Source organism: Isoptericola sp. BMS4 (genome assembly GCF_011634835.1).
Classification (GTDB): Bacteria; Actinomycetota; Actinomycetes; order Actinomycetales; family Cellulomonadaceae; genus Isoptericola.
In genome coordinates this window covers 1,449,603-1,507,273 of record NZ_SIRP01000001.1, presented here as the reverse complement: position 1 = coordinate 1,507,273, position 57,671 = coordinate 1,449,603, and the positions used below count along the sequence as shown (strand labels likewise).

The window sequence follows — 57,671 nt, the reverse complement described above, 5'->3', positions numbered from 1 at the left end:
AGGTGCTGCCCTGGAAGTCGGAGACCCAGCGGGTGGGCATCTCGTCGCCGCGTGCGCCGCGGCCCGCGCGGAACCAGAAGCGGTCGCGCTCGGGCGAGCCCGGACCGGCGGCGAGAGCGGCCCGGAACCACGGGTGGCGGTCCGAGACGTGGTTCGGCACGACGTCGACGATGGTGCGCAGGCCGAGCTCGCGCGCCTCCGCGATCAGAGCCTCCGCCTCGGTCAGCGTGCCGAACGCCGGGTCGATCGCACGGTAGTCCTCGACGTCGTAGCCGCCGTCGGCGAGCGGTGAGCGGTACCAGGGGGTGAACCAGATCGCGTCGACCCCGAGGTCACGCAGATGGCCCAGCCGCTGCCGCACGCCGGCCAGGTCGCCCGTCCCGTCACCGTTCCCGTCGGCGAACGAGCGTGGGTAGACCTGGTAGATCACCGCGCTGCGCCACCACTCCGCGTCGTGCCCGTCGCTCACCGGTGAGCTCCTCTCGTCGTCGTCGAACACGAGAGACAGTAATGAAGCGACGCGTTCCACGCAAGAACTTGATTGTTACGGTTCGGAAACGAGACAGGACACCGCAGGTGATCGGGTCGAGAACGCGCGGAACCGTCGCACCACCCGGGCACGACGCAGGGGCCGGGCCGGCACGATGCCGGCCCGGCCCCTGCGGGCGCCTCGGTCGCGCGCGGCGTCAGCCGCCCGGGCGCGGCGCGGCGGCAGTGGACCGGCGCACCACCAGCTCCGGCTCGAAGAGCAGCTCGTCGCGGGGCACCGTGACGCCCGCGATCATCCCCGCCAGGAGCTCCACGGCGGCTCGACCCATCGCGTCGATGGGCTGGCGCACGGTGGTCAGGGCCGGGTCCGTCGAGTTCATCAGCGCCGAGTCGTCGTAGCCCACCACCGAGACGTCGGCGGGCACGCGCAGCCCGGCACGGCGCACCGACCGGACCGCGCCGAGAGCGAGCGGGTCCGAGGCGCACAGCACCGCCGTCGCCCCGGCGTCCAGCAGCCGGTTGGTCGCCGCCTGGCCGCTCTCCAGCGAGTACTGGCTGTGCACCACGAGGTCGTCGGGCAGGTCGAGCCCGTGCCGCCGGGCGTACCCGCGCGCCGCCTCGAGCTTGCGCTCCGAAGGCACGTGGTCCGACGGGCCCAGCAGGAGCCCGATGCGCGCGTGCCCCATGGACGTGAGGTGCTCCAGCGCCTGCTGGGTCGCCACCAGGTCGTCGCACGACACCCGCGGGAAGTCGAGGCTCTCGATCGAGGCGTTGATCAGCACGACGGGCAGGCTCAGGGCCTCCAGCCGCTCGTAGTGGGCGTGGTCGGCGTCCCGCTCCGCGTAGAAGCCGCCGGCGAAGATCACGCCGGAGACCTGCTGCCCCAGGAGCAGGTCCACGTACTCGGCCTCGGAGACGCCGCCCGCGGTCCGCGTGCACAGCACCGGGGTGAACCCCTGCTGCGCCAGGGCGCCGCCGACCACCTCGGCGAACGCCGGGAAGATCGGGTTGGCGAGCTCCGGCAGCACGAGGCCGACCAGGCGCGGGCGGTCCCCGCGGAGCTTGGTGGGCCGCTCGTACCCGAGCACGTCCAGCGCGGTGAGCACCGCGTCACGCGTCGCCTGCGAGACGCCCGGCTTGCCGTTGAGCACCCGGCTGACCGTCGCCTCGCTCACGCCCACCTTGGCCGCCACATCCGCAAGTCGTCTCGACATGCCCTCGACTGTACCCCGGGACGCAAGCCGCTTGCGTGAACTTGCGTGACGACGCCGAGCAGGCGGTCGACGGCGTGATGGCGGCGAGAACCGGCCGCCACGCTGTCGACCGCCTGCTCGGTGTCGCTGCGGGTGGTCTCAGCGGGGGTCGGGCCCGCCGAGCGTGGGCGTCACGGGCTGGAACAGCCCGTCGTCGCCGACGTGGAGCCGGTCGATCGTCGTCTCCCGGTGGGTGCCGTTCCCGTCGGGGATCGCGAACCGGTGGTACGCGATGTACCAGTCGTCGGTGCCCTGCACGTTGAGGATCGAGGAGTGCCCGGTCCCGAGGATCCCCTGGCTCGCGTCCTTGGCCAGCAGCAGACCCTGGTAGGTCCACGGCCCGTCGACACTGTCGGACGTCGCGTACCCGACGCGGTAGTTCTCCGAGCCGGTGTCGTCGATGGAGTACGTGAGGTGGTACCTCCCGTCGCGGTAGTTCACGAACAGACCCTCACGGAAGTCGGGCAGCCCCTCGATCCGGCGGATGCTGCCCGGCACGACGGACGTCATGTCGTCGCTCAGCTCGGCCATCACGGGACCGTTCGACGGGCCGCCGTTGCCCCAGAACAGGTAGAACGTGCCCGTGGCCGGGTCCTCGAACGCGGCCGGGTCGATCGCCTGCCCCGAGTGCACGTCCTCGCCGTTCGTGATCATCGCCTCCGGCTCCGCGACGAACGGCCCGGTGGGGCTGTCCGCGACCGCGACGCCGATCGTCTTGCGGCCGTAGGCCGGGTTGTGGCCGGAGAAGTAGAAGTAGTACTTCTGGTCCCGCTCGATGATCGTCGGGGCCCACGCGTTGCCGGTCGCCCACGGCACGTCGCCGTCCTCGCCGTCGAGCGTGAGGATCGGCTCGGCCGAGCGCTCCCAGTCGACCAGGTTCTTTGACGTCCAGACGTAGAACGTGCGCCCGCCCCAGCCGTCGAACCCGTCGCTCGTCGCGTACAGGTAGAACGTGCCGCCGAACTGGGCGATGTTCGGGTCGGCGTTGTACCCGGGCAGCACGGGGGTGCGCAGCTCCACGGCCCGCACCGTCCAGTCCCGCGATTCCCCGTCCGGGCCGGTGACCGTGTACGTCACGGGCTCGGTGAGGTCCTGCGTCGAGCCGTTGGCCGGGCTCACGGTCGCCGCGGCGGAGACGTCGAGCCGCGGCGCGAGCGCCGTGACGTCCGTGGCCGGCTCGACCGGGAGCGTCACCGTGGAGGTCTCGCCGTCGACGATCGCGCCGGTGGCCAGGCCGTCGGCCTCCGCGCCGCGCACGGCGGTGTGGTCCACGCCGAACGAGGCGACCTCCGCGGCCGACAGCGCCCGGTCGTAGAGGCGGAAGTCCCGCACGTCGCCCTTGAGGTGCTTGTCGCCGGAGTACAGCGACCGCCCGAGGTAGTTCGCCACGGTGTCGCCGCCGCCGATGTCGCCCGGGTCGACGGTGACGCCCGTCTGCCGGGCCACCTCGACGCCGTTCTCGTACAGCACGGCGGTGTCGCCGGACAGCGTGTACGCCAGGTGGGTCCACACCCCGCGGTCGAGGTCGCGGCCGGCGGTCACGGTCTGCTCGCCGGACCAGTTCCCCGTGGTGATCGAGGTGCGGTAGGCGTTGCCGGTGGTGAACAGGTACCCGTCCCCGCTGGACCCGCTGGAGTTGCCGAGACCGTAGACGAAGTACGGCGTGCCCTGGTCGGGCGCGATCCGCACGTCGAGCGCCACGGTGACGTCGGTCAGCCCGCGCAGCAGGTGGTCGGGCAGGTCGACGTAGTCGTCCGCGCCGTCGAGGGCGACGCCGTCGCCCGTGAACGCGGCCCCGTTCTCCAGGCTCGCCGCGGCGAACGGGCTGTCCGCGACGGCGTTGGCCGCCGCGGTCCCGGACGTCTCGTCCAGCGGGTAGCGGGCCACGAGGCCCGGCGGCTCGGCGGTGACCGTCACCGCGACCTCGGCACGGTGCGGGCCGTGCGTCGCGGCCACGACCGTGGCCGTGCCGGGCGCGACGGCGTGCACCGTGCCGTCGGCGTCCACGGTCGCGACGTCGGTGTCGCGCGAAGCCCACCGGACCCGCCGGTCCGAGGCGTTCTCCGGCGTGACAGTGGCCTCCAGGGTGGCCTCGGTGCCCTGCCACAGCTCGACCTGCGAAGGATCGACGGAGACCGACTCCACGTGGATGCGCTGCGCCTGGACGGTCACCGTCGCGGTGGCCCGGGCGGACGCGCCGCCCGCCAGCGTGCCGGTGACCTCGAACGTCCCCGGCCGCGCGTAGTCGCCCTCGGCGACGGTGTCCCAGGTGACGGCCGTGGTCCCGGTCGAGCCGTCCGCGTAGGTGACGCCCACCTCGCCGGGCAGCACGGGGGCGCGCCGCACCTGGGTGGTCGCCTCGACGGGGTCGACGGACTCGACGAGGGCGTCCGGCTGGTAGTGGCGCAGCAGCCGGTCGTACTCGGCCTGTGTCACCGGCAGCACGGTGCCGTGCCGCGGGCGGCCCGGCATCTGGTAGTCCGTGGCCATCGTCCACTCGCCCGAGTCCAGGTCGGTGGTCTCGAACGGCACGTAGCCGCGACCGCCGAACTCGTCGATGAACTGGTACCACTTCTCCTCGGTGTTGGACTTGAAGACGAGCGGCCCCTCGCCCTGGTTGATCCCCGGCGAGCCGTCGCGCGCCTTGCCGATGCAGTCGGCGATGAAGTCGTAGTCCGTCGACCGCAGGTCGGTCGACCTCTCGGCGGTGATGAACTTCGAGCACGGCGTGGACGAGGTGTTGTTCCGCTCGTCCTTGGTGAACCGGTAGTACGTGTCGTCGTGCTTGATGACGGTGGAGTCGATGACGGAGTAGCCCGGGTCGATCCAGACCTTCGCCTCCGAGAAGGTCCGGAAGTCCGTCGTGGTCGCGTACATCATGCGGTTGTGCTGGTTCCCGGTGTGCTCCGGGTCGTCGGCGTCGTACAGCTTGGAGGCCCAGAACACGACGAACTCGCCGCGCTCGTCATCCCAGTACGCCTCGGGTGCCCACGTGTTGCCGGCGTTCTCGGGCGAGACCTGCACGAGGCGCGGCTCGCTCCAGCTCACCAGGTCGTCCGACTCCCACACGACGATCGACAGGGAGCCGTGGCGCTGGAACTCGTCCCAGTTCCCGTTGCCGTAGACCTTCAGGTCGGTGGCGATCTGGTAGAACGAGCCGTCGCGCGGGTCGCGGATGATGAACGGGTCGCGGACGCCGTCGTCGCCCACGTCGGAGGTGAGCACCGGCTCGCCGTCGTTGATCGGCCGGTAGTGCAGGGGGTCGTTGCCCTCGCTCAGACCGAAGTAGACCTGCTCCCCGTCGGCAGTGCCCTCGCCGGTGAAGTACGAGAACAGGTAGCCGGCGTACTCGTCCTGCGCGTCGGTGGTGGTGGCGTCGGACGTCGTGCCCGACGACGGGGCCGGTGCGGCGGACGCGGGCATGCTCGCCAGCGCGGCCGGGAGCCCGACCGCGAGGGCCACGGCGGCGCCCTGCCAGCGCCGCCGCACGGGCCCGGCCCGTCGGTGCGATCGTGATGTCGTGCCGTTCATGGGTGAGTCCTCCTCGTCGAGAAACGGTGGGTCGAGATGTTCACGTCAACATCCTGGCCCGTGGTCTGCCGACCGTCCTGGTTCTGTACGGAATCCAGCGGATTGCGTACAGAACCAGGACGGTCGGCGGCGTGGTGGTGCTACCTCGGGGCGCGGACCGTCAGGTCCTTGACCACCTCGCTCGGCGCATACGTGGCGTCACCCGGGTAGCGGACCGTCACCCGATGCTCCCCGGGCTCCAGGCCGTCGGTCGGGATCCGCACGGTGGCCTCGCCGTCGGCCAGGGTGCCCGTGGCGGTCACGCCGTCCACCTCGACCTCGACCCGGCCCGTCCCGCGGTCCTTCGACCCGCCGCCCTCGGCGGCCACGACGGTCGCCTCGACCCGGGCCGAGGTGCCCTGCACCACGGACGCGGGCCGGATCCTCGCCCGCACCGCGCTGGGGGTCTCGCCGGTCTCGGGCGCCAGCCTCAGGAACGTCACCGAGTGGGCCGGGAAGTCGTACGTGAACGCGTCCGCTCCGGAGTCCCAGGTCCGGTCGACGGGGACCACGTTCGTCTTGTCGGCCTTGGTGTTGGTCGCCGACGGGTCGGCCACCATCTCGGTGACGGCCACCTCGGGCGCCACGTCGAACCCGCCGGTGACGGACACGTCGGTCCGTGCGGTCGAGGCTCCCGGGTTGACGACCTTGACGATCAGCTCGCCGGTCTCCTCGTCGTGGGTGACGACCTGGTAGAGCGACTTCTCGGTCGGCTCGGTGTAGGTCATCTGCAGCTCACCGTCCAGGTAGAGCTCCACGGTGCGACCCTCGACGACGACCTTGACGTGGTAGTCCTGGCCGGTCTCGACCGACTCGCCCTCGAGGGCGACGACCTCGCCGGCGGACCCGCCGTCGGCACGCTGGAGCACCGACCGGGTGTTGTTCCAGCCGCCGAGGTTCCACCAGAAGTAGTCGTCCGCACCGCCGGCGGCGAAGCCGACGAGGAAGCCCTCGTCGCCGGAGAGCTTGCGGGCGTCGAGCTCCAGCGTGTAGTTCGACCAGTCGACGTCGTAGCCGTCCGTCGGGACCGACCGGGCGTCGTTCGCCGAGCCGGACTGGACGTACTCGCCGTCCTCGACCGCCCACGAGCCCGCCACCGGCGACCAGCTGGAGGCGTCCTCGAAGGAGTCGGAGAACAGCACCTCACCGGTGTCGTTGTCGGTCACCACGACGTCGTCGTAGGCGGCCTGGGTGGACCAGGTCGACAGGAAGACGCCGCCGTCGAGCGGGCCGTTGCCCGGCGCTGCCGGACCGGAGTGCTCGCTCGGCACGACCTCGTCGCCGACGTTGTTCATGAACAGCCGCTGGTTCCAGTAGTTCACCGAGCCCCAGGACTCGTCGTTGTCGAACCACATCATGTCCGGGGACCACTGGACGTAGTCCTCGTTGGCGAACATCGGCGCGTAGGAGGCCAGCTCGACGACGTCGGAGTTGCGCTCCAGACCGGTCATGTACGCCGCCTCGGCCAGCGCGTTGCCCCAGGTGTTGCCGCGCGAGGCGTACTCGCCGAGGAACACGTGCGGACCGGAGCGGTCGTAGGAGTCGTACCGCTCGGAGTTCTGCAGGAACCAGGACGGGTCGTTGTAGTAGTGCTCGTCGACCATGTCCACGCCCTGGTCGCGGTTGAACTCCCACAGCTCGTCGAAGCGGGCACCGGTGTCGTCCGGACCCGAGTTGGAGATGATCGTGACGTCCCACCCGTGGTCGGCGGCGGCGTCCTCGATCGCGTCGCGGAACGCCGGGAAGTTCTCCTGGAACGTGTCGGTGTTCTCCTCGTTCCCCAGCCCGATGTAGCGCAGGTCGAACGGCTCCGGGTGGCCGAGCTCGGCGCGCACGGCGCCCCACTCGGTGTCGACGTCGCCCTTGGCGAACTCGACGAGGTCCACCGTGTCGGCGACCCAGCGGTCGAAGTTCGCGTCGCCGGGGTGCATCTCAGGGATGGTCGACCCGCAGCCGTTGGCGCCCACGGACACCACGGGCAGCGGGGTGGCGCCGAGGTCCTCGGCCCACTTCATGTACTCGAGGTACCCGATGCCGTAGGACTGGTTGTAGCCCCAGAAGTTCCCGTTGGTCGGGCGCTCCTCGACCGGCCCGATCGTCTCCTTCCACTGGTAGGTGCGCGTACGGTCCTCGCCGTCGGAGCCGAGGTACGTGTCGAAGGTGCCGACGTTCGTCACGCACCCTCCCGGGAAGCGCAGGAACTTCGGGTTCAGGTCCTCGACCATCTCGGCCAGGTCCTTGCGCAGCACGCTCCTGCCGTTGACGGGACCGACCCAGGTGTCCTGCGGGAACAGGGACACCATGTCGAGGCGCAGCGTGCCCTCGGCACCCGAGACGACCTCGAAGCGGGCGTCGTTCGCCGTGCCCGTGACGGTCAGGGTGGTCTCGTACTGCTTCCACTCGTCCGAGCCGTCGACGGCGACCGTGCCGGTCGCGTACGTGGTCCCGCCGTCGGCGGACACCACGCGCACGGTGAGGTCCTGCGCCACCGGGGTGCGGGCCCAGACCGACGCGTCGTACGACGCGCCGTCGGCGACCGCGACGCCCTCGTTGTACGAGGAGTTCGACACGCCCGTGCTGCCGTCGGAGTCGACGGTCAGGTAGTAGCGGTTGGAGTCGTTGAGCCACTCGTCCCGCTCGGACTCGACGGTGATGTCGCCGCCGCCGACCTTGCTCCATGCGGTCAGGCCGGTGAAGGAGCCGTTGTCCGCATGAGAGAACTCGAAGGACCGGTTGCGGACCAGCTCGGCGTACAGGCCGCCGTCGGCCGCGTAGTTGATGTCCTCGTAGAACGCGCCGTAGAGGTCGTCGCTCATCTCGGTGCGCTCGGCCTCGGTGTCGATCGTCAGCTCGTGCTCGGTCACCGAGACTGGGACGACGACGAGACGGGCCGCGTCGGCCGCCTCGCCCAGGACGAGGGCGCCGTCGGCCCCCGGGACCAGCGCACGGTCGCCGACGAGGACGGCGAGGGCTCCCCCGCCGATGTCGCGCAGGCGCACGACGGCGGCCTCGTCGCCCTGCGCCCCGACGGTCAGCCGGTCGCCGCTCACCACGAGCGGGTCGCCGCCGGCGGTCGCGAGCGTGACGGGCGAGGCATCCCCCGACCCGTCGACCGGGGTCGCGACGAAGCTCGTCGTGTCCAGCGGCCGCTGGTCGGTGAGGGCGAGCCCGCCGTCGTCGACGACGTAGCCGCCCTCGGCACCGGCGAGGGTGAACTCGCCCTCCGGGACGACGTCGGCGCCCTGCGGCTCGACGAGCGCGAAGTAGTCGAACGACACCTCGTGGCTGGGGGCCGACCCGGCGGCGAGGGCGTAGAGCCCGATCTGCGTGGTGTCGGCGTCCAGCGTGGTCGTGGCGACCTGGGTCCAGTCCACGTCGTCCCACACGGAGACGGTGAGGTCGTCCCCGGTCCGCTCCAGCCGGAGCGTCTCGCCGGTGGAGCCCTCACGGGCGGCGAAGGTCGAGGAGTACACGGCCCCGGTCTCGGTGCCGGTCTCGATGCCCACGGGGCCGTCGGCGAAGACGGACGCGTGAGTCAGGCCCGTACGTACGTAGTCGTCGGTCCCCTTCCAGGCGATGATGCCCGCGCCCTGGAAGTCCGCGGTCGGGGTGGCGTCCAGGGAGGTCTGCGCGACGAAGTCGCCCGCGGGCACGTCGACGAGGAACACGTTCTCGTGGTTGTTGTCGCCCTGGTAGGTGTCCCCCGGCTGCGACTGCAGGGTCAGCGACCCGTCGCCCAGGGACCAGGCGGAGGCCTCCTCGCGGTCGATCGTCCACCGGGCGCCGAGCTCGGCGCCGTCGAAGTCGTCGACCCAGGCGCCGTCCGGCAGCGGGGCCGGCGCGGGCGCGGTGACGGTGAGCGTCGCGGACGCCGAGCCGTGGCCGCCGTCCGAGGCCGCCGTGATCGTGGCGGTGCCCGCGGCGACGGCGGTGACCACACCGTCGGCGTCGACCGTCGCCACCGACTCGTCGTCGGACGACCAGGTGACCGTGCGGTCCTCGGCGGTGATGGGGGTGACCGTCGCCTCGAGCCTCCTCGTGGCGCCCGGTTCGAGGGCGAGCTCCGAGCGGTCCAGCGTCACGCCCTCGGCGAGCAGCTCGGGCTGGTACGCCTCGATGACCGCCGTCTGCTCGGCCGCGGTGATCGGCAGCACGGTGCCGTGGCGCGGGTTGCTCGGCAGCTCGACCTCGGGCAGCGAGCTCCAGTCGCCGGACGCCAGGTCCGGCGTCCGGAACAGCATGTAGCCCTCGCCGCCGTGGTACGACGGCTGGTCGATCATCATGTACCAGGAGTCGTCGGTCAGGGACGGGAACACCGTCGGCCCCTCGCCGGCGGTGAAGGTGCCACCCCACGGGTTGGGCTCCCCGACGCCGACGTGCTCGGCGACCAGGTCCCAGCCGTCACCGTCGGCGACCCCCTGGGTCAGGCGCAGGTCGGTGGACGACTCCTCGCGCACCGTCATGTCCGCCTCGTCCTTGGTGAAGCGGTAGTAGGTGCTGCCGCTCTCCCCCGGGATCTCGGCGATCGTGGAGTCGATCATGCCGCGACCGTCGCCGCGGGGCATGTCGATCCACACCTCGGGCTCGGAGAAGCTGCCCTGCGTGAAGTCGGGCGTGGTCGCGACCATCATCCGCTGGTAGGACGTGCTGATGTCACGGTCCTCGGGCGCGACGTCGTCCGGGTAGAGGGCGGAGGCCCAGTACACGACGAACTCTTCGGCCTCGGCGTCCCAGTGCGCCTCGGGGGCCCACAGGTTGCCGGCGCTGGTGGGCGCGAGCTCGATCTCGCGCTGCTCGGACCAGTTCACCAGGTCGGGCGAGGACCAGACCATCATCGACCGGCTGCCGGTCTCCTGAGCGTCGCCGAAGTTCCCGCCCCCGGCGATCTTCAGGTCCGTGGCGAGCAGGTAGTAGGTGCCGGTCTCGGGGTTGCGGGCCAGGAACGGGTCGCGAAGGCCCTCGGTGCCCATGGTGGACTCGAGGATCGGATCGCCGTCGTTGAGGGTGTGCCAGGTGGTCGGGTCGTCGGACTCGCTGACGGCCAGGTAGATCTTCTCGCCGTCGGCCCCCTCGCCGGCGAAGTAAGGGAAGACGTAGGCGGCGTGGTCGGCGTCGTCCACGTCGACGGCGGTCGGGACCGCGGCGCGCGCCTGGGTCGGGGGCGGGGGGACGGCGGCGGCGGCCGAGGCCGGCAACGCCAGGGCGAGCGTCAGCGCCAGTGGCGCCGATCGTCGTGCTGCTCTGTACATCGTGGCTGCTCCTCGCTGAGCATGTCGCGGTGTGAGCGCTCACATCCGTGAGCGACGGGCGTGGTCTCGCGGTCGGTCGGGCAGGGGGTTGGGTCCGGCCCGCCGGGGGCGGGCCGGACCGGTCGGGCGCTAGGAGCGCCGCACGGTGAGGACCCGCTGGAGCACCACGAAGATCAGCAGCAGCACGCCGATGACGATCTTGGTCCACCAGGAGCTCAGGGTGCCCTCGAAGGTGATGATGGTCTGGATCAGGCCCAGCACCAGGACGCCGAGCACCGAGCCGAGGACGAACCCGGTGCCGCCGGTCAGGAGCGTGCCGCCGATGACGACGGCCGCGATCGCGTCGAGCTCCATGCCCACCCCCGTGAGCGAGTAGCCCGAGCGGGAGAACATCGCGAACAGCAGGCCGCCGAGCCCGGCGCAGGTGCCGCTGACGACGTACACGAGCACCTTGGTGCGGGTCACGGGCAGACCCATGAGCCGCGCCGACGCCTCGCCACCGCCGATCGCGTACACGGTGCGCCCGAACTGCGTGTAGTGCAGCAGGTAGAACGCGAAGACGACCGCGACCAGGGCGATGACGACACTCATGGTGAGCCGCCACTGGCCCCCGACCCAGGTGTCCCAGCCCGCGAGGGAGACGAACGACTCGTCCGTGATCGGGATCGACTCCGGGGCGATGAGGAAGCACAGCCCCCGGGCGAAGAACATCCCCGCGAGGGTCGCGATGAACGGCTGCACCTCGAAGACCTGCACCATCAGGCCCATGAGGAGCCCGATGACCGACCCCACGAGCACCACCAGCGGGATCACGACGCCCGCCGGCATGCCGCTCTGCAGCAGGTAGGCCGCCGTCACGCTGGACAGCGCGACGACCGAGCCGACCGACAGGTCGATCCCGCCCGTGAGGATGACGAAGGTCATGCCCACGGCCAGCACGATGAGGAACGAGTTGTTGATGAAGAGGTTCGCCAGCACGCCGACGGACAGGAAGTTGTCGTAGCGCGCGCCGCCGAGCACGAGCAGGAGCGCCAGCACCACGACCGTGCCGAGGACCGGCAGGTACCGCCGGTCGACGTGCAGGCGCCGCCGCCGGGCAGGTCCGCCGCCGGGTGCGGGGGCCGCGTCGCGGGAGGATGCGAGGGTCGTCATCGGGCCACCGCCTTCGTCGTCGTGTCGGAGGGCTTCCCCGGCCGCGGGGCCGGCGCCGTGCGGGGCGGGCGACCGCCGCGCCGCGTGCGCTCGGCGAGCCGGCGCCGCACCACCGGCGACTGGAGCAGGGTCACCGCGGCCACCACGAGTGCCTTGAACAGCGGCGTGACCAGCGGGGAGATGCCGACGTTGGTCACCGTGAGGGACAGGGTCGCGATGATCAGCACGCCGACGAAGGTGCCCGAGAGCGAGAACTTGCCGCCGGCGAGGGACGTGCCGCCGATCACGACGGCCAGGATCGCGTCGAGCTCGATGAACAGGCCGGCGTTGTTCGCGTCGGCCGCCATGACGTTCGACGACAGGATGAGGCCCGCCAGGCCGGAGAACAGGCCCGACAGGGCGAACACGGTCCACACGATGGTCCGCGCCTGCACGCCCGCGAGCCGGCTCGCGGCCGGGTTGATGCCCACCGCCTCGACCAGCATGCCGAGCGCGGTGCGGCGCACCAGCAGCGCCACCAGCCCGAACACGCCGAACGCGACCAGGGTCGCGGCGGGCAGGCCGAACCAGTAGCCGGCGCCCAGCGTCTTGAACGGCGCACTGTTCACCGTGGTGATCTGCCCCTGCGTCACCAGCATCGCCACGCCGCGGCCCGCGGTCATGAGGATGAGGGTCGCGATGATGGGCTGGATGCCGAGCACGGAGACGAGGAAGCCGTTCCACACCCCCAGCGCGAGGCTCAGCGCGAGCGCCAGGCCGACCGCCAGCAGCACCGTCGTCGGGGACTCCGGGTCTGGCGAGCCCGCGATGAAGGTCAGCGCGACCGCGCCCGCGATCGCGACGACGGCGCCGACCGACAGGTCGATGCCCCGTGTCGCGATCACCAGCGACATGCCCAGCGCGACCAGCATGAGCGGGGCGCAGTTGCGCAGGATGTCGATCGGCGAGCCGAAGAGGTGCCCGTCGAGGATCGACACGGACAGGAAGTCGGGCCGGACGGCGGTGTTGACCGCGAGGAGCACGACGAGCGCGAGCACCGGCCAGAACAGGTGGTGGCGCAGGACGGCTCCCCACCGTCCCGCGGCACCGGTACGCGCCGACGGTGCCGGCGAAGGTGCCGGCGAAGGTGTGGACATCAGCGTTCCCCTCCGCTCGCGATGAGCTCGACGACGTCGTCGACGCCGACGGACTCGGTGTTGGTCAGCTCCGCGACCTTGTGCCGGTCGCGCATCACGGCGATGCGGTGGCTGAGCCGCACCACCTCCTCGAGCTCGGCCGAGATGAAGAGCACCGCCATCCCGCGCGCCGCCAGGTCGGCGACGAGCCGCTGGATCTCGGCCTTGGCACCGACGTCGATGCCGCGGGTCGGCTCGTCGAGGATGAACAGCTCCGGCGCCGTGGCGAGCCAGCGCGCGAGCAGCACCTTCTGCTGGTTGCCGCCCGAGAGGTTGCGCAGCAGGGCGTCCGGGTCCGCGGGCCGGATGTTCAGCGCCGCGACGTACCGCTCGACGATCTCGTCGACCTGCCGGGCCGGCAGCCGGCGCAGCCAGCCGCGGTCCGCCTGCAGACCGAGCACGATGTTCTCGCGCACCGTGAGGTCGCCGACGACGCCCTCCGCCTTGCGGTCCTCGGAGGAGAAGGCGACCTTGCGCGCGATCGCGGCCCGCGGGGAGCGCAGCCGGGTCAGTGCGCCCTTGACGTGCAGCGTGCCCGAGTCCGCCCGGTCGGCGCCCGCGAGCAGGCGCGCCATCTCCGTGCGCCCGGAGCCGAGCAGGCCGGCGAGGCCGACCACCTCGCCCGGGTGGACGTCGAGGTCGAACGGCTGGACCGAGCCGCGCCGCCCCAGCCCGACCGCCCGCACGAACGGCGTGCCCTCGGTGGGGTCGACGCTGTGCTCGGTGCGCACCTGCAGGTCGTCGAGCACCTCCATCGAGCGGCCGATCATCCGCGACACCAGCTCGGTGCGGCTGAGCTCGGCGGTGGGGTACTCCCCCACCCGGGCCCCGTTGCGCAGCACCGTCATCCGGTCGGAGATCTCGTAGACCTGCTCGAGGAAGTGCGAGACGAACAGGATCGCGACCCCCTGGTCGCGCAGGCGGCGCACGACGGTGAAGAGCCGGGCGACCTCGTCCGCGTCCAGGCTGGAGGTGGGCTCGTCGAGGATCAGCACCTTGGCGTCGACCACCATGGCGCGGCTGATGGCGACCAGTTGCTGCACGGCGATCGAGTGGGAGCCCAGCGACGACGCGGGGTCGATGTCCAGGCCCATGGTGGCCAGGTGCTCGGCCGCGCGACGGCGCGTGCGGGGCCAGTCGATCACGCCGAGGCGGCGCGGCTCGTGGCCCAGCATGATGTTCTCCGCGACCGTGAGGTTCTCGCAGAGGTTGACCTCCTGGTACACGGTCGCGATCCCCGCGGCCTGGGCCTCTCCCGGGCCGGAGAACCGGTGCGGCTCGCCGCCGACGAGGATCTCGCCGTCGTCGATGCCGTAGACGCCCGTGAGCGCCTTGATGAGGGTGGACTTCCCGGCGCCGTTCTCGCCCATGAGGGCGTGCACCTCGCCTCCGAAGAGCCGGAGGTCGACCCCGTCGAGCGCCTTGACGCCCGGGAACTCGATCGAGATCCCGGTCATCTCGACGACGGGGCGCCCGGCGCCGGGGGCGTCGCCCCGGGAGCTGCCGGCCGGGCCGGCGGTCGAGCTCGTCATCCTTGACCTTCCGTGGGGCGCGGTGGGCGCGGCGCGAGGTCGTGCCGCGCCCACCGCGGGTCTCGGGGCCGCCCGCCGCGAGGGCGGGCGGCCGTCGGACGGGACCGTCAGTACTGACGGTCGGGCAGCGCCTCCTTGGCGCCCTCCTGGTCGAACGCGGCGTCCTCGACGACGATCCGCTTCTCGACGTCCTCACCCGCGACGACCTTGGTCGCCACGTCGGCGAGGTCCGGGCCGAGCAGCGGGTTGCACTCGACGATGTAGTTGATCTTGCCGTCGGCCAGGGCCTGCATGCCGTCCTTGACCGCGTCGATCGTGATGATCTTGATGTCCTCGCCCGGCACCTTGCCCGCGGCCTCGATGGCCTCGATGGCGCCCAGGCCCATGTCGTCGTTGTGGGCGAAGACGAGGTCGATGTCGTCGTACTTCTGCAGGAAGCCCTCCATCACCTGCTTGCCCTCGGTGCGGGTGAAGTTGCCCGTCTGGGAGTCGAGGACCTCGATGTCGGACCCCTCGATCGCCGAGGCGAAGCCCTCCTTGCGGTCGATCGCGGGGGCGGAGCCGGTGGTGCCCTGGAGCTCCACCATCTTCATCCCCTCGCCGTCGTACTGCTCGACGGCCCACTCGCCCGCGCGGTGGCCCTCCTCGACGAAGTCGGAGCCGATGAACGACTCGTAGAGCGTCTCGTCCTCGGAGTCGACGGCACGGTCGGTGAGGATGACCGGGATGCCCGCGGACTTGGCCTCCTCGAGCACCGCGTCCCAGCCGGACTCGACGACCGGCGAGAACGCGATGACGTCGACCTGCTGCTGGATGTAGGACCGGATCGCCTGGATCTGGTTCTCCTGCTTCTGCTGCGCGTCGGAGAACTTCAGCTCGAAGCCGTTCTCCGCGGTGAGCGTGTCCTGGATGGACTTGGTGTTGGCCGCCCGCCACCCGGACTCGGCACCCACCTGCGAGAAGCCGAGGGTGATGGTGTCGGTGGTCGCGCCGCCGTCGCCGCTGGCGCTCTGCGGCGCCTGCTCGCTGCTGCACGCGACCAGCGAGGCCGCCGTCAGGGCTGCGAGGACCGCCGCTGAGGCGCGTCGGAAGTTCCTGCTCATGATCTCCTCCTCGAGACGCCGGCGACCGGCTGCTGCCGGCCCGTGGATCGACTCGGACCCTCCGGCAAGACGTCGTTGTGACCGCTAACATAGCGGAACTGTGACCGGTCACATAGAGCCCGGCCAGGATTCGACGTCACGATCCCGTAACACTCGCCCCGCGTCGCCGCCCCGGCGTCGCGAGACCGCGGGCGCGGGCCGCCGTCGGCCGCGCCCCGCGGGAGGTCAGGGCTCCAGGTCCGCCGCGATCATCTCGACGATCGTGTCCACCGTGACCCCGGGCCCGTTGCTCAGCTCGCCGATCTTCTCTCGGTCCTTGAGGACCACGACGCGGTCGGACAGGCGCACCACCTCCTCGAGCTGGGCCGAGATGAAGACGACGGCGACCCCCTCGCCCGCCAGCCGCGCGACCCGGCGCTGGATGTCGAGCTTGGCCGCGATGTCGATGCCGCGCGTCGGCTCGTCGAGGATCAGGACGTGCGGCCGCGTCGCCAGCAGCCGAGCCAGCAGGACCTTCTGCTGCGTGCCGCCCGACAGCTCGCCCGCGGGGCGGTCGAGGTCGTCGGGCGACAGGTGCAGGGCCTCGAGGTAGGTCTCGACGACCGCGTCCTGCTCGCCGCGGGACAGCGGGCGCGACCACCCCCGGAGCGCCTGGAGCGCCAGCACGATGTTCTCCCGCACAGTCAGCCCCGCGACGATCCCGTCGTCGCGCACGTTCTCGCTCGACATCGCGATCCGGTGCCGCAGCGCCGCCCCCGGGCTGCGCAGCTGCACGCGGGCGCCGTTCAGCCAGAGCTCGCCGCGGTCGGCGCGCTCCACCCCGCTCAGCAGGCCGGCGAGCTCGGTGCGCCCCGAGCCGCGCAGCCCGGCGAACCCCACGACCTCGCCGCGCGACAGGTCGACGTCCGTGGGCTCGAGCGTCCCGCGCCGGCCGAGGGAGGTCGCCCGCAGCGTCACCTCGCCCGAGCCGGAGTAGTGGTGCGCGAGCCGCTGGGAGTGCAGCGCCTGGAGCGCGTCGATGTCCTCCCCGAGCATCTTCGAGATCAGCTCGGCGCGCTCGACCCGCGACGTCCGGTACTCCGCCACGACACGGCCGCCGCGGAGCACCGTCATCCGGTCGCTCACCTCGAACACCTGCTCCAGGAAGTGCGAGACGAACAGCACCGCGACGCCGGAGTCCCGCAGGCGGCGCACCACCCCGAGCAGCCGGGCCGCCTCGGCAGCGTCCAGGCTCGACGTGGGCTCGTCGAGCACGAGCACCCGCGGCCCCAGCACGATCGCCCGCGCGACCGCCACGAGCTGCTTGGTCGCGGGCGACAGCGCGTCCAGCGGGGCGCGCGGGTCGAGGTCCTCGAGGCCCAGCGTGGCGAGCGCGACCGACGCGCGCCGGCGGGTCCGCGCCCAGTCGATGCCGAACCAGCGACGCACCTCGTGGCCGAGCATGACGTTCTCGGCGACGGTCAGGTGCGGGCTCAGGTGCGACTCCTGGAAGACGGTCGCGATGCCCTCCGCCCGGCTCCGGGCGACGCTCGTCGGCGTGCGGGCCTCGCCGCCGACCAGGACCTCGCCCGCCAGGATCGGCACCGTGCCCGTCAGCGCCCCGATCAGGGTCGACTTGCCCGCGCCGTTCTCCCCCATGAGCGCGTGCACCTCGCCCGGGCGCAGCACCAGGTCCACGTCGTCGAGGACCCGCACGCCCGAGAGCTCCACGGTGATCCCCGTCATCTCGACGACCGGGGCGGCCGTCCCCGCTGCCCGTGCCGTCATCGGCCGGCCTTCCGCGGCGGCCCGCTGGAGGCCCGCGCGACGAGCTCCGCCGGGATGCGCGTCACCGTCGGGATCGTGCGCTCCTCGATCGCGGCCCGGAGCACGTCGACGACCGAGACGCCGAGGGCGTGGAAGTTCTGCCGCACGGTCGTCAGCGGCGGGATGACGTGCCGGGCCAGCGGGATGTCGTCGAAGCCCACGACGCTGAGGTCGTCCGGGACGGAGAAGCCGCGGTCGTGCAGCCCGTGGACGAGGCCCACCGCCATGTCGTCGTTCGCGACGAAGACGGCCGTGTAGTCCGGGAGCTCGCGGATCCCCCGCGCGAAGTCGTACGCGAAGTCCGCCGTCCAGTCCCCGACCACGATGGGGCGCTCCCGGAGCCCCCACGACTTGGCCCGGGCGTGGAACGACCGCTCGCGGGTGCGGGCGTCGAGCCAGTCGAGCGGGCCGGCCAGGTGCAGCACGTCCCGGTGCCCGAGGGAGACCAGGTGGTCGACGGCGAGCGCCGTCCCCGCCTGCTGGTCGACGGTGACCGTGAGGAAGGTCGGGTCGTCGTCGGGCTTGACGACGAGCACGGGCACCCCGACGTCGATGCGGCGCAGCGCGGCGATCGACGACGACCGCGGCGCCACGACGCAGAGCGCGTCGACGCCCTGCGCGACGAGGTGGTCGACCGCCTCCTGGGGGGTGATCTCCTCACCGGCGCGCAGGAGCACGGAGCTGACGACGTACCCGGAGGCGCGGGCCGCGGACTCGACGGCGCGGACGGTGCTCGTCGGTCCGAACTCCACCGAGCTCTCCACGAGCACCCCGATGCGGCGGCTGCGCTGGGTGGCGAGGGCCCGGGCCGTCATGTTCGGGCGGTAGCCGAGCGCCTCGATGGCCTCCTCGACGCGGACCCGGGTGGCCTCGCGGATGTGCGGGTGGCCGTTGAGCACCCGCGACACGGTCATGTGCGAGACGCCGGCGAGCTGCGCGACCTGCCGGATGTTCGGCTTGTCGGCGCCGGGACCCGCCATGCAGAGCCTCCATCGGATTCGTGCGCCGGGCTGCCGGCCGGCGGCAGGCGACGCCAGCCTACCGCCGCCGCGAGTCGTCAGGCTCTCGTGGGCGCATTCCGGCACGAGAGCCTGACGGCTCAGACGACCGGGCTCACAGGCCCTGCGCCACGCGGTAGTACACCTGATTCCACCGCACCTGGTCCGCGAAGCCGCGGCGCGTGGTGTCCTCGTCGATGACGAGCAGCTCGGTGCGCGCGATGTTCGCGAAGACCTCGAACGCCTCCACGCCCGCCGCCGTGGACATCACGGTGTGGTGCGCCCCGCCGGCGGTCAGCCAGGCCTCGGCCGAGGTGGTGAAGTCCGGTCGCGGGGACCAGACGGCCCGCGCCACCGGCAGCTTCGGCAGCTCGTGCGTGGGCGGCACGACGTCGACGACGTTCGCGGTGAGGCGGAAGCGGTCGCGCATGTCCGCCAGGGACACGACGACGGCGCCGGGGGTGGCGTCGGCGTCGAAGACCATGCGCACCGGGTCCTCGCGGTCGCCGATGCCGAGCGGGTGGATCTCCACGCGGGGCGTCGACGTCGTCAGCGAGGGGCAGATCTCGAGCATGTGGGCGCCGAGGATGAGCTCCGACCCCGGGGTGAGGTCGTAGGTGTAGTCCTCCATGAGCGAGGCGCCGCCGGGCAGCCCCTCCCCCATGACCTTCGCGGCGCGCACGAGGACGGCGGTCTTCCAGTCGCCCTCGGCCCCGAAGCCGTAGCCCTTTCCCATGAGCCGCTGCACGGCGAGCCCGGGGAGCTGTCGCAGTCCGCCGAGGTCCTCGAAGTTCGTGGTGAAGGCCTTGGCGCCCCGCTCGACGAGGAACGCCTCCATGGCGATCTCCTGGCGCGCGGCGTAGCGCAGCGACTCGTGCCGCTCGGCCCCGGCGCGCAGCTCGGGGGCGACGTCGTACAGGTCCTCGTACTCCGCGACGAGCGCGTCCACGGCGGCCTCGTCCACGGCCTCCACGGCCGCGACCAGGTCGTTCACGCCCCAGGTGTTGACCGAGACGCCGAACCGCAGCTCCGCCTCCGTCTTGTCCCCCTCGGTGACGGCGACGTTGCGCATGTTGTCGCCGAAGCGCACGAGCGTCAGCTCGTGGGTCGCGGCCCAGCCGGCGGCACCGCGCACCCAGGTGCCGACGCGCCGCGTCACGGCCGGGTTGGAGACGTGCCCGACGACGGTGGTGCGCGCGACGCCGAGGCGCGTGGCCAGGTAGGCGTACTCGCGGTCGCCGTGCGCCGCCTGGTTGAGGTTCATGAAGTCCATGTCGATGTCCGCCCACGGCAGTTCGACGTTGGCCTGCGTGTGCAGGTGCAGCAGCGGCTTGCGCAGGGCGTCCAGGCCGGAGATCCACATCTTGGCCGGGCTGAACGTGTGCATCCAGGTGATGACGCCGAGCACCCGGTCGTCGGCGTTCGCGTCGAGCATGGCGCGGCGGATCGCGCCCGCGTCCTTGAGCACCGGCTTCCACACCACCCGCACGGGCACGTCGGCGGACGCGTCGAGCGTGCGGGCGACCTCTCGGGACTGCTCGGCGACCTGCTCCAGCGTCTCGGGACCGTACAGGTCCTGGCTGCCGGTGAAGAACCAGACCTCGCGGTCGGCGTACGGCTTGCTCATGGTGTCCTCTCGGGTGCTCGGGGGTCGGGCGCCGGCTCAGTGCTGGCCGTAGACGTTCTGGTAGCGCGCGTACAGCGAGTCCACGTGCTCGCTGGCGATCGGCAGGGGCTCGCCGAGCTGGCGCGAGACGTGCACCGTGCGCGCGACCTCCTCGGCCATCACGGCGGCCTTGACGGCGGCGCGGGCGTCGGAGCCGATCGTGAAGGGTCCGTGGTTCTGCATGAGCACCGCGGGGCTGCGCGAGGAGCTGAGCGTCTCGACGATGCCGCGGCCGATCGAGTCGTCGCCGATGATCGCGAAGGGGCCGACGGGGATCGGGCCGCCGAACTCGTCGGCCATCATCGTCAGCACGCAGGGGATCGCCTCGCCTCGCGCGGCCCACGCCGTCGCGTAGGTGGAGTGGGTGTGCACGACGCCGCCCACCTCGGGCATGTGGCGGTAGACGTAGGCGTGCGCGGCGGTGTCCGACGACGGCGACCGGTCGCCCTCGACGAGGTTCGCGTCCAGGTCGCACACGACCATCGACCCGGGCGTGATGTCGTCGTAGGCGACGCCGGACGGCTTGATGACCAGCAGGTCCTCGCCGTCGGGGTTGCTCACCCGCTCGGAGACGTTGCCGGCGGTCCAGACGACGAGCTCCCAGCGGGGCAGCTCGGCGTGCAGGGCGGCGACGCGCTCCTTGGCGGCGTCGACCGCCGCGCGCAGGGAGGCGGGGACCTGGGTGGTGCTCATCGGTTCTCCTGGGAGGTGGTGGCGGGTCACAGGGCGTCGGCCGCCGCGCGCTCGACGGCGAGGCCGGCGCCGTAGCGCTCGAGGTAGTTGGCGAAGCCGGCGGCGTCGGCCGGGTCCGGCTGGGCGACGTCGAGCTCCGCGTCGGCGAACACCCGGTCGGTGAGGTAGTCGTCCAGGGCGAGGCCGGGATGCTCGGCGGCGGCGCGGGCGAAGGCGGCGAGCACCGCGATGCCCCAGGCGCCGCCCTCGGACGCCGTGCGCCCGACGGCGACCGGCGCGTCGACGGCGGCGGCGAGCAGGTGCTGCGCCACGCCGGCGGTGCGGAACATGCCGCCGTGGGCGAACATCGTGTCGATGGCGACGCCCTCGCCGTGGAGGACCTTCATGCCGAGCGCGAGCGTGCCGAACGCGCCGTAGATCTGGGTGCGCATCAGGTTGGCGAGCGTCAGCCGGCTGTCGGGGGTGCGCACGAGGAGGGGGCGGCCCTCGTCGAGCCCGGTGATCGGCTCGCCGGCCAGGTAGTTGTACGCCAGGAGGCCGCCGCCGTCCGGCTCACCGTCGAGCGCGGCCGCGAACAGGGCACCGAAGACGTCGTCCGCGGAGCCCTCGTGGCCGAGGGCGGCCGCGAGCTCGCCGAACACGCCGGCCCAGGCGTCGAGCTCGCTCGCGCCGTTGTTGCAGTGCACCATCGCGACGAGGTCTCCGGCGGGGGTGGTCACGAGGTCGAGCTCGTGGTGCACGCTCGCGAGCGGCTTCTCCAGCACGACCATCGCGAAGATCGAGGTCCCCGCGCTGATGTTCCCGGTGCGGCGGGCCACGGAGTTGGTCGCGACCATCCCGGTGCCGGCGTCGCCCTCGGGCGGGCACAGCGGGGTCCCGGCCTGCAGGGTGCCGGTCGGGTCGAGCAGCGCCGCGCCTGCCTCGGTGAGCCGGCCGGCGTCCGCGCCGGCGGGCAGCACCTGCGGCAGCAGGCCCTCGACCTGCAGGCCCGGGCGCTTGGCGGCGACGAGGTGCCGGAACTGGCCGAGCATCCGCTGGTCGTAGTCGCGGGTGGCCGGGTCGATGGGGAACATGCCGGAGGCGTCGCCGACGCCGAGCACGTGGCGGCCGGTCAGGGCCCGGTGCACGTAGCCGGCCAGGGTGGTGAAGGAGGCGACCTGCGGCACGTGCGGCTCGTCGTCGAGGATCGCCTGGTACAGGTGCGCGATGGACCAGCGCAGCGGGACATTGTACCCGAAGAGCTCCGTGAGCTCGGCCGCGGCGGGGCCGGTGTTGGTGTTGCGCCAGGTGCGGAACGGCACCAGCAGCTCCCCGTCGGCGTCGAACGCGAGGTAGCCGTGCATCATGGCCGACACGCCGATCGCCCCGAACGTGGTGGGGCGGACGCCGTGGCGCCGCTCGGCGTCGTCGACCAGCGCGGCGAAGCAGGCCCGCAGCCCGTCCCACACCGCGTCCAGGGAGTACGTCCACAGGCCGCCGGAGAGCTCGTTCTCCCAGGCGGAGGACCCGCTGGCCAGCGGGGTGTGGTCCGGCCCGATCAGGCTGGCCTTGATGTTGGTGGAGCCGAGCTCGATGCCCAGCGTCGTGTCCCCCGCCGCGATCGCCGCCCGGGCGTCGGTCGCGTCGCCCGGCTGCGCGCCCTGCTGCACCATCGTTGCTCCGTCCTCTCCCGGCGTGGCCGGGGCGTGTCGTGACCGTCTCGTCCGCCGGGCGGCGCTGGCTACCCGCCGCCGGCTGCGCCGCCGGAGTGGCCGCGCGTGCCCGATGGTACGGACGTCGTCCGATGTTAGCGCTCACACGGTGTGGCACCCAACTCGACCCACCCGCCGAACGAAACGTGGGTGCGGCGGGCGGGCGAGTCGCGACGTCAGTGCACCGGCGGGGCGGCCGTGCTCGAGCGCACGACGAGCTCCGGCGCGATGCGCTCGGTCGGCACCCGCTGCCCCGCCAGCGCGCCCACCACCATGGCGACGCTCCGGCGGCCCAGCGCGTCGAACGGCTGCCGCACGGTGGTCAGCGGCGGCACGAAGTAGGCCGACCCGGCGACGTCGTCGAACCCGACCACCGAGACGTCGTCGGGCACCGACAGCCCGCGCTCCCAGAACGCGCGCAGCAGTCCCAGGGCGAGCTGGTCGTTGCCGGCGAGCACCGCCGTCGGCCCCTCCCCCGCGGCCACGGCCTCGGCCAGGTCCCGGCCCGCGGCGTACCCGTCGCCCGCGGACCAGGAGCACCGGCGCGGCCTCGCCGGGACGACGCCGCGCGCCGTCAGCGCCTCGCGCCACCCCGCCTCGCGCTCCAGCGCGTCGAACCAGTCCGAGGGCCCCGCCACGTGCAGCACGTCGCGGTGCCCCAGGTCGAGCAGGTGCTCGGTCGCCGTGCGCGCACCCGCACGCTGGTCCACCGCGAGCGAGAGCGTCGTCGGGCCCGACGGCGTCGTGCCCGCGTCCGCCGGCAGGTCCTCCAGCGCCGCCACGACCAGGACCGGGACCGGGGCGCGGAACGACTCGACCGCCGCAGCGACGTCCAGCTGCGGCGCGATCACCACGATCGCCTCGACGCCCTGGTCCATGAAGTGCTCGAGCGCGTCGTGCATCGCGTCCGCGTCGTAGCGGCGCAGCGTCGCGACCGACACGTAGTAGCCCTGGTCGCGGGCCGCGCCCTCGATGGCGATGAGCGTGCTGCTCGGGCCGAACAGCGGCGACCCCGTCGTCACCACGCCCAGCGTCGCCGAGCGCGCCGTCGCCAGCGCCCGCGCCGCGCTGTTGCGGCGGTACCCGAGGGTCGCGATCGCGGCCAGCACCCGCTCGCGCGTCTCCCCGCGGACGCTCGGGTGGTCGTTGAGCACGCGCGACACCGTCTGGTGGGAGACGCCCGCCACCGCGGCGACGTCCGCCATCGACGGGCGCCGTCCGCGCGCGCCGCCCCCCGCCCGTCCTGACGTCACCTCAGCGCGCGTCGTCGCCGGCCGGCACCGACGCCGCGGGGTCGCCGTGCGAGGCCCCGCCCCGCGCGTCGACCTCGCCGAGCACGCGCCGCAGGTACGTGAGCGTCAGCTTGCCCGCCGCACGGTCGTACTGCTCCTCGTACCCGTGCTTGGTGTACATGGCCAGGTTCTTCTTCGAGTCCTTGCCGGTGAACGCCCAGATCTCCGTGACCTGCTCCGGCAGGTAGTTGAGGATCGCGAACATCAGCGACGTGCCGATGCCCCGGCCCTCCTGGTCGGGCGCCACCGCGAGGCGCCCCAGCGTGGCCTTGCCACCCTCGATCTCCAGGCGCAGCGAGCCCACCAGCCGGTGCCCCTCCCACGCGCCGACCGTCACGACGTCGTCGCGGGCCATGTCGTCGCGCAGCTCGTGCAGGGTCTGCGTCAGCGGCGGGATGTGCGGGTCGTCGTAGAGCTGGGCCTCGCTGACGAACGCCGCGCGCCGCAGCGTGAGCAGCTCGCCCGCGTGCGCGTCGTCGACCAGGGCGACCCGCGTCGTCAGGTCGGACTGGTCCGTCGACTCGGTGGTCGCCTCCGCGGGACCCGTGGCGTCGGTGCCGGATGCGTCGCTCATGGGGCTATCGTCGCAGAATGTCGCCCGGTCCGCGCGAACCCCGGCCACGTGGCGGACGCCCGGGGCGGACGGCCCCGCGCGTGCCCACAATGGGCACGTGACGACGACCCCGCCCTCACCCGACGCGCACGCCCCCGACGGCCCGCCCTCGACGACCGGGGCGGCCGGGCCGACCGAGTGGGTCCTCACGCTGTCCTGCCCCGACCGCCCCGGCATCGTGCACGCCGTCGCCGGCGTGCTGGCCGGCCTGGACGGGAACATCACCGAGTCGCAGCAGTTCGGCGACCCGGCCTCGGGCCTGTTCTTCATGCGGGTGCAGGTGGCCGCCGAGGCCGGCCGCGCCCGCCTCGAGGCCGCTCTGCGGCCCGTCGCCGAGCGCTACGGCATGACGTGGGACCTCGACCGGGTGGGCCGCCGGATGCGCACCCTCGTCCTGGTCAGCCGGGCCGCGCACTGCCTGCAGGACCTGCTGTACCGCGAGCGGTCGCAGGGCATGCCCGTCGACGTCGTCGGCGTGGTGGGCAACCACCCCGACCTCGCCGACATCGCCGCGTTCTACGGCAAGCCGTTCCACCACGTGCCGGTCACCCGCGACACCAAGCCGGAGGCCGAGGCCCGGCTGCGCGAGCTCGTCGCCGGCCTGGACGTCGAGCTCGTGGTGCTCGCCCGGTACATGCAGATCCTCTCGGACGACCTGTGCCGCGACCTGGCCGGGCGCGTCATCAACATCCACCACTCGTTCCTGCCGTCGTTCAAGGGCGCGCGGCCCTACGCGCAGGCCCACGACCGCGGGGTCAAGCTCATCGGCGCCACCTCGCACTACGTCACCGGCGACCTGGACGAGGGCCCGATCATCGAGCAGGACGTCGAGCGCGTCGACCACGCGCACCACGTCGCCGACCTCGTCGCCCTCGGCGAGGACGTCGAGCGCCGCACGCTGGCGCGCGCGGTGCGCTGGCACGCCGAGCACCGCGTGCTCCTTGACGGGCGTCGCACCGTCGTCTTCCGCTGAACCCGGCACCCGGTCGGCGCTGTGGGTACGAGACACGCCGAGATCGCCCCGCTCACGTCGGCGTGTCTCGTACCCACAACAGATCACGGGGCGCCGGTGATCGCGGCGAGGATCTCCTCGTGGCTGGCGGTCGCGGCGAACGAGCCGTTGTTGCGCCCGTGCCGCAGCACCTCGACGCGGTCGGCGACGGCGCGCACGTCGTTGAGGTTGTGGCTGATGAGGATCACGCCGAGCCCGAGGTCGCGCAGCTTCTGGATGTGCGTGAGGACCTCCGCCGTCTGCGCCACCGACAGCGCCGCCGTCGGCTCGTCCAGCACGACGATCCGCGGTGAGCCGATGAGGGTGCGCGCGATGGCGACGGCCTGCCGCTGACCGGCGGAGAGCTGGCTGAGCGGCGTGCGCACGGACGGGATCCGCACGGTGAGGTGGCGCAGGAGGTCCCGCGTCGTCTCCTCCATCTCGCCCTCGCGCAGGAAGCCGCGCCTGCTCAGCTCCTGGCCGAGGTACACGTTCGCGGTCACGTCGAGGTTCTCCGCCACCGCGAGGTCCTGGAAGACGCTCGCCACGCCCAGCCGGTTCGCGGCCGAGGGCGAGGAGATCGTCACGGGCTCCCCGTCGATCTCGAGCTGGCCGGAGCTGGGCGTCAGGACGCCCGCGACGATCTGGGCCAGCGTCGACTTGCCCGCGCCGTTGTCCCCGACGAGCGCCACGACCTCGTGGGCGTGCACGTCGAGGTCGACGTCGACCAGCGCCTCCACGGCACCGAAGAACCGGCTCACCTCGCGCAGCGAGAGCAGGGGCGTGCGCCCGTTCACCGCTCTCCCTTCTCGAACCGTCCCGGCTCGGCGTCGTCTCTCGTCTCGAACACGTCGGTGTGCTGCAGCGCGAGCGCCAGCGCCCCCTCGAGCTCGGCGCGCGTGCCGTGCACGGCGGGGACCACCTCCAGCGGCGCGGCGACCTGCTGCAGCACGGTGCGGCGTCGCAGCACCTCGCGCAGCGGCGCCAGGAACACGTCCCCCGTGGAGGCCAGCGCGCCGCCGACGACGACGAGCTGCGGGTTGAACGACGTCGCCAGCCCCGCCAGCACGCCGCCGACCACCGTAGCGGCGTCGGCCACGATCTCGCGACACCCCGGGTCGTCCTCGCCCGCCAACCGCACGACGTCGCGCAGCGTCAGGTGGCCGTGGCTGGTGCGCAGCGGCTCCAGCAGCGCCTCGTCCCCGACGACGGTGTCGAGGCAGCCGCGGCTGCCGCAGGAGCAGATCCGCCCCGCGGGGTCGACCTGCACGTGCCCGATCTCCCCGGCGGTGCCCGCCACGCCCCGGTGCACCCGCCCGCCGAGCACGATGCCGGCGCCGACGCCGTGGCCGGCACGCACGTAGATCGCGTCGTGGACGTCGCGGGCGGCGCCGGTGGTGCTCTCGGCGAGCGCGCCCAGGTTGGCGTCGTTGTCCACGAACACCGGGCGGGCCAGCCGCTTCGACAGCACCTGCGCGACCGGCACGCCGTCCCACCCGCGCAGGATCCCGCGGACGGTGACCTCGCCCGAGGACGCGTCCACGGGCGCGGGCAGGGCGACGCCGAGGCCGAGCAGCTCGGACAGGTCGGCGCCGACCCGGTCGAGCAGGTCCACGACCAGCAGGGCGGCGCGGTCCAGGCTGGTGTCGGCGCGGTGCTCGGCGGGCAGCGGCATCGTCTGCTCGGCGAGCACCTCGTGCGAGACGTCGGCCACGGCGACCCGCAGGTCGCGGCCGCCGACGACGACGCCCGCCACGAGCCCGACCCGGTGGGCGAGCGTGACGAGCTGGGCCCGGCGCCCGGAGCGCACGGTGCCGCGGACCTCGACGAGCTCCGCGGCGACGAGCTCCTTGACGATCGTCGAGACGGTCGCCGGGGACAGCCCCGTCGCACCGGTGAGCTCCACCTGGGTGAGGCCCCCGTGCCGCTTCACGGCGTCGACCACCCGGGCGCGGTTCGCCTCGCGCAACGAGGACTGCGAGCCCGCCATCGGTCCCCGTCCTCTCACGCCGTGGATTCTATGGTGCGACGGCGCGCGGGCCGGTGGTCGCCCACCGTCCCGCGCGCCGCACGCTCCCCCGGTCCGCTCAGCGCAGTGCCGCGGCCCGGCGCCGGTTGTAGATGTCGAAGGCCACGGCCAGCAGCAGCACGAGGCCCTTGACGATCGGCTGGATCGAGGTCGACACGCCCATGAGCTGCATGCCGTTCGAGATGACCGCCATGATGAGGCCACCGATGATCGCGCCGCCGACACGGCCGACACCGCCGGACGTCGAGGCACCGCCGATGAAGCAGGCCGCGATGGCGTCGAGCTCGAACATGTTGCCGGCACCCGGCTGGGCGGCGTTCATGCGCGAGGAGTAGACGACGCCCGCGACGGCGGCGAGCAGCCCCATGTTGACGAAGATCCAGAAGTTGACCTTCCGCACCTTCACGCCGGACAGCTCGGCGGCGTGCCGGTTGCCGCCCACGGCGTACACGTGCCGCCCGAACACGGACTTCTGCGTGACGAGCGTGTAGCCGATGGTCAGCACCGCCAGGATGATCAGCACGACGGGCAGGCCACGGTAGGTGGCGAGCTTGTACGCGAACCACATGACGACGGCGGCGACCACGACGAGCTTGGCCACGAACAGGGGCATCGACTCGACGGACTGGTGGTAGGAGATCTTGCTCTGGCGGCCGCGCCACTGGGCCACCGCGTAGCCCACCACGCCGATCGCGAAGATCACCAGGGTGAAGACGTCGTACCCGTACCCGCCGAACAGGCCGTTGAGGAAGCCGTTGGCGATGTCGTAGTACGGCTTGCCGAACGGCGAGATCGAGATGTTGTCGAGCACGACGTACGTGAGGCCGCGGAACAGCAGCATGCCGGCCAGGGTGACGATGAAGCCGGGGATGCCGACGTAGGCGACCCAGAAGCCCTGCCAGGCGCCGACCAGGAGGCCGACGACGAGCGCGGCCAGCACGCCCGCCCACCACGGCATGCCGTTCTTCACGACCACGACGGCGGACACCGCCCCGGTGAGGGCGACCACCGAGCCCACGGACAGGTCGATCTGCCCGGCGACGATGATCATCACCATCCCGATCGCCAGGATGAGGATGTAGGTGTACTGCAGGACGATGTTCGTGAGGTTCGTCGCCGACAGGAACATCGGGTTGAGCAGGGCGAACACGGCGACGATCGCGACGAACGCGACCAGGATCCCGCTCTGGCGCAGGTTCCGGGTGATGAGGTCCCGGGCTGACGCGATGGCGTTCATGAGACGTTTTCCTTCGTGGGCAGGGGCTGGTCGCGTTCGAGGGTCATGAGCTCCATGAGCCGCTCCTGCGTCGCCTCGGCGACGGGGAGCTCACCCGTGATGCGACCGAAGGCCAGCGTGTAGACGCGGTCACAGATGCCGAGCAGCTCCGGCAGCTCGGACGAGATCACCACGACCGCCTTGCCGGCCGCGACCATCTTGTTGATGATCGTGTAGATCTCGTACTTGGCGCCGACGTCGATGCCGCGTGTCGGCTCGTCGACGATGAGCACGTCGGGGTCGGTGTACAGCCACTTGGACAGCACGACCTTCTGCTGGTTGCCGCCGGAGAGCTTGCCGACGGTCGACAGCACGTCCGGCGCCTTGATGTTCAGGCTGGACCGGTACTCCTGGGCGACGCGGATCTCCTCGTTGTCGTTCACCCAGCCGCGCGGGGCGAGCTTGCCCAGCCCGGCCGAGGAGACGTTCCAGCGGATGTCCTCGATGAGGTTGAGGCCGTACGTCTTGCGGTCCTCGGTGGCGTAGGCGATGTGGTGGTCGATCGCCTCGGCGACGGTCCGCGCCTGGATCTCCTTGCCGTCCTTGTACAGCCGGCCGGAGATACTCCGCCCGTAGGACCGCCCGAAGATGCTCATGGCGAGCTCGGTGCGCCCGGCGCCCATGAGGCCGGCGATGCCGACGACCTCGCCCGCGCGGACGTTGAACGAGGCGTTCTCGATGACCTTCCGGCCCACCTGCGTGGGGTGGTAGACGGTCCAGTCCTCTACCCGCAGCACCTCGTCACCGACGACACTGGTCCGCTCGGGGAACCGGTGCTCGAGGTCGCGCCCCACCATGCCGCGGATGATCCGGTCCTGGACGGCCCCGGACCCGGCGTCGCGCATGTCGATCGTCTCGATCGTGGACCCGTCGCGGATGACCGTGGTGCGGTCCGCGATCTCCTCGATCTCGTTGAGCTTGTGGGAGATGATGATCGAGGTGATGCCCTGGCCCTTGAGGTGGCGCAGCAGGTCCAGCAGGTGCTCCGAGTCGGTGTCGTTGAGCGCGGCGGTGGGCTCGTCGAGGATGAGCAGCCGCACCTCCTTGGACAACGCCTTGGCGATCTCGATGAGCTGCTGCTTGCCGACGCCGAGCTGGTTCACGGGCGTGACCGGGTTCTCGTCGAGGCCGACGCGCGCCATGAGCCGCGCGGCCTCCGTGTTCACCCGGTTCCAGTCGATGAGCCCGGTGCGCCCGCGCTGCTCGTTGCCGAGGAAGATGTTCTCGGCCACGGACAGGTACGGCACCAGGGCGAGCTCCTGGTGGATGATGACGATGCCGCGCCGCTCGGAGTCGGTGATCGAGCCGAACTCCGCGGTCTCGCCGTCGTAGACGATCTCGCCGTCGTAGGTGCCGTGGGGGTACACGCCCGACAGCACCTTCATGAGCGTCGACTTGCCCGCGCCGTTCTCGCCGCAGATCGCGTGAATCTCGCCGCGGGTGACGTCGAGGTCGACGCCGTCCAGCGCCTTGACGCCGGGGAACTCCTTGACGATGGAGCGCATCTCGAGAATGGTGCTCATCGCCCGACCGCCCCGGGTGCGCGCCTGATGACGTGGGGTGCGTGCATGCGCCCTCGTCCCTCCTTCGGGTACGGGCCGCCCCGCCGGGAGCGGCCCGGGCCGGCCCGCCCCCGGCCGCCGTCGTGGCGGCCCGGGGCGGGCCGGTCCGTGTGGGTGCAGGTCAGTCGGTCTGGCCCTTCTCGACCTCGTCCTGCGTGTAGTAGTCCGTGTCGACGAGGACGGGCTTGATGTCCTCCTTGAACACGGTCTGGATGGGCAGCAGGTGCGACGGCACGACCTTGACGCCGTTGTCGTACGTCTCGGTGTCGTTGGCGTCGGGCTCCTCGCCCTCGACGAACGCCTGGGCGGCCTTCACGGCCTCGTCGGCGAGGTTGCGGGTGTCCTTGAAGATCGTCGAGGACTGGACACCGTCGTTGATCAGCTTGATCGAGTCGATCTCGGCGTCCTGGCCGGTGACGACGGGCAGGCCCTTCTCGATGGTCGGGCCCATGCCCACGCCCTGCAGGGCGGTGATGATGCCGCGCGACAGCGGGTCGGCCGGGGCCAGGACGCCGTCGAGCTTCGTGCCGCCGTTGTAGGTCGAGGTCAGCAGGTTCTCCATGCGCTTCTGCGCGGTCTCCTGCTCCCAGCGCTGGGTCGCGACCTGGCCGAACTTCGTCTGGCCGGAGGGCACCTTCAGCGTGCCGTCGTCGAGGTACGGCTTGAGGGTGTCCATCGCGCCGTCGAAGAAGAAGCCGGCGTTGTTGTCGTCGGGCGACCCGGCGAACAGCTCGATGTTGAACGGGCCCTTCTCGCCGGTCTTCTCGCCGTCCGCGTCGATCACGCCGAGGCCGCGCAGCAGGGCGTTGCCCTGCGCGACGCCGACCTCGTAGTTGTCGAACGTCACGTAGAAGTCGACGTTCTCGCTGTCGCGGATGAGGCGGTCGTACGCGATGACCGGGATGTTGGCGGCGGCCGCGGCGTCGAGCTGGCTGGTCAGGGCCGTGCCGTCGATCGAGGCGATGATGAGGGCGTCCACGCCGCCGGTGATCATCGAGTCGATCTGCTGGGTCTGGGTGGGGATGTCGTCGTTGGCGAACTGCAGGTCGACGTCGTAGCCGAGCTCCTCCAGGCCCTCCTTGACGTTGTTGCCGTCCTGGATCCAGCGCTCGTAGGTCTGGGTCGGCATCGCGACGCCCACCTTGACCTCGTCGTCGCCGTTCCCCGCGCCGCCGCCCTCGGCACCGCCGCCGGCCCCGGCGCCCGAGCCGCCGCAGGCGGCCAGGCCCAGCGTCAGCGCCGCACCCGCGGCCAGCACGCTCATCTTCTTGGCGAGTCGCATCCTCGCGCTCCTTCTCGTCTCGTCGTCGAGGGTCCCGGCGGCGATCGTCACCGTCGTCGCCCGCGGAGGGCTGGACCGTTGCGCCGGCTCGGAGCCGGTACCGCGGTACACCTTGCTGTCTTCGAGACTCGAAGTCAATGCCGGAGCAAGCTGCGCGCGTAACGATCCGGCCACGATGCCCCGACAGCCACCGTGAGGACAGGCGCATCGACATGTCAACGGCGCAGGTCATAGGACTCCGAGCGCCGCCGGGCGCCCTGGCCGTCCGCAGGCCCGGCAGATCAGGCGGTTCATCGTGTTCGTGATCCGAAGACACTCCAAGGATGTGAGCGCTCCCACACCGAACCCAAACTGCCCATCGCCCCGATCCCGGGACACCGGAGGGCGAGGCCCCCGCGGGGACCTCGCCCTCGGACGCGGGCGCCGGGCGTCAGCCGGCCGTGTCGACGAGCACCGCGACGGTCCGCGCGGGGACGGTGACGGCGCCGCCGTCGGTGTCCCACGTGGTCTCGCGGACGACGTCGTCGGGTCCCGACTCCTGGACCGGCGAGAGCGCGTACTCGCGGCCGGCGAGCGTCGGCAGGTCCACGGTCTGCGCCTCGGGCGAGGCGTTGAAGACCGCGAGCACGCCGTCGAGGTCCGGGTCGACGTCGGTGTCCCCCGCCGTGTCGTCGATCGACATCGCGATCACACCCGGCGTCGCGTCCGGGCCGGAGACCGGGAACGACACCTTGTCGGCGACGAGGTCCGCGGACCCGAGGCGGAACAGGTCCGTCGACCCGCGCAGCAGGAGCAGGTCGCGCGCCTGCTCGGACGCCGTCGCGATGTCACCCGGCGCGGGCGTGAGCGCCGCGTCCGCGAGCAGCGGCGCCATCACCGGCCACGTGTCCTCGTTGTCCGCGGCCATCGGCAGCCCGCGACCGAACCCGTTGTCCTGGCCCGACCAGTCGATCGCGTTGAACCAGTCCCCCGAGTCGTAGGAGTTGCGGTCCAGCGACTTCGACCGCAGCAGGTCGGTGCCCGCGTGCCAGAACGAGGGCGTCTGAGCGAGCGCCGTCGTCGCCAGCGAGACCGTGTTCATCCGCACCCTGTCGTCCATCGACGTGGCCTGCGGCAGCTTGAGCGTCAGCAGGTCGAACAGGGTCTCGTTGTCGTGCGCGTCGACGTACGTGACGACCTCCTCCGGGGAGTCCGCGTACCCCGCGGGCGAGCCGCGGTAGTCGAGGTCCTCGCCCTTCGTGACCTCGCCGTCGGCGGTGGTGAACGCGAAGTCCCGCAGGTTGCCTGCCAGACCCAGGCGGACCAGGTCCGTCTGGTGGGCCAGGTCGGCCGCCTCGTCGTCGCCGCCGTCGTTCACCGACCCGGGGTCGCCGGTCGAGGCCTCGCGGCCGTTCGGGTCGGTGAACAGCCCGGTGCCGAAGCCCTGCGTGAACGTGGACGCGCCGTCGACGGGCGACCCGCCGTGCACGGCGTCACGCAACCGGTCCGAGAACGTGCCGATGCCCGTGCCGCCGAGCTGCCCCTGCGTGGCCTGCGTGAACAGGGCGTTGTTCGCGACCTCGCCGAAGTTCCAGCCCTCGCCGTACAGGTAGACGGCCGAGCCGTCGACGCCGTCGTCCTCCAGGGTCAGCCCGTCGAGCGCGGCCCGCACCGCCTCCATGTTCTCCCGGGAGTGGTGACCCATGAGGTCGAACCGGAACCCGTCGACCTTGTAGTCCCGCGCCCACGTCACCACGGAGTCGACCATGAGCTTGCCCGCCATCGCGTGCTCGGTCGCGACGTTCTGGCAGCACGTGCTCGTCTCCACCGCGCCCGTGGTGGAGTTCAGCCGGTGGTAGTAGCCGGGCACCACGCGGTCGAGCACGCTCTTCGCGTCCTGGCCGCTGGCGGCGGTGTGGTTGAACACCTGGTCGAGCACGACCTGGAGCCCGGCGTCGTGCAGCGAGCCCACCATCGTGCGGAACTCGGCCACGCGGGCGCCGCCGTCGCGGTCGACGGCGTACGAGCCCTCCGGCACCGTGAAGTGGTACGGGTCGTAGCCCCAGTTGAACGGGTCGGAACCCTGCACCTCGGCCACGGCCGCCTGCTGTTCGTCCGAGTCCGGGGCGAACCCGGACAGGTCGCCCGGCGTCTCCTGGTCGGCCGGGTCCTCGGGGACCGTCGCGATGTCGAACGTCGGCAGCAGGTGCACCGTCGTCATCCCCGCGTCGGCGAGCTCGCGCAGGTGCGTCATGCCGTCCGAGCCGTCCTCGGCGAACGCCAGGTACGTACCGCGCTCGTCCTCGGGGACGGTGGTGTCCGCGACCGAGAAGTCCCGCACGTGCAGCTCGTAGATCGTCTGGTCCACGGGCCGCTCGACGACGGGCTGCGGCGTGGTGCGCCACACCTTCGGCCGGTACCGCTTGTCGACGAGGGAGACGACGACGGCGTGCGTCGAGTCGGTCGTCAGCGCCACCGCGTAGGGGTCGGTCACGACGTTCGTCTCGACCTGGCCGGTGCTCGGCACGTACACCTCGACCGCGTACCGGTACCGGGCCCCGTCCCACGGGTAGTCCTTGGCGGCGCGCTTGCCGTCGAGCGTCCACGCGCCGTCGTCCTGCCGCTCCATGGCGAACGTGTCGGGGTCGCCGGCCAGGTCGGCGCCCTCGGGCCAGACCAGCAGGTCGACGTCGCGCGCCGTCGGCGCCCACAGCGCGAACGAGGCCCACTTCAGGTTCGGGTGCACGGTGACGCCGAGCGTACGGTCTGCGGCATCCTTGGCGTACAGGTCGTCGAGCACGCCCGGGAGCTGCACGCCCGTCGCGGCGGTGAGCGCGTCGCCGTCCGTGCGCGTCACGAGGAGCTGGCCCGTGAGCAGGCCCTCGACCGTCTCGCGGTCCAGCGGTTCCCCGCCCGACGTCGGCACCAGCGTGGCGTGGTCCGCGAACGCCGGGAAGTCCTCGGCCACGTCGTCGGGCACGTCGCCGCCGGGCTCCAGCGCGTACGAGGCGGCGCCGTCCGGCAGGGTACCGTCCGGGCCCGTGACCTCGCCGTCCACCACCTCGAGTCCGCCGACGGGCGCCGTCCAGAGGGTCCACGAGTCACCCGCCCCCAGGTCGCCGGGGGCGAGCAGCAGTCCCTCGCGCACCCAGTGCACCGCCTGGTCCCCGGTGCCGGGCAGGCCGCCTCCCCCGGCGGACGAGGTCACCACGTGGGTGTCCGGGTCCCAGGTGAAGGTGACGGGGCCGCCGCCGTGCGTGTACTGCAGGTTCGCGCCGCCGGGCTCGCCGTCCACGCCGTAGTTGACGTCCCACGACCCGCCGACGGCGACCTTGTACTCGTAGTCGCCGGCGGGGAGGTCGAAGGTGCCGGACCACAGGCCGTCGTCGCCGAGCGTGAGGCGGGCTGCCTCGCAGTCCGGCGTCCAGTCGCCGGTGCAGCCCATCTCGCTGTTGTGGTTGCCCGGCACGGTGACCATGTCGATGTCGGCCTGGGGCTCCTCGTCGCCGGGCACGCCGGAGACGTCGACGCCCACGGAGGCGAACGTCGAGGCGGCGGCGCGGTCGCCGTCGGCGTCGACGGTCACGGCCCGGTACTCCACGAGGGTGCCCTCGGGCAGGCCGGCGACGTCGTGGAAGACGCGCGGCGTGGTGTCCTCGGCGGTGCCGAGGGCGTGCCAGTCGGCGGTGCCGACCTCGCGCCAGGCGAAGGAGGTCTCCGCCCAGGCGTCGTCGACGGACGCGGCGACGGGCGCGGTGCCGGTGACGGCGGCGCCCGAGGCGGGGGCGTCGACGGCGATGCTGCCGTCGGTGTCGGCGCCGACGGTGCGGTCGGCGCGGAGCACGACGGCGGAGGTCGCCGGGACGCTCAGCGTCACGGTGCCCTCGGCGTCGGCCGTCACGGGCTCGCCGCCGCCGTACAGCACCTCGTAGGAGGCGCCCGGGGTGAGGGTCGTGAACGTGGCCCCGCGTGCCTGCGACGCGTTGTTGAGGGCGACGAGGTGCTCGACCTTCTCGTCGCGGTCGACGCGGCTGAAGGCGTAGATGCCCGCGCCGTCGTCGGCGTACCGCTCGATCTGGGCGCCGGTGGCGAGCGCGGGATTCGCCTCGCGCAGCGCCGCCAGGTCCGCGATGTGCGTGTACAGCGGCGCGTCCGTGGCGTAGCGGTCCTGGCTGCCCGCGGTCTCGCCGGTGACGAGCGGCTGGTTCGCGTACTCGTCGACCTGGGTGGCGAAGAGCGTCTGCCGGGCGTCCTTGTCGCCGCCGGTGCCGGCGAAGCCCTGCTCGTCGCCGTAGTAGACGACGGGCTGGCCGCGGGTGAGGTACATGAGCTCGTGGGCGAGCTCGTCGCGCGCCAGCGGGTCGTCGGTGCTGGCGAGCATGTAGCCGACGCGGCCCATGTCGTGGTTGCCGAGGAACGTCGGCAGCGCGGACGCGGAGGTGTCCGGCGTCGTGTACCGGTCGTCGCTCGCGAAGAGCCGCGCGAGACCCTGCGCGCTGTTGCCGCCGGCGTAGCTCGTGGCGCCGGCCTGGAAGGCGAAGTCGAGCACGGAGCTCATGTCGGTGTCGCGCACGTACGGGGACGTCTTGGCGGCGTCGGCGTCGTACACCTCGCCGAACATGAAGAAGTCGTCCTTGCCCGCGGTGTGGGCGTAGTCCATCACCTCCGCCGACCAGGTCTCCCAGAACTCCCGGTCGACGTGCTTGACGGTGTCGATGCGGAAGCCGTCGATGCCGAGGTCGATCCAGTCGGTGTAGACGTCGACGAACCCGCCCACGACGGTGGGGTGCTCGGTCATGAGGTCGTCGAGGCCGGAGAAGTCGCCGTAGGTGACCGACTCCCCCGTCCAGGTCGAGTTGCCCCGGTTGTGGTACAGCGTCGGGTCGTTGAGCCAGGCGGGGACCTTGACGTCTGCGTCGGCGGGGTCGATCACCGGGGTGTACGGGAACGACGTCTCGGCGTCGAGCTCGGGGAAGTCGCCGGTGCCGGCGTGGTCCGCGGGGTCGAAGGCGTTCCCGGCCGCGTCGGTGTACGGCGCGTCGGCCTGCTCGACGTAGTCGTAGGTGCCCTCGGCGTAGTCGATGACGTCCGCCGTGTGGTTGGTGATGATGTCGAAGTAGACCTTGATGCCCCGCGCGTGAGCGTCGTCGATCAGCGCGCGCAGCTCGTCGTTCGTGCCCAGGTGCGGGTCGATCCGCGTGAAGTCCGTGATCCAGTAGCCGTGGTACCCGGCCGAGACGTCGTCGCCGCTGCCCTGCACGGGACGGTTCATGAACGACGGCGTGAGCCAGATCGCCGTCGTGCCCAGGCCCTCCACGTAGTCGAGCTTGTCCCGCAGGCCGGCGATGTCACCGCCTTGGTAGAAGCCCTTGTCCGTGGGGTCGAACCCGGAGACCAGCGGGTCGTCACCGAGCCCCGCGGTGTCGTTGGACGTGTCGCCGTTCGCGAACCGGTCCGTCATGACGAAGTAGAACCGCTCGTCCGAGCCCGCCTGGCGCACGGGCGGGACGACGAGGCCGGCGTCCGCGGCGTCGTCGTACTCCCCCGCCAGCCCCAGCGGCGTGAGCGCGATCCGGTGCGTGGCGTCGTCGTACGTGACGCGCACCCGCGCGTCGCCCCCGAGCACCAGAGGCGCGTTCTCGTTCGTGCCATCCCGGCCGTAGGCCTCGTCCCACGCGCCGTCGAGCGCGACCTTGTACTCGTACGAGCCCGCGGGCAGGTCGAGCTCCGAGGTGAACGTGCCGTCCCCCGCCGGTGCCAGCGTGGTGGCCTCGCAGGTGGGGTCCCAGTCCTCGGCGCAGCCGAGCTCGGTCTGCAGGTCGCCCACGAGCGTGGCGGTGCGGTCCGCCGCCGCGGCGGCCGGGGCCGTGCGGAGCGAGACGCCGCCCAGCCCGGCGGCGACCGCGGGGAGGGCGAGCGCGACGGCGGTGAGCGAGGCGGCGGCGCGCCGTGTACGGGCGCGGCTCCCGCTCCGCCGGCGGTCGGGATGCCCGTCGAGATGTGGCATGGAGGACTCCTTCGTCGTCCGGTCGCGCCGGTCGCGACCAGCCGCGACTGTACCGTTGCTGCAAGTTTGCAGCAACGGGTTCGACCGGGCGCACCGCGCCGGGGAGGATCGAACGGAGGCCGGCGACGCCGGCGGCACCCGCAGGCGTGCGCGCTCCCGCCCGTGCCGGACTGTTATCGGACAGCACGGCCGCCGCAGCGAGGCGTGGGGCCCCGCTGCCGGGCCCGACGCCAGCGCCGACGACGGATCGGCCCGGTCAGACGGGATCGGTGAACGAGACCGGCGTGCCGGTGGCCCGGGCGTAGGCGATCTCCCTGCTCGTGGACTCCCCGACGTACCCGCCGGGGTTGACCACCAGGACCCGGTCGGCCAGGTCGATCTTGCGCAGGTGCAGGGAGCCCAGAGCAGTCCTCTGCTCGTCGGTGAGCGGCCCGCTCGCGTCGTCGGCGCTCGGGAAGACGGCCGGCGCGACCACGATGACACCCGCCAAGGCCAGGTCACGGTTCACCGCGCTCATCTCGTCCGCGAACCGGGCGGAGCCGCAGAGGCAGACGATCTCGGGTCGGTCAGGCACGGCTCAGTCCTTCGGGTCGAACGGGAGACCACCGGTGCGCACGTCGGTCACAGACTGGCACACGAGCCGAGCGATCCCCCGCCGACGGGCACGGCAGGGGCGAGCCATGGCAAGGCTCCGCCTGGCGCCCACCGACTGCGCGACCGGATCCTTGGGGATCCCGGGATCCAGGGCCCTCGGCAGGATCGGGGAGCCGGCCGTGACCAGTTCGACGAGGCCGGGCGAGGGGAGGCCGTGTCGAGAGGCTGGACGGGCCTGGCGGGAGCCGCGAGGAACGAGCGGCGGATGGCGTGCCTCGCGACGCGGCCTCCCCTCACCCGGCCGGCCGCAACCACCCGACCGCAACCCGAGCGGGAGTCAGCCCGCCAGGTGCCCCCACCGCGGCGCGAGCTCGGACCACGGGCCGACGTCGGCGACCTCGCCGTCGGCGAGGACCACCACGCGGTCGGCGCGCGACAGCGCGGCGTGCTTCGACGTGGACCCGACGACCGTGGTGCCGCGCTCGCGCAGCGACGCCCACAGCTCGATCTCGGTGGCGGCGTCGAGCGCGCTGGAGACGTCGTCCGCGAGCAGCAGCTCCGCGTCGGTGGCCAGGGCCCGCGCGAGCGCGAGGCGTTGCACCTGCCCGCCGGACAGCCGTACCCCGCGGTGGCCGACGAGCGAGTCGGGGCCGCCGGCATCCTGCACGTCGAGGGTGAGGCGTGCGGCGGCGACGGGGGCGTCCACCTGGCGGTCGTGGTCGAGCCGGATGTTCTCCGCGAACGTGCCGGAGAGCACCCGCGGGACCTGGCGGATGTGCGCCACACGGCCGGGCCGCAGGTACGTCTCGGCGTCGGCGACGTCGGTGCCGTTCCAGCGGATCCGCCCCGTGTGCTCCATGAGCCCCGCCAGGGCGGAGAGCAGGCTCGACTTGCCGGAGCCGACCTGGCCGAGCAGCAGCACGAGCTCGCCGCGCCGCACCTCGAGGTCCACGTCGGAGACGCCGATCGTCCCGTCGTCGTGCACGGCCGTGACGCCGTCGAGCCGCAGCCGCTCCAGCGGCTCGCGCTCTCCCGGCGCCGGCTCGGGCGCCTGGCCCGTGAGCAGGTCGACGCCCTCCGGCAGGTCCATGAGGTCGGTGCCGCCGGCGAAGCGGCTCGTGGCGCGCTGCCACGCCCGGGTCCCGGGCGCCTCGGTGACGACGGCCCCGGCGACGACGCCGAACCAGCCGAACCCGTTGACGGCGTTCGCGACGAGCAGCGCGGTGGCCAGCCCCCAGGTGCCGGTGAGGAGGCCGGCCCACGCGGCGACGACGCCGAGCTGCACCATGATCATGGGCACGCCGTCGAGGGCAGCCTGCACCCGGTGCTCGAAGATCGCCGCGCGCACGCGGCCGGCATCGACGTCGCGCAGGTGGGCGTGCACCTGCGGGGTGCGGGCGGCGAGCTTGACGGTGCGCGCCGAGTCGAGCGCCGAGACGAGGGCGCGCCCGAAGCGGGCCCGCGCCGCGGAGGAGCGCGTCGCCGAGCGGCCGGCGATCGGCCGCCCGATGGCCGACGCGGCCGCGGACACGACCATCACGGCGAGCAGCACGGCCCCGGCCAGCCACGACCCGCTGAGCAGCGCGGTGACGCCGGAGACCACGATCCCGTTGGCGAAGTCCACCCACCGGTCGGCGTAGCGCACGAACCGGTCGGAGTCCATGGCCCGGGCCACGATCTCGCCGGGAGGGGCGGACGACAGCCGGCGCTGGCGCGTCTGCCCGGTCATGACCGCCATGCGGACCCGCAGGAGCACCTCGACCCACCACCGCGGGTACACGTACAGGGCCCACGCGAGGCACAGCGGAGCGAGGAGGAGCAGCACCGCGAGCACGACGAGCAGCCCGGTGGGGAACCCGCCCGCCTCCAGGCCCTCGACGGCGTGCCCCCAGAGGAAGCCGGTGAACGCGCCCTGCGCGGCGACGAGGCTGGCGGCGAGGAACAGCAGCGCGCCGGCGAGGCCCCACGCGGGCCGCACGACGAGGGCGTGCACCACGCCCCGGGCCAGGCTGGGTCCGTCGCCCGGGTCGGGGCGCTCGGGCGGCGCGCCGGTGCGCCGGTGGCCGCCGACGGCGTGGTGCTGCGTACCGTCCGAGGCCGTCCCCGCGGACTCTCCCGCCGGCGGCGGGGACGGCAGGGTGGTCGCCACGGCGCCGGCCCCACCGTCGCTCGCGCCGGCCTCGACGGTCGCCGCCCGCGAGGCCGGGACGCCGTCGGTGCCGCCGTGCGCGACGGAGGCTCGCAGGAGGTCCCGGTAGGGGCCGGGCTCCTCCGCGAGGCGGGAGCGCACGCCCTGCTGCACGACGCGGCCGTGGTCGAGCACCGCGACGAGGCCGGCACGCTCGATGGTCGTGAGGCGGTGCGCCACGAGCACGCCGGTGCGCCCGGCGAGGAGCCGCTCGGAGGCGGCGACGACGCGCTGCTCCGTCAGCGGGTCCATGCGGGCGGTGGCCTCGTCGAGCACCACCACCTGAACGTCGCGCACGAGCAGCCGGGCGAAGGCCACGAGCTGCTCCTCGCCCGCCGACAGCGTCGTCCCGCCGGGGCCCAGCAGCGTGTCGAGCCCTGCCGGCAGCCCGGACACCCACGCGTCGAGGCGGAGCTCGCGCACCGCGGCCTCGACGTCCTCGCGGGGCACGTCGGAGAACAGCGCGATGTTCTCCGCGAGGGTCCCGGCGAGGATCTCGGTGCGCTGGGTGACGACGCCGACGGCCGCCCGCAGCTGCTGCAGGTCGAGGTCACGCACGTCGGCGCCGCCGACGAACACCGAGCCGCGCTCGGGCTCGACGGCCCGCGAGAGCAGGGAGGCCAGGGTGGACTTGCCGGAGCCGGTGCGCCCGACGAGCGCGACCGTCTCGCCGGCGGGGACGTGCAGGTTCACGCCCTGCAGCGCGAACGTGCCCTCCGCGTAGGAGAAGTGCAGGTCGCGCAGGTCGATCCCGACGGGCGCCTCGGGGACGGCGTCGCCCCCGGTGGGCTCCGGCTCGACCGACAGCATCTGACGGATCCGGGTGATGGCGCCGAGGCCCTCCTGGATGTCGGGAAGGTGGTGGATGAGCTGGTCGACCTGCCCCACGAACATGGCCGTGACGAGGAACAGCGTCACGAGCCGGTCGACGGGCATCCCGCCCTCTGCCGCCACGGCGGCGCCGGCGACCGCGACACCCGCGAGCAGGGCGGCGAGGACGAGTCCCGCACGCCGCAGCATCCGCGACTCGACGCTCACGACGGCCAGGAACTTGCGGTGCACCTGCGCCGAGCGCTGCGCGAGGCGCCGGATCGCGAACGGCTGCCCGAGGCTCGTGCGCAGGTCGTCGCGCGCGGCCACCGACTCCTCGAACGCGGCGGCGTGGTCCGTCCAGGCCATCTCCTCGATCACCTTGCGTCGCGCGATCTCCCCCAGCATGGGCCGGACCAGGAGCCCCGCGAGGACGGCGAGCACCGGGAACAGCACCCAGGCGGGCCACCACGTCACACCCGCCACGACCCACATGGGCACCACGCCCACGACGGTGCGGCCGGCGCCCCAGAGCTGGCGCCGCACCAGGGTGCCGACGGCGTGCGTGTCGTCGTCGACGCGGTCGAGGACCTCCCCCACCGCCTGCTCGGTGAGGGTGGTGAGCGGCTGGCGCAGCGCCGCCGTGAGCAGGTCGCCGCGCAGCCGGCCCTCGGCCCGGTCGACGACGCCCGCCCACACCACCTGGCCGGCGGTGTCGAACAGGGCGCCCCCGACGACGCACGCGGCGAGCAGCATCAGCAGCGCGCCCGTGGGGTCGTCGGCCAGCCGGCCCGCGACGACGGTGCCGAGCGCGGCACCGACCGCCCCGAGGGTGAGCGCGAGCAGCGCGACGACGGCGACGGGCCCGCGCAGGCGTCGCCAGTCGAGCCGGCGGGACGGGTCGGCGGTCGTCGGGTCGGGCGATCGAGGGGGCTGCTCAGCGGCGGGGGCGTCGTTCATGGCCCGACGACCCTATGCACCCCCACCGACAGTCCGCCCCTCTTTATCCGGGGCCCGCATGACGACGCGACGGTGCAGAGGATGGCGCCCCGTGACAGCGACCGAGACCGGGACCCGGACCGCCGTCAGCAAAGCAGGGTCAGACGAGCCCCAGCGCCCGCACCGCCTCGCGCTCCTCGACGAGCTCGGCGACGCTCGCGTCGATCCGCGCGCGGGAGAAGTCGTCGATCTCGAGGCCCTCGACGACGGACCAGGCGCCGCCGTCGGAGGTGACGGGGAACGACGACACGAGGCCCTCGGGGACGCCGTACTGGCCGGTCGACCACAGTCCGGCGCTCGTCCAGTCGCCCTCGGGCGTGCCGTGCGTCCAGTCGCGTACGTGGTCGATCGCGGCGTTCGCCGCGGACGCCGCCGACGACGCCCCGCGGGCGTCGATGATCGCGGCGCCGCGCTTGGCGACGGTGGGGATGAAGTCGTCGGCGAGCCAGGCCGTGTCCGCGGTGAGCGTGCCGCCGGGGCTGCCCGCCACGTCGGCGTGGAAGACGTCCGGGTACTGCGAGGCGGAGTGGTTGCCCCAGATGGTGAGCCGCCGGACGTCGGCGACGGGCACGTCGGCCTTCTTCGCCACCTGCGACAGGGCCCGGTTGTGGTCGAGCCGGGTCATGGCGGTGAACCGGTCCTTGGGCACGTCCGGGGCGTGCGAGGCCGCGATGAGCGCGTTGGTGTTCGCCGGGTTACCGACCACGAGGACGCGCACGTCGTCGGCGGCGTTCGCGTTGATCGCGCGGCCCTGCGGGCCGAAGATGCCACCGTTGGCCTCCAGCAGGTCGGCGCGCTCCATGCCCGCGCCGCGCGGTCGCGCGCCGACGAGCAGGGCGACGTTTGCGCCCGCGAAGCCCTGGTCGAGGTCGTCGGTGATGTCGACGCCCGCCAGCAGCGGGAAGGCGCAGTCGTCGAGCTCCATCGCGGTGCCCTCGGCCGCCTTCACCGCCTGCGGGATCTCCAGGAGCGTGAGCCGCACGGGGGTGTCGGGGCCGAGCATCGCGCCCGACGCGATCCGGAAGAGCAGCGCGTACCCGATCTGCCCCGCGGCCCCGGTGACGGTGATGTGCACAGGTGTGGTCGTCATGCCCCCTACTGTGGCCCAGCCCGGGCGCCGGGTCGACCGTTCCCGGCGCACGGGACGCGTCCCCACCGCGCGCCACGCCCCGCGACCCGGCAGGTCACGCGGTAGCGTGCGAGCAGGCCACCGCCGTGGCGGGCGTCTCAGCGCCCGTTCAGCACCCGGTGGAAGCATGCGCCGCGCGGCCCGCACGGACCGCCGACGACCGGTCCCCTCCGGGGCCGGCGCACCCGTCTCCCGAGCAGAGAAGGACCCTCATGTCCCAGGACATCGCCGCCGCCGGCGGCACGCCTGCGGTCGCCGACGACGCGGCCCTCGACACGCCCGAGCACGGCCTGTTCGCCCGACTCGCCGCAGAAGCCTTCGGCACCTTCGTCCTCGTGCTGGGGATCGTCGGCACTGCCACGTTCAACCTGTTCAACGGCGGCCAGATCCTCCCGGTCGCGCTCGCGGGGGGCATCCTCGTCATGGGCGCCATCGCCGCGGTCGGGAGCATCTCCGGCGGGCACTTCAACCCGGCCGTGACGTTCGGGCTGACGCTCGCGGGCCGATCTCCCTGGCGCTACCTCGTATGGTATTGGGTCGCCCAGCTCGTTGGCGGCACCGCCGCCGCGGCCGTGATGTTCTCGATCATCCCCGAGTCGGTCCTGCCCTTCGCGCAGGCAACCACCAAGGCGGAGTTCTTCCAGGGCACCGCCAACGGTTTCGGCGCACACTCCCCCGCCGCCACGCTGACGGCGTCGGCCGCGCAGCAGGGGGGCACGCCGGTCGAGTTCACGATGTGGTCGGCGGTCCTCGTCGAGGTGATCGTCACGGCGGTCTTCGTCGCCGTCATCCTCGGCGTGACCGGCAAGCGCACCACGGTCTCCTACTCCCCCGTCGTCATCGGCCTGACGCTCGGGGCCATGCTCGTGGTCGCGTGGCCCGTGACGAACGGGTCGCTGAACCCGGCGCGCTCGTTCGCGTCCGCCGTCTTCGGTGGCGGCTGGACGTGGGGTCAGCTGTGGGTGTTCGTGGTCGCCCCGCTGGCCGGTGCCGCGCTGGCGGCGCTGTTCTACCGGGCGTTCTCGCCGGTACCGGCGGTCGCGGTGCTCGCCGCGGACCAGCACGATGTCGTCGACGACGGCGCGGTCACCGCGCCCGGCGACGCCGACACCCCCGAGTGGGACGACGCCGGCGCCGAGCCGGACGCCGCGCAGCGGACGGACGCGGACGCGACGCCGGTCGAGGGCGCGACGCCGGCGGACGACGCGACCGACGGCGTCGCCGGCGACGCGGGCGACGACACGGCCGACGACGTGGCCGAGGACACGACCGACGGCACCACCGAGCGGCCGGCCACCACCGACCGGGACACGACCGACGAGGACCCCAAGTCCTGACGCGCGGCGGCACGCCCTGACACGGCCGAGGGCCGGCTCCCCCGGGAGCCGGCCCTCGGTGCACTACTCGTCGGGCCGCGCCGTCGCCCGACCGAGGCTCAGCCCAGCCCGGGCGCGGTGACCGCCAGCACACCGATCACGGCGGCCGTCCCCCAGCAGGTGACGACGTCGAACCCGCGGCTGCGGACCACGAGCCCGGGCGGCCCCGCGGGCGCCGTCGCCCGCCAGACACCGGCGGTGGCCAGTGTGACGGCGATCGTCAGTGTCCCGAGCCGTGCGCCGACGAGGAGCCCGAGCACGACGGCCAGGACGATGCCCGCCACCATCACCACGACGGTGGCGTCGGGCCCGGCGACGCGCCCGGGCGGGGGGGTCCCGACGGCTTCCCCGCCCTGCGCGGGCCCGGGGTCTCGGTCCGCCGGTTCGTGCTGCGCTCGGGGATCCACGGGAGCCGAGCCTACTCTCGGATGGTGAGCATCAGGACCGCGTCCCAGCCGTCGCCCGACACGTCGCACCGCGCCCCGGCCCGCCCGCCGGCTCCCGACCTGAGGTCGGTGACCGTCGTCGGGGCCGGCCTGGCCGCCGCGCAGACCGTCGCGGGCCTGCGCGAGCACGGTTTCGACGGCCGGGTCACCGTCCTCGGGGCGGAGGGCGTGCCGCCGTACGACCGCCCGCCGCTGTCCAAGGAGCTGCTGACCCGTCCGGAGCCCGTGTGGCTGAGCGAGGACATCGGCGTCGACGTGGAGAAGCTGGCGGACGACGTCCGGCTCTCCTCCCCGGCCACCGGCCTGCGCCCGGGCGTCGACGGCGTCGTCGTGGCCACCGCCGACGGCGAGCACGCCGCCGACGCCGTGGTCCTCGCCGTCGGGTCCGAGCCGCTGCGCCCCGCCGGCTGGGAGGCCGCGGACGTCCTGCACACGGCCGCCGACGCGGAGCGGCTGCGGTCGGCGCTGCGCGCACGGCCCGGGCTGCGGCTCGTGGTGGTGGGCGCCGGCTGGATCGGCGCGGAGATCGCGGGCGTGGCCGCGGGCGCCGGCGCGGACGTCACCGTGGTCGAGGCGGCGCCGAGCCCGCTGCACCGCCAGCTGGGCGCGGACGTCGGCACCCACCTGGAGCCCTGGTACACGGCGGCGGGCGTGCGCCTGCGCACGGGCGCCCCGGTGGCCGCGGTGCGCCGCGACGGAGTGACGCTGGCCTCCGGCGAGGACGTCCCGGCGGACCTCGTGCTCGCGGCGGTCGGCGCGCGGCCGGCGTCGCGCTGGCTGGAAGGCACCCTGCCGCTGGACGCGCGCGGCAGCCTGCACACGGGTCGCGACGGCTCGGTGCCCGGGCAGCCGCGCGTGTGGGCGGTGGGCGACGTCGCGTCCCGCACGCACCCGGTCTTCGGCACGGTGCCCGGCGGGCACTGGTCGGCGGCGCTCCACGACCCCGACACGACCGCGCGGGCGATGCTGGGTGTCGAGGGCGGGTCGCACCACGCGCCGTACGTGTTCTCCCAGCAGCTCGGGCACGACCTCGCGCTGCTCGGGCTGCCGGCGCCCGACTCCCCCGTGCTGCTGCGCGGTGCGCCGGGCGACGGCCCGTGGGCGGCGCTGTACCTCGACCCGGTCGCGGACAGCGCGGACGGGGTGGCGACCGTGCGGGCCGTCCTGCTGGTCGACTCGCCCCGCGACGTCGGCGGCGTGCGGCGGCTGATGAACCGCGGCCAGGCTCTCCGCCTCGACCTGGAGCGCGCCACCGACCCCACGGTCCGCCTCAAGACCGCCGTCGCAGGCTGATCCTGTCCCGCCCGGCCGCCCGGGCGACGCCGAGGGCCGGGAGAACGACGTCAGTGCGCGAAGTGCCGCGTCCCGGTGAAGTACATCGTGACGCCGGCGGCCTGCGCCGCCTCGATCACCTCGGCGTCCCGGATCGACCCGCCGGGCTGCACGACGGCGCGCACGCCCGCGTCGAGGAGCACCTGCAGGCCGTCGGCGAACGGGAAGAACGCGTCGGAGGCCGCGACGGCGCCGCGGGCGCGCTCGGCGCCGTCGGCGAGGGCGTTGGCGCGCTCGACGGACAGGCGGCACGAGTCGACGCGGTTGACCTGGCCCATGCCGATCCCGACGGCGGCGCCGTCGGCCGCGAGCAGGATGGCGTTGGACTTCGCGGCGCGCACGGCCTTCCACGCGAAGGCGAGGTCGGCGAGGGTGGCCTCGTCGGCGGCCTCGCCGGCGGCGAGCGTCCACGACGCCGGGTCGTCGCCCTCGGCCTGGTACCGGTCGACCTCCTGGACGAGCATGCCGCCGGAGATCGGGCGGTTCTCGGCGACCGCGGCCGGCGGCGAGTCGACCACGAGCAGGCGGACGTTCTTCTTGGCCTGGAGCACCTCGAGGGCCTCGGGCTCGAACCCGGGGGCCACCACGACCTCCGTGAACACCGGAGCGATCTGCTCCGCGGCGGCCTGGGTGACCACCCGGTTGGCGGCGACGACGCCGCCGTAGGCGGAGACGGGGTCGGTGGCGTGGGCGCGGGCGTGCGCCTGGGCGACGTCGTCCCCGACGGCGATGCCGCACGGGTTGGCGTGCTTGATGATCGCGACGGCGGGCCGGTCGTGGTCGTGCGCGGCCCGCCAGGCGGCGTCGGCGTCGACGTAGTTGTTGTAGCTCATCGCCTTGCCGTGCAGCTGCGTGGCCTGCGCGAGCCCCGTCGCCCGGTCCGCGCGGCCGTACAGCGCGGCGCTCTGGTGCGGGTTCTCGCCGTACCGCAGCGTCGCGGTCCGCTCGAACACGGCACCGGCGACGGCCGGCAGGCCCGTCTCCCGCGCGGCCTCGTCGGGCGCGTAGACGCTGGCGAACCAGGAGGACACGGCGACGTCGTACTGGGCGGTGTGCGCGAACGCGGCGGCGGCGAGGTGCTTGCGCTGGGCGAAGGTGAACCCGCCGTCGGTCACGGCGGCGATGACGTCGTCGTAGCGGGCCGGGTCGACGACGACGGCGACGCTCGGGTGGTTCTTCGCCGCCGCACGCACCATGGACGGCCCCCCGATGTCGATCTGCTCGACGACGTCGTCGGGCGCCGCGCCGGACGCGACGGTCGCGGCGAACGGGTAGAGGTTCACGACGACGAGCTCGAACGGGTCGATCTCCAGCTCGGCGAGCTGGTCGAGGTGGTCGGCCTTGCGCGTGTCGGCGAGGATGCCGGCGTGCACACGCGGGTGCAGCGTCTTGACGCGGCCCTCGAGGCACTCGGGGAACCCGGTGAGCTCCTCGACGCGGGTGACGGGCACACCGGCGTCGGCGATCCGTGCGGCGGTGGAGCCGGTGGACACGAGCTCGACCCCGGCCGCGTGCAGGGCGACGGCGAGCTCGGTCAGGCCGGTCTTGTCGTAGACGCTCAGCAGCGCGCGTCGCACGGGGCGGCGCGCGTCGTCGGCGAGCCGGACGTCGGGAGTGGTGGGGATGCCGGACATCGGGTGGTCTCCTCGCAGGCGTGTCTTCGCGGAAACCCTGGCACCCAGGCGGGCGGCGCGCACGGTGTGGCCCGGCCCGCGGGCTCGGGGCGCACGGGTCGGGTCGGCCGCTCCCCGGTGGTGACTCCACCTTCGCCAGTCACGGCCACGCCGATCCTACCGAACGTTCCCCCGGCACCTGTGGACAACCTCGGCCCGTGGTCTCGGCCTCCCCCTAACGTGACGGCATGCGAGCCGACAGGAAGCAGGACCGGATGGCGGCGATCTTCGTCGTCGCGGTGATCGCCGTCGTCGTGGGGACGGCGGTCCACCGCTGGTCCACGTCCGACGCCGTGCGGGACCAGCGGCTGCACGACGAGCTCAGCGCGCTCCCGGGCGTGGCCGAGGTGACCGTCGGGCCCCTCGAGCAGGAGATCCGCCTGGCCGAGGGCGTCACCGTCGAGCAGGCACGGGCCGCGTCCTCGGCCGTGGGCGAGGGCAGGTGGAAGCTGGTCCTCGACCCGGCCGAGACGACCGTGTACGGCGAGGACGACAAGACCGACACCCGCGCTGTGGACGTCCTCGTCCTGGCAGGGAGCGCGGGGCTCGTCGACGAGTACCCCGGCGACCGCACGACGCCCGCCGTGTGGGTCCAGTGGGACCCGCGGGCGCACGGGGTGACGGTCTACCTGACCCACCCGTACACCGACCTGCTCGGGTGGACGACGACGCTGGTCGAGACCTTCGCCGAGCACCGCGGCCTGGTGCCCGCCGGGATCACGATCACCGGCGGCTCGATGGGGCCGCTCGCCTCGGCGGAGACGCTCTCCGACCTGGACGTGGCGCGGGAGGAGCTCGCCGCCGTCTCCGAGCTCGCCGACCTGGACCCCCGGTTCTCCCTCGACGGCGCCCGGCGCCGGGTCGTCGTCGAAGTCCCGAGCCGCGACGAGCTCGACGCCACCTGGAAGCGCGTGCGGACCGCTCGCTCGCACGCACCGGACGGTCTCGACGTCGTCGTGCTCCTGGACGGGCGCCGGGTCGACGACCCGCGCTCGGTCTGAACCTCCCCGCCCGGGGAGATCACGGGGCGGGCACCGTGAGCGCGTCGTCGGCCCACGTGTCCGGGGTGCCGACCCGCCACAGCGCGCGCACGCCGCACAGCGCGGCCACCGTGACGGCCATGAGGACGACGAGGGCCCACAGGACGACGCCGATGCCGCCTGCGTCGAGGAGCGCGCCGCCCACGAGCGGCGCGAGCGGGGCGGCCGCGAGCCCGCTCAGCCCCAGCACGGAGCTCAGGCGGCCCTGCAGCCGTGGCGGCGTCACGGCCGCCGTGTAGCCCGCGAGCGCCGAGTTCACGGTCGGGACCAGCAGCGCGCCGACGCCGATGAGCACCACGTAGGCCGTATAGGTCTGGGCCGCGGCCATCCCGGCGAGGCTGGCGACGAGGACGCCCAGGGCGAGCAGCGTGGAGCCCGCCAGGCGCAGGCGGCGCACCAGGAGCGGCGCCAGGAACGACCCCGCGAGCATCGCGCCGGCCGCGACGGCGCTGAACACCCCGATGAGGACCGGCGGCGTCCCAGTGCGCGCCAGCTCGAGGTTGATCCCGATCATGATGCCGCCGAGCGCGACGTTGATGACGACGAAGAGCCCCAGGCAGGCGCGGAACAGCGGCATCGACCAGACGTAGCGCAGCCCTTCGCGCAGGGCGGCCACAGGGCTGGTCCGTCGCGCCTCGGCGAGGTCGCCGTTCAGCGGGGCCCGGACGCACCAGGCGCAGACCGCGGCGACGGCCTGGCCGACGGCGGCGCCGACGAAGGGGACGACGGCGGCCAGGCCGTAGAGGACCCCGCCGAGCGGCCGCCCGAGCATCTCCGCCGCCGCGTCCCTCCCCTGCGCCGCGGCGAACGCCGTGGGCAGCTGGGGGGCGGGGACGACCGCGCGGAACGCGCCGCTCACCGCGGGGTCGACGAAGGTGCGCGCCACCGCGGCCCCGAACAGTGCGGCGGCGAGGTGCCACGGCCGCAGCGCGCCGAGCGCCCCGGCCACCACGACGGAGCCCCAGAGCAGGGCGCCCACGCCCGCGCTGGTGACGATGAGGCGCCGCCGGTCGGCCCGGTCGGCGACCACGCCGGCGGGCAGGGTCGCCAGCAGGGCGCCGAGGTTCCCGACGGCGGCGATCACGCCGGCGGCGGTCGCCGACCCCGTGAGCGCCAGGGCGACGAGCGGGACCGCGAACATCGTGACGCTGCCGCCGACGGAGTCCGCGGTGAGCCCCGTCATGAGCAGCAGGTAGGGGCGGTTGCGGCGCAGCGGCGAGGGCCCGGCGTCGCCGGAGGCCTCGGTGCTCGCCGTGTTCTCCGTGCCTTCGGCGCCCTCGGCGCCCTCGGTGGAGCGGTCGTCGTGGCCGGTGAGGCCGTCGGTCGCGCTGGATGCGGTGGTCATGGTCCAGACGATAGACCCGCAACACTTGTTGCGCAATAGTCATTGCGCATGGTCGGTTGCGCAACCTCCCGTGCGCGACGTTGCTAGGCTCGTGCCGTGCGGGAGTCCATGGAGGTCAGCGACCCGGCGGCGCTGCGCGCCATCGCGCACCCCCTGCGCCAGAAGCTGCTCATGCAGCTCGCCGTGATGGAGCACGCCCGGGCCGCGGACCTCGCCCGGGCCGTCGGAGAGCCCGCCAACTCGGTGAGCTTCCACCTCCGGGTCCTCGCGAAGGCCGGGATGATCACCGAGGCCCCGGAGCACGCGCGGGACAAGCGCGACCGCGTCTGGACACCCGTCGCCCAGAGCTACGACGTCAAACCCGACGCCGGGAACGCCGCCGAGCTGATCCTGCGCCCCACGATCGACTGGCTGTCCGACGTCTTCGCCCACACCAGCCACGAGGCGGCGCGCGGCGGACGCACGTTCATGCTCACCACGCTCCTGCTCACCCGGGACGAGGCAGCCACCCTCGTGCACGAGCTCGCCGAGGTGCTCACCCGGTGGGCGGACCGCAGCCTCGCCGACTCCCGCGCGGAGCCCGACGTGGCGCGCGAGGTCTACCAGACCCTGCTCGCCGTGGCCCCCCGCGACGACCCCCGGGGCGACCGGGACACGGACGACGCCGGCACGACCGGTGGCTCCGAGGCCGCCGCGCGCTGACCTGACCGGCCGTCCGGTCAACCGCCCCGGCCGATCGATCAACCACGGCCGGCGGCACGCGCCGACGCTGGTCGCATGGCCGAGAGCACACCGCCCACCACGTCCCCCGCCCCGTCCGTCACCGGAGCGGCCCGACCCGAGTCGCGTCCGTCCTGGACCCCCGTCGTCGCACTGGCGGCAGGCATCGCCGCGATCGTCGCGAGCGAGTTCCTGCCCGCCAGCGTGCTGCCCGCCATGGCCGCCGACGTGGGAGTCAGCGAGGGGACCGCCGGCCTGGCCGTCGCCGTCACCGCCGTCGCCGGCGCGCTCACCGCACCGAGCATCGCCGTCGTCCTGCCGCGGGCCGACCGGCGCACCGTGCTGGTGAGCCTGCTCGTCCTCGCGGCCGTCGCGAACCTCGCCGTGGCGCTCGCACCGGGCTTCGCCGTGCTGCTCGTCGGCCGGCTCCTGCTCGGGGTGGCGCTGTCCGGCTACTGGGCCTTCGCGTTCGCCGCGGGCATCCGCGCCGTACCGGGCCGCGCGCCGGCGGTCTCCACCGCCATCGCCCTGGGCGTCACGGTCGCGACGATCGCCGGCGTCCCGCTGGCCTCCGTCGTCGGCGACCGGATCGGCTGGCGCGCCGTGTTCGGGGCGGCCACGGCGGTCACCGCCCTGGCCGCGGTCGCCCTGGCACGCACGCTGCCGTCGGTGCCGCCCGCCCCGTCCGCGGGCCTGACGATGCTCCGTGAGGCGCTCGCGAACCGCCGCCTCGTCGCCGGCGCGGCCGCGATCGTCCTCGTCGCGTTCGGCAACTTCGCCGCCTACCCCTACATCCGGCTCGCCGTCGCCGACGTCGCACCGGGGGCGACCGCGTGGCTCCTGCTCGCGTGGGGCGCCGGCGGCCTGGTCGGCAACCTCACCGCCGGGCGGCTCGCCGGCCGTCTGCGGCTCCTCGTGACGACCGGCCCGCTGCTGCTGGCCGCGAGCCTCCTGCTCACGGCGGCCGCGTCCACGGTGGCGGTGCTCGCGGTCGCGGTCGTGCTGTGGGGCCTGGCGTTCAACATGGTCCCGGTCGCGACGCAGCTGTGGATGACGCGAGCGGAGCCGCGGCGCACCGAGTCGGCGCTGGCGCTCCAGGTCACGGCGTTCCAGGTGGCGATCACCCTGGGGGCGGCCTCAGGAGGCGCGCTCCTGGACCGGTACGGCCTGACGGCCGCCCTGCTCGCCGGGGCCGCCGCGGCCGTCGCGGCGGGGATCACCTTCGCCGTCGTGCGCACTCCCCGCGCCTGACCCACGGCGCCAGGCCTGCGGGCCGAGGCCGTGGTGGGCGGAGAACGCCCGGCTGAACGCGGCCGTGGACCCGTACCCCACGGCGTGCGCCACGTGCTCGACCGGCCGCGCGGGGTCGCGCAGCAGCTGGCGCGCCGCGCGCATCCTGGCCTCGCGCAGCACCTCGACCGGGCCACGGCCGAGCGTGCGGCGGAACCGCTCGCCGAGCGCGGAGCGCGACAGGTGCACGGCCCGAGCCATCCGTTCGGTGGTCCACGGCTCCCCCGGGCTCGCGTGCACCGCGGCCAGGACCGCCGCCACCACGGGGTCCCGCTCGCCCTCGGGCACGGCGGCAGGGTCGCCCGGGCGCCGCTCGTCCAGCCACGAGGCCGTCAGCGCCGCGCCGAGGAGCCCGGCGTAGCTCGCGGAGAACAGCGCGGGTCGGGCGCACCCGTCGTCGTCGAGGGGGCACGCCCGCACCAGGGCGGCGATCCCTGCATGCCGGGTCGCGAAGCCCCGGACGACGAACGGGCTGGGCAGCCCGTGCCGGTCGGTCGCGTGCAGCGCGGCCGCCACGACGACCGCCCGGCCCGCGGCGACGACCCGGTGCGCGGTGCACGCGGCCACGAGCGCCGCGTCGCCCGCGGCCAGGGGATCCGTGCGCGTCGCCGTCTCGAGCCGGACCGCGCCCTCCAGCACCAGCAGCCAGCGGGGCCCGCCACCGTCCGTGAGCACCGCGCCGTCGGCGAGCGTGACCCGGCGCATGCCGGACAGCCGCCAGTCGGGGTCGGCGGTCAGGGCCGGCGGCGCGGCCGTCGCCTGCCGGTGCCGGACAGGTGACGCGGGGCGTGCGATGTCGATGACGCTCACGTGCGTGCCAGCGCCGTCGCGGTGCCGGGTATTCCGGCGGCGCGGGGTCGGGTCGGTGGGAGCGCGGCCGCTGGGGGTCAGCCGACGATCGCGCGCCGACCCTCGATCCGCAGGCCCTCGCGGGCGACCCGGCCGACGGTCTCGACGAGCAGCGCCCGCTCGGCCACCTTGATCCGTTCGTGCAGCGACGCCTCGTCGTCGTCGTCGGCCACGGGCACGGCCGCCTGGGCGATGATCGGGCCGGTGTCCACGCCCGAGTCCACGACGTGCACCGTGCAGCCGGTGACCCGCACCCCGTGGGCCAGGGCGTCGCGGACGCCGTGCGCGCCGGGGAACGACGGCAGCAGCGCCGGGTGCGTGTTGACGATCCGCCCCGCGAACCGGTCGACGAACGACGGCGCCAGGATGCGCATGAACCCGGCGAGCACCACGTAGTCCGGCCGGAAGACCGCCACCGCCTCGGCGACGCCGTCGTTCCACGCCGCCCGGTCGGTGAAGTCCTTCGGCGCGACGACGACGGACGCGACCCCGGCGTCCTGGGCGAGGGTCAGCGCCCCGGCGTCCGGCTTGTCGGAGACGACGCCGACGACGCGCGCCCCATAGGCGACGTCGTCGTGGGCGGCGAGCAGCGCGGCGAGGTTCGACCCCCCGCCGGACGCGAGGACGACGAGCCGGGCCTGGCGGGTGGACTCCGGCGAGGTGGCGGCGACGGGGTGGCCGGACGGGGTCTGCACGCCGCTCACCCTACCGGCGGCGCAGACGCTCCGAGAGCCCCAGGTGCCCCCACGCGAGCGCGGCCGCGGCCCCTGCGCCGACCTCCGCGGCGACCACCCCGGCCGTGACGAACGGCGACGCGCCGACGTCGGACAGCCGGCCCGAGCCCGCGGCGCCACCGGCCCACCACTGCAGCAGCGCCGTCATGACGCCCGTCACGACGACGAGCCCGCCGACCACCCAGGAGAGGTCCTGCCAGCGCACGACGTCGGGGTTGAGCCGCCGCCACGCGAACACCCCCGCGACGACGCCGGTCGCGACCACGACCGCCGGACCCCACACGACGGCGGCCGGCCCCGCCCAGTCGGGGCCCGGGAGCGCGGCGAGCAGCGGCACCGCGGGCAGCGGACCCGCGACGGTCCCGGTGGTGGCGAAGGCCGTGCCCTGCCCGACCGCGAACCCGGGCCCGGCGAGCCAGGCCGTGGCCCACACCACGAGGTTGGGCAGCAGCGCGAGCTGAGCGGCGGCCAGCACGACGCCACCGATCCAGCCGGGGTCGAGCCCGGTGACGATGTCGTCCGACGTCGCGCGGCCGGCGACGACCCACACCAGCGTCAGCAGGGCGCCCGCGCCGACGAGGAGCGCGAGCGCGACGACGGCGGCCCGCATGCCGAGACGCAGCACGTCGGGCACCCAGCGGTCGATCCGTCCGCCGGGACGGACGGGCTCCGGGCCGTCCGGCTGGGCGAGCAGCCCCAGCGCGGCTCCTCCCCCGCCGACGACGGCCCCGCCGAGGCCCGCGAGGGCGACCACGGGCGCCACGCTCGTGGTGGGGTCGGGGGCGCCGCCGGCGAGCGCGGCCAGCACCACCGTCAGGAGGGTGTACGTGACCGTCGAGCCGACCCATCCGGCGAGGGTGGGCAGCGTCGAGCGCTTCGTGCTCACGTACGAGGTGAAGAGCGCGAGCGCGCCGATGCCGAGCGGTACGAGGGTGACCGTCGCGCCGCCCGCGGCCACGGGGACCCCGTGGCCGAGCAGCCAGAACCACGTCGCGACGCCGAGCGCCGACGTCCACGCGGCGTCCGGGGACTGCGCGGCGCCGAGGACGCCGACGACCGCGAGCAGCGCGACGACCGCGTACGACAGGACGACCGCCTGCAGCGCCGCCCACGCTCCGGACGTGACGGCCGCGAACCGTTCGCCGCGCGGGGGCCGCTCGGCGGCGTCGACGGTGCGCCCGGGCCGGGCGGCGTTCGTGCCTGAGGGTGCGCTCACCCGCCCATGGTCACCCGCGAACGGCGGCCGGTCGCGCAGACACACGTGGGAGGACGCAGACGGCGCCCGGCCCCGGTGCGGGGTCGGGCGCCGTCGGGCGGTCCGCAGGCGGTCGGACCGCGTCAGAGGGGCGTCAGAGCGCCTGCAGGATCTCGCGCATGAGGGAGGCGGTCTCGGACGGCGTCTTGCCGACCTTGACGCCGACGGCCTCGAGGGCCTCCTTCTTGGCCTGCGCGGTGCCGGCGGAGCCGGACACGATGGCGCCCGCGTGGCCCATCGTCTTGCCCTCGGGGGCGGTGAAGCCCGCGACGTAGCCGACGACCGGCTTGGTCACGTGCTCGGAGATGTATGCCGCCGCGCGCTCCTCGGCGTCGCCGCCGATCTCGCCGATCATGACGATCGCCTTGGTCTCCGGGTCGTTCTCGAAGGCCTCGAGCGCGTCGATGTGCGTGGTGCCGATGACCGGGTCGCCGCCGATGCCGATGGCGGTGGAGAACCCGAGGTCCTTCAGCTCGTACATCATCTGGTAGGTCAGCGTGCCCGACTTCGACACGAGTCCGATCGGGCCCTTGCCGGTGATGGTGTGCGGGGTGATGCCGGCGAGCGACTCGCCGGGCGTGATGATGCCGGGGCAGTTCGGGCCGATCATGCGGGTGCTCTTGCCCTGCAGGTACGCCCACACCTCGGCGGAGTCCTGGACGGGCACGCCCTCGGTGATGACGACGATGAGCGGCATCTCGGCGTCGATGGCCTCGATCGCGGCGTCCTTGGTGAAGGCCGGCGGGACGAACAGGACCGACACGTTCGCGCCGGTCTCCGCCATCGCCTCCTTGACGGTGCCGAAGACGGGCAGCGTGACGTCGTTGCCCTCGTGGTCCTTGTGCTCGACCGTCGTGCCGGCCTTGCGGGCGTTGACGCCGCCCACGATCTGCGCGCCCGAGTCGAGCATCAGGGCGGTGTGCTTGGCACCCATCCCGCCGGTGATGCCCTGGACGATGATCTTCGAGTCGGAGTTCAGGTAGATCGACATGCTGTTCTGGTCTCTACTCTCTGCGGTCCGGGGGCGATCAGGCGTTGGCCAGCTCGGCTGCCTTGTCGGCGCCGCCGTCCATCGTCTCGGCCAGGGTCACGAGGGGGTGGTTCGCCTCGCGCAGGATGGAGCGCCCGAGGTCCACGTTGTTGCCGTCCAGGCGCACGACGAGCGGCTTGGTGGCCTCGTCGCCGAGGATCTCCAGCGCGCCGACGATGCCCTTGGCGACCTCGTCGCACGCGGTGATGCCGCCGAAGACGTTGACGAACACGCTCTTGACCTGCGGGTCGCCCAGGATGACGTCGAGGCCGTTCGCCATGACCTTCGCGTTCGCGCCGCCGCCGATGTCGAGGAAGTTGGCCGGCTTGACGTCGCCGTGCTTCTCGCCGGCGTAGGCGACGACGTCGAGGGTGCTCATCACGAGACCCGCGCCGTTGCCGATGATGCCGACCTCGCCGTCGAGCTTGACGTAGTTGAGGCCGTTGGCCTTGGCCTTGGCCTCGAGCGGGTCGGCGGCCTCCTTGTCCTCCAGCGCCTCGTGGTCGGGGTGGCGGACCTCGGAGGCGTTGTCGTCGAGCGAGACCTTGCCGTCGAGGGCGATGATCGCGCCGCCGGAGGTGCGGACCAGCGGGTTGACCTCGACGAGGGTCGCGTCCTCGGCGGTGAAGACCGTCCAGAGCTTCTGGATGACGTCGGCCACCGGGGCCTTGAGGTCGTCGGCGAAGCCGGCCGTCTCGACGATCTCGGCGGCCTTGGCCTCGTCGATGCCGACGATGGGGTCGACCGCGACCTTGGCGAGGGCCTCCGGGCGCTCGACGGCGAGCTGCTCGATCTCCATGCCGCCCTCGACGGAGCACATGGCGAGGTAGTTGCGGTTCGACCGGTCCAGGAGCACGGAGAAGTAGAACTCCTCGGCGATCTTCGCGCCCTGGGCGACCATCACGCGGTGCACCGTGTGGCCCTTGATGTCCATGCCGAGGATCTCCTCGGCCTTCTGCTCCGCCTCCTCGGGCGAGTGCGCCAGCTTGACGCCGCCGGCCTTGCCGCGGCCCCCGGTCTTCACCTGGGCCTTGACGACGACGGTGCCGCCGCCGAGCTCCTGAGCACCCGCGCGAGCCTCCTCGGGCGTCGTCGCGACGACGCCGCCCAGCACGGGCACGCCGTGCTTCTCGAAGATGTCGCGAGCCTGGTATTCGAACAGGTCCACCCTGCTGCGTCCTTCCATCGGTTGTGCCCCTGGGTCGGCAGAGGCCGGCACGAACGATGTCTCGACGTCAAGACACCGCGTCCAGGGTAGTCCGCTGCGCGAGACGGCAGGAACATCGGCCGAGAAACCGGCGTCCAGGGTGACCGATCCCACACCTCCCCCGCCCCAGTTGTCAGACCCCGCGCGAGGTATACACCGCGCTGAACCTGACAACTCGCAGGCGCGGCGGGTTCAAGCGGTCGTCGCAACACGCGTCGTCAGGCTGTCAAGAGTAGGCGGTTGAGT

The 57,671-nt window shown here is 73.3% G+C and carries 38 protein-coding genes (1 of these 38 only partly in view); 6 read left to right on the top strand and 32 right to left on the bottom strand.

What is annotated here, in order from left to right; genetic code table 11:
* The 15 genes from EYB28_RS06700 to EYB28_RS06630 all read right to left on the bottom strand — a co-directional run.
* A protein-coding gene (locus EYB28_RS06700) for a glycoside hydrolase family 13 protein (protein WP_370459446.1) crosses the window boundary here: on the bottom strand, window positions 1-469 show its beginning. The gene continues 1,178 nt to the left of window position 1, outside the view; only the first 469 of its 1,647 coding nucleotides appear in the window; its start codon is at window positions 467-469; its stop codon lies off the left edge, out of view.
* A gap of 217 nt (window positions 470-686) precedes the next feature.
* A complete protein-coding gene (locus EYB28_RS06695; protein ID WP_166845919.1) occupies window positions 687-1,703 on the bottom strand; it encodes a LacI family DNA-binding transcriptional regulator in 1,017 nt (338 codons plus the stop codon).
* Window positions 1,704-1,841: 138 nt separating this feature from the next.
* Window positions 1,842-5,273 (bottom strand): family 43 glycosylhydrolase, encoded by a 3,432-nt coding sequence (locus tag EYB28_RS06690; protein WP_166845917.1) that lies wholly within the window; start codon window positions 5,271-5,273, stop codon window positions 1,842-1,844.
* A 140-nt stretch (window positions 5,274-5,413) separates the two neighbouring features.
* Window positions 5,414-10,561 carry an alpha-L-arabinofuranosidase C-terminal domain-containing protein gene (locus EYB28_RS06685; protein ID WP_166845915.1) on the bottom strand — a complete coding sequence of 1,716 codons (5,148 nt, stop codon included), beginning with the start codon at window positions 10,559-10,561 and terminating at the stop codon, window positions 5,414-5,416.
* A 129-nt stretch (window positions 10,562-10,690) separates the two neighbouring features.
* Window positions 10,691-11,713 carry a galactofuranose ABC transporter, permease protein YjfF gene (yjfF, locus tag EYB28_RS06680; RefSeq protein WP_166845913.1) on the bottom strand — a complete coding sequence of 341 codons (1,023 nt, stop codon included), beginning with the start codon at window positions 11,711-11,713 and terminating at the stop codon, window positions 10,691-10,693.
* Window positions 11,710-12,849, bottom strand: coding sequence for an ABC transporter permease (locus EYB28_RS06675; RefSeq protein ID WP_166845911.1), 1,140 nt, complete (start codon window positions 12,847-12,849; stop codon window positions 11,710-11,712). Before EYB28_RS06675 ends, yjfF begins: the two co-directional genes overlap by 4 nt.
* A complete protein-coding gene (locus EYB28_RS06670) occupies window positions 12,849-14,420 on the bottom strand; it encodes a sugar ABC transporter ATP-binding protein (RefSeq protein ID WP_166845909.1) in 1,572 nt (523 codons plus the stop codon). Before EYB28_RS06670 ends, EYB28_RS06675 begins: the two co-directional genes overlap by 1 nt.
* 107 nt (window positions 14,421-14,527) lie before the next feature.
* A complete protein-coding gene (locus tag EYB28_RS06665; RefSeq protein ID WP_166845907.1) occupies window positions 14,528-15,523 on the bottom strand; it encodes an ABC transporter substrate-binding protein in 996 nt (331 codons plus the stop codon).
* A 225-nt stretch (window positions 15,524-15,748) separates the two neighbouring features.
* Window positions 15,749-17,290: a sugar ABC transporter ATP-binding protein gene (locus EYB28_RS06660; RefSeq protein WP_166845906.1), complete on the bottom strand. Its 1,542-nt coding sequence runs from the start codon at window positions 17,288-17,290 to the stop codon at window positions 15,749-15,751.
* Window positions 17,287-18,309, bottom strand: coding sequence for a LacI family DNA-binding transcriptional regulator (locus EYB28_RS06655; protein WP_166845904.1), 1,023 nt, complete (start codon window positions 18,307-18,309; stop codon window positions 17,287-17,289). The genes EYB28_RS06660 and EYB28_RS06655 overlap by 4 nt, the downstream gene beginning before the upstream one ends.
* A gap of 133 nt (window positions 18,310-18,442) precedes the next feature.
* Window positions 18,443-19,954: an L-arabinose isomerase gene (araA, locus tag EYB28_RS06650; protein WP_166845902.1), complete on the bottom strand. Its 1,512-nt coding sequence runs from the start codon at window positions 19,952-19,954 to the stop codon at window positions 18,443-18,445.
* Window positions 19,955-19,990: 36 nt separating this feature from the next.
* Entirely contained in the window at window positions 19,991-20,686 is a 696-nt protein-coding gene (locus EYB28_RS06645; protein ID WP_166845900.1) for an L-ribulose-5-phosphate 4-epimerase, read from the bottom strand.
* A gap of 26 nt (window positions 20,687-20,712) precedes the next feature.
* On the bottom strand, window positions 20,713-22,338 hold the full coding sequence (locus EYB28_RS06640; RefSeq protein ID WP_166845898.1) for a xylulokinase: 1,626 nt from the start codon (window positions 22,336-22,338) through the stop codon (window positions 20,713-20,715).
* A gap of 215 nt (window positions 22,339-22,553) precedes the next feature.
* Window positions 22,554-23,582 carry a LacI family DNA-binding transcriptional regulator gene (locus tag EYB28_RS06635; RefSeq protein ID WP_166845896.1) on the bottom strand — a complete coding sequence of 343 codons (1,029 nt, stop codon included), beginning with the start codon at window positions 23,580-23,582 and terminating at the stop codon, window positions 22,554-22,556.
* A gap of 49 nt (window positions 23,583-23,631) precedes the next feature.
* Window positions 23,632-24,243 (bottom strand): GNAT family N-acetyltransferase, encoded by a 612-nt coding sequence (locus EYB28_RS06630; RefSeq protein WP_166845894.1) that lies wholly within the window; start codon window positions 24,241-24,243, stop codon window positions 23,632-23,634.
* 97 nt (window positions 24,244-24,340) lie between these two features.
* Between EYB28_RS06630 and purU the strand changes: the two genes are divergently transcribed.
* Complete coding sequence (gene purU, locus EYB28_RS06625) at window positions 24,341-25,255, top strand: formyltetrahydrofolate deformylase (protein ID WP_255461472.1); 915 nt, start codon at window positions 24,341-24,343, stop codon at window positions 25,253-25,255.
* Between the two features lie 83 nt (window positions 25,256-25,338).
* Here purU and EYB28_RS06620 read toward each other — a convergent pair whose 3' ends face one another.
* From EYB28_RS06620 to EYB28_RS06580, 9 genes are all read right to left on the bottom strand, one after another.
* Entirely contained in the window at window positions 25,339-26,070 is a 732-nt protein-coding gene (locus EYB28_RS06620) for an ATP-binding cassette domain-containing protein (RefSeq protein ID WP_166845890.1), read from the bottom strand.
* A complete protein-coding gene (locus EYB28_RS06615) occupies window positions 26,067-27,281 on the bottom strand; it encodes an ROK family transcriptional regulator (RefSeq protein WP_370459445.1) in 1,215 nt (404 codons plus the stop codon). Before EYB28_RS06615 ends, EYB28_RS06620 begins: the two co-directional genes overlap by 4 nt.
* A gap of 79 nt (window positions 27,282-27,360) precedes the next feature.
* A complete protein-coding gene (gene mmsB / locus EYB28_RS06610) occupies window positions 27,361-28,539 on the bottom strand; it encodes a multiple monosaccharide ABC transporter permease (protein WP_166845888.1) in 1,179 nt (392 codons plus the stop codon).
* Window positions 28,536-30,101, bottom strand: coding sequence for a multiple monosaccharide ABC transporter ATP-binding protein (gene mmsA, locus EYB28_RS06605; RefSeq protein ID WP_166845886.1), 1,566 nt, complete (start codon window positions 30,099-30,101; stop codon window positions 28,536-28,538). The genes mmsB and mmsA overlap by 4 nt, the downstream gene beginning before the upstream one ends.
* Window positions 30,102-30,261: 160 nt before the next feature.
* Window positions 30,262-31,422, bottom strand: coding sequence for a multiple monosaccharide ABC transporter substrate-binding protein (gene chvE, locus EYB28_RS06600; RefSeq protein WP_166845884.1), 1,161 nt, complete (start codon window positions 31,420-31,422; stop codon window positions 30,262-30,264).
* Between the two features lie 430 nt (window positions 31,423-31,852).
* Window positions 31,853-37,408, bottom strand: a complete 5,556-nt coding sequence (pulA, locus tag EYB28_RS06595; protein WP_166845882.1) for a pullulanase-type alpha-1,6-glucosidase — start codon at window positions 37,406-37,408, stop codon at window positions 31,853-31,855.
* A 256-nt stretch (window positions 37,409-37,664) separates the two neighbouring features.
* Window positions 37,665-37,982 carry a hypothetical protein gene (locus EYB28_RS06590; RefSeq protein WP_166845880.1) on the bottom strand — a complete coding sequence of 106 codons (318 nt, stop codon included), beginning with the start codon at window positions 37,980-37,982 and terminating at the stop codon, window positions 37,665-37,667.
* A 357-nt stretch (window positions 37,983-38,339) separates the two neighbouring features.
* The gene (locus tag EYB28_RS06585; protein ID WP_166845877.1) at window positions 38,340-41,960 is read right to left on the bottom strand and encodes an ABC transporter ATP-binding protein; all 3,621 of its coding nucleotides are present in this window, start codon (window positions 41,958-41,960) and stop codon (window positions 38,340-38,342) included.
* Between the two features lie 139 nt (window positions 41,961-42,099).
* Window positions 42,100-43,089, bottom strand: a complete 990-nt coding sequence (locus tag EYB28_RS06580; protein ID WP_166845875.1) for a malate dehydrogenase — start codon at window positions 43,087-43,089, stop codon at window positions 42,100-42,102.
* Between the two features lie 251 nt (window positions 43,090-43,340).
* Here EYB28_RS06580 and EYB28_RS06575 point away from each other — a divergent pair, with 251 nt between their 5' ends.
* Window positions 43,341-44,465: an aquaporin gene (locus EYB28_RS06575; RefSeq protein WP_166845873.1), complete on the top strand. Its 1,125-nt coding sequence runs from the start codon at window positions 43,341-43,343 to the stop codon at window positions 44,463-44,465.
* A gap of 98 nt (window positions 44,466-44,563) precedes the next feature.
* Here the strand turns inward: EYB28_RS06575 and EYB28_RS06570 are convergent, their stop codons facing one another.
* A complete protein-coding gene (locus EYB28_RS06570) occupies window positions 44,564-44,911 on the bottom strand; it encodes a DUF3017 domain-containing protein (protein WP_240930416.1) in 348 nt (115 codons plus the stop codon).
* Between the two features lie 24 nt (window positions 44,912-44,935).
* Between EYB28_RS06570 and EYB28_RS06565 the strand changes: the two genes are divergently transcribed.
* Window positions 44,936-46,243: an NAD(P)/FAD-dependent oxidoreductase gene (locus EYB28_RS06565; protein WP_240930415.1), complete on the top strand. Its 1,308-nt coding sequence runs from the start codon at window positions 44,936-44,938 to the stop codon at window positions 46,241-46,243.
* 50 nt (window positions 46,244-46,293) lie between these two features.
* On the opposite strand, the gene purH is transcribed toward EYB28_RS06565, so the two are convergent.
* Window positions 46,294-47,916 (bottom strand): bifunctional phosphoribosylaminoimidazolecarboxamide formyltransferase/IMP cyclohydrolase, encoded by a 1,623-nt coding sequence (purH, locus tag EYB28_RS06560; RefSeq protein ID WP_205710858.1) that lies wholly within the window; start codon window positions 47,914-47,916, stop codon window positions 46,294-46,296.
* A gap of 227 nt (window positions 47,917-48,143) precedes the next feature.
* On the opposite strand from purH, the gene EYB28_RS06555 reads away from it, so the two are divergent.
* A complete protein-coding gene (locus EYB28_RS06555; protein WP_166845868.1) occupies window positions 48,144-48,956 on the top strand; it encodes a hypothetical protein in 813 nt (270 codons plus the stop codon).
* Between the two features lie 19 nt (window positions 48,957-48,975).
* Here the strand turns inward: EYB28_RS06555 and EYB28_RS06550 are convergent, their stop codons facing one another.
* Window positions 48,976-50,340, bottom strand: coding sequence for an MFS transporter (locus tag EYB28_RS06550; protein WP_166845866.1), 1,365 nt, complete (start codon window positions 50,338-50,340; stop codon window positions 48,976-48,978).
* 96 nt (window positions 50,341-50,436) lie between these two features.
* On the opposite strand from EYB28_RS06550, the gene EYB28_RS06545 reads away from it, so the two are divergent.
* Window positions 50,437-51,042 (top strand): helix-turn-helix transcriptional regulator, encoded by a 606-nt coding sequence (locus EYB28_RS06545; RefSeq protein ID WP_205710857.1) that lies wholly within the window; start codon window positions 50,437-50,439, stop codon window positions 51,040-51,042.
* Between the two features lie 75 nt (window positions 51,043-51,117).
* Window positions 51,118-52,311, top strand: coding sequence for an MFS transporter (locus EYB28_RS06540; RefSeq protein WP_166845864.1), 1,194 nt, complete (start codon window positions 51,118-51,120; stop codon window positions 52,309-52,311).
* Here EYB28_RS06540 and EYB28_RS06535 read toward each other — a convergent pair.
* The 5 genes from EYB28_RS06535 to sucC all read right to left on the bottom strand — a co-directional run bounded on the left by EYB28_RS06535 (window position 52,198) and on the right by sucC (window position 57,386).
* The gene (locus EYB28_RS06535; RefSeq protein ID WP_166845862.1) at window positions 52,198-53,160 is read right to left on the bottom strand and encodes a helix-turn-helix transcriptional regulator; all 963 of its coding nucleotides are present in this window, start codon (window positions 53,158-53,160) and stop codon (window positions 52,198-52,200) included. The genes EYB28_RS06540 and EYB28_RS06535 overlap by 114 nt on opposite strands.
* A gap of 77 nt (window positions 53,161-53,237) precedes the next feature.
* Window positions 53,238-53,894, bottom strand: a complete 657-nt coding sequence (gene purN, locus EYB28_RS06530; RefSeq protein ID WP_166845860.1) for a phosphoribosylglycinamide formyltransferase — start codon at window positions 53,892-53,894, stop codon at window positions 53,238-53,240.
* A gap of 10 nt (window positions 53,895-53,904) precedes the next feature.
* The gene (locus tag EYB28_RS06525; RefSeq protein WP_166845858.1) at window positions 53,905-55,149 is read right to left on the bottom strand and encodes a DUF6350 family protein; all 1,245 of its coding nucleotides are present in this window, start codon (window positions 55,147-55,149) and stop codon (window positions 53,905-53,907) included.
* 133 nt (window positions 55,150-55,282) lie between these two features.
* Window positions 55,283-56,179 carry a succinate--CoA ligase subunit alpha gene (gene sucD, locus EYB28_RS06520; RefSeq protein ID WP_166845856.1) on the bottom strand — a complete coding sequence of 299 codons (897 nt, stop codon included), beginning with the start codon at window positions 56,177-56,179 and terminating at the stop codon, window positions 55,283-55,285.
* 37 nt (window positions 56,180-56,216) lie between these two features.
* Entirely contained in the window at window positions 56,217-57,386 is a 1,170-nt protein-coding gene (gene sucC, locus EYB28_RS06515) for an ADP-forming succinate--CoA ligase subunit beta (RefSeq protein WP_166845854.1), read from the bottom strand.
* Window positions 57,387-57,671 lie beyond the last annotated feature (285 nt).

Coding starts and splice junctions, on each gene's coding strand:
- EYB28_RS06695 (WP_166845919.1), bottom strand. CDS start 1,703: ATGTCGAGACGACTTGCGGATGTGGCGGCCAAGGTGGGCGTGAGCGAG.
- EYB28_RS06690 (WP_166845917.1), bottom strand. CDS start 5,273: ATGAACGGCACGACATCACGATCGCACCGACGGGCCGGGCCCGTGCGG.
- EYB28_RS06685 (WP_166845915.1), bottom strand. CDS start 10,561: ATGTACAGAGCAGCACGACGATCGGCGCCACTGGCGCTGACGCTCGCC.
- yjfF (WP_166845913.1), bottom strand. CDS start 11,713: ATGACGACCCTCGCATCCTCCCGCGACGCGGCCCCCGCACCCGGCGGC.
- EYB28_RS06675 (WP_166845911.1), bottom strand. CDS start 12,849: ATGTCCACACCTTCGCCGGCACCTTCGCCGGCACCGTCGGCGCGTACC.
- EYB28_RS06670 (WP_166845909.1), bottom strand. CDS start 14,420: ATGACGAGCTCGACCGCCGGCCCGGCCGGCAGCTCCCGGGGCGACGCC.
- EYB28_RS06665 (WP_166845907.1), bottom strand. CDS start 15,523: ATGAGCAGGAACTTCCGACGCGCCTCAGCGGCGGTCCTCGCAGCCCTG.
- EYB28_RS06660 (WP_166845906.1), bottom strand. CDS start 17,290: ATGACGGCACGGGCAGCGGGGACGGCCGCCCCGGTCGTCGAGATGACG.
- EYB28_RS06655 (WP_166845904.1), bottom strand. CDS start 18,309: ATGGCGGGTCCCGGCGCCGACAAGCCGAACATCCGGCAGGTCGCGCAG.
- araA (WP_166845902.1), bottom strand. CDS start 19,954: ATGAGCAAGCCGTACGCCGACCGCGAGGTCTGGTTCTTCACCGGCAGC.
- EYB28_RS06645 (WP_166845900.1), bottom strand. CDS start 20,686: ATGAGCACCACCCAGGTCCCCGCCTCCCTGCGCGCGGCGGTCGACGCC.
- EYB28_RS06640 (WP_166845898.1), bottom strand. CDS start 22,338: ATGGTGCAGCAGGGCGCGCAGCCGGGCGACGCGACCGACGCCCGGGCG.
- EYB28_RS06635 (WP_166845896.1), bottom strand. CDS start 23,582: ATGGCGGACGTCGCCGCGGTGGCGGGCGTCTCCCACCAGACGGTGTCG.
- EYB28_RS06630 (WP_166845894.1), bottom strand. CDS start 24,243: ATGAGCGACGCATCCGGCACCGACGCCACGGGTCCCGCGGAGGCGACC.
- mmsB (WP_166845888.1), bottom strand. CDS start 28,539: ATGAACGCCATCGCGTCAGCCCGGGACCTCATCACCCGGAACCTGCGC.
- mmsA (WP_166845886.1), bottom strand. CDS start 30,101: ATGAGCACCATTCTCGAGATGCGCTCCATCGTCAAGGAGTTCCCCGGC.
- chvE (WP_166845884.1), bottom strand. CDS start 31,422: ATGCGACTCGCCAAGAAGATGAGCGTGCTGGCCGCGGGTGCGGCGCTG.
- pulA (WP_166845882.1), bottom strand. CDS start 37,408: ATGCCACATCTCGACGGGCATCCCGACCGCCGGCGGAGCGGGAGCCGC.
- EYB28_RS06585 (WP_166845877.1), bottom strand. CDS start 41,960: ATGAACGACGCCCCCGCCGCTGAGCAGCCCCCTCGATCGCCCGACCCG.
- EYB28_RS06580 (WP_166845875.1), bottom strand. CDS start 43,089: ATGACGACCACACCTGTGCACATCACCGTCACCGGGGCCGCGGGGCAG.
- EYB28_RS06575 (WP_166845873.1), top strand. CDS start 43,341: ATGTCCCAGGACATCGCCGCCGCCGGCGGCACGCCTGCGGTCGCCGAC.
- purH (WP_205710858.1), bottom strand. CDS start 47,916: ATGTCCGGCATCCCCACCACTCCCGACGTCCGGCTCGCCGACGACGCG.
- EYB28_RS06555 (WP_166845868.1), top strand. CDS start 48,144: ATGCGAGCCGACAGGAAGCAGGACCGGATGGCGGCGATCTTCGTCGTC.
- EYB28_RS06550 (WP_166845866.1), bottom strand. CDS start 50,340: ATGACCACCGCATCCAGCGCGACCGACGGCCTCACCGGCCACGACGAC.
- EYB28_RS06540 (WP_166845864.1), top strand. CDS start 51,118: ATGGCCGAGAGCACACCGCCCACCACGTCCCCCGCCCCGTCCGTCACC.
- sucD (WP_166845856.1), bottom strand. CDS start 56,179: ATGTCGATCTACCTGAACTCCGACTCGAAGATCATCGTCCAGGGCATC.